Source organism: Candidatus Solirubrobacter pratensis (genome assembly GCF_000425945.1).
Lineage (GTDB): Bacteria > Actinomycetota > Thermoleophilia > Solirubrobacterales > Solirubrobacteraceae > Solirubrobacter > Solirubrobacter pratensis.
Map to the genome: position 1 here is coordinate 390571 of NZ_AUEK01000003.1, position 56009 is coordinate 446579.

Sequence of the window (56009 nt, forward strand, 5' to 3'; positions counted from 1 at the left end):
GCGTGCGCTTGGCCGCCCAGCGCGTGATCAGCAGCGTGATCGCCAGCACCACGGCGAAGATGCAGACGGCAAGCGTGTTGAAGTTGCCGGTCATCGCCGCAGCTCCGCCGCCATGCGATCCCACGTGACCGCCTTACGGCGGTAGATGAGCGCGAACACCAGGGTCAGCGCGCAGACGCTCAAGCCGCCCCACAGGGCGAGCGTGATGCCCGCGACCTCCTTGCTCATCGTGTCGCGCGCCCATCCCAGCAGGGCGAGGAACGCGACGAAGTACAGGCTGTAGACGGCGGTCGCGGTAGCCGTGAAGCGACGCCGGTCGTGCACCAGCTCGTTCATCTCAACCTCCCGGGACAAGGGGTACCCGCCGCGCCTACGGGGTGAACTTCCGTGCGCGCTCGCGCAGCTCCTCGCGCCGCACGCGCCGCCCGTTCGCGCTGTCGGCCATCGGGAAGGCGTCGAGCGCGACGATCCGCTCAGGGACCTTGAACGCCGCCAGCTCCGCCCGGCAGCGGGCGAGCACCGCCTCGGCGTCGAAGTCTCCCAGCGCGAACGCGACGGCCCGCGGCCCGGCGGCGACCACCTGCGCGGCCTCCACGCCCTCGCAGCCCTCGAGGAACGCCTCGATCTCGCGCGGCGAGACGAGGAAGCCGGCGAGCCGCAGCGCCTCGGCGCGGCGCGTCTCGTAGGCGAAGCCCAGCTCTGTCTCGTGCCCGAGGTCGCCGGAGCGCAGGAAGCCGTCCTCGGTGAAGGCCGCGCGCGTGGCCTGCTCGTCGCCGAGATAGCCCGCCATCACGTTCGGTCCGCGGACCTGGATCTCGCCGTCGGCGATCCGCACCTGGATGTCCTCGGAGACCGGCTGCCCGCCCGCGAGCGCGCGCGCCTCGGGCGGCGCGGCGGCCGGCGCGTGGGCGACGAGCGCCTGCATCTCCGACGCGCCGTAGCACTGGTAGGCGGTGAAGGGGGCGGCGTCGATCAGCGGCCGCGGCTCGAGGTTGAAGGCGGCGAAGCCCGCTTCGCGCAGCGTCCCGAGCCGCTCCGGCGTCTCCAGCAGGCGCCGCAGCATCTCGTCGGACAGGTTCGTGTGCGTGATCCGCTCGCGCTCGATCAGCTCGGCGGCGCCGTCGAACGCCTGCGCGAATACCAGCCGCGCACCGCCCGCCAGCGCGCCCAGCGCGGTGCAGAAGCCGAACACGCCGCACAGCGGCAGGAACGCGCCGACGACCGCGCCGTCGTCCCGGTAGCCGAACGAGCTCGCGACGGCGTCCGCGTGCGCCGCGAGCCCGTGCTGGGTGTGGACGACGAGCTTCGGCGCGCCGGTCGTCCCCGACGACGTGAAGATGACGGCCGCGTCGTCGTCGCGGCCCGCGTCGTCCGCCGGCTCGCGCAGCAGCGCGTCGTAGGGCAGCTCGATCACGTGCTCGAGCGCCGGCGCGTCGACGCCGGCCAGGATGCCGGCGAAGTCGATCCCCTTGAACCCCGGCGCGTAGACGAGCACGCGGGCGCCGGAGCGCACGAGGATGTCCTGCACCTCGTGCGAGCGGAAGCGGGTGTTGATCGCGACCGCCGCGGCGCCCAGCCGCGACAGCGCGAACACCAGCTCGAGCCACTCGGGTCCGTTCGGCAGCCACACCGCCACGCGGTCGGCGCGTCCCACGCCGAGCGCGGCGAGGCCGCCGGACAGCTCCGCGGAGCGACCGAACGTCCGGTCGAGCCTCACGGCGCCCCCGGCGCGACGAGGCCGGACTCGTACGCGAGCACGACCGCCTGCACGCGGTCGCGCAGCGCCAGCTTGGCGAGCACGTGCCGCACGTGCGTCTTGACCGTCGCCGGCGAGATCACGAGCGCCTCCGCGATCTCCCCGTTCGACAGGCCCCGCCCCATCATCCGCAGCACCTCCAGCTCGCGCTCGGACAGCTCGCCGAGGCCGACCGGCCTGCCCGGCGCGGGCCGCGCGACGTACGCGTCGACCAGCCGCCGCAGCACCGTCGGCGCGAACAGCTCCTCGCCGGCGGCGACCGTGCGGATCGCCTCGACCAGCTGCTCGCGCCCGGCGTCCTTGAGCAGGAACCCGCTGGCGCCCGCGCGCAGCCCGTCGTAGACGTGCTCGTCGAGGTCGAACGTCGTCAGCACCAGCACGCGGGTCCGCAGCCCGGCGAGCCCGATCCGCCGCGTCGCCTCGATCCCGTCCATGCCCGGCATGCGGATGTCCATCAGCACGACGTCCGGCTCGAGCCTACGCGCGAGCTCGAGCGCCTGCGCGCCGTCGGACGCCTCGCCGGCGACCTCCAGCCCGGCGAGCTCGAGGATCAGCCGGAAGCCGGCGCGGACCAGCTCCTGGTCGTCGGCGATCAGGACGCTCGTCACAGCGGCAGCACCGCCCTGACCTCGAAGCCGCCGCCCGGCAGCCGCCCGGCGTGCAGCTCGCCGCCGTGCAGGCGCACGCGCTCGCGCATCCCGACGAGCCCGTGGCCGTCGCCGTTCGCCGGCCGCTTCTCGGCGGAGCCTCCATCGCGCACCTGCAGCGACAGCTCGCGCCGCTCCCACACGACGCGCACCGTAGCCGGTGACCCGTGCGCGTGCTTGTGCACGTTGGTGAGCGCCTCCTGGACGATCCGGAACGCCGACAGGTCGAGCCCCGCGGGGACGTGGCGCGGCTGCCCCTCGACGTGCAGCGTGACCGGCATGCCCGCCGCGCGGGCGCGTTCGACGAGGCCCGGCAGCTGCGCCAGCCCGGGCTGCGGCTGCAGGCTCTCGCCTTCGTCCTGGTCGCGCAGCACGCCGACCAGCCGCCGCATCTCGCCGAGCGCCTCTTCGGCCGAGCGGCGGATCACCCGCAGCGGCCGCCGCGCACGCTCTGGCTCGGCGTCGAGCGCGGCGTCGGCGCCGTCGGACTGGATCGCGATGACGCTCAGCGCGTGCGCGACGACGTCGTGCAGCTCGCGCGCGATGCGCGCCCGCTCCTCCGCGACGGCCAGCTCGGCGGTGCGCTCGCGCTCGCGCTCGAGCTCGCCGGTCAGCTTGCGCAGGAGCGACGTCTGCGCGCGCTGGCGGCGTACCACGCGGCCGGCGACCGCGGGCAGCAGCACCGCGCTGACGGCGCCGAAGTACTCGCCCGCCACCTCGCCGTTGATCCACGAGCCGGTGATCGAGACGGCCACGCCGAACGCCGTCACCGCCGCCACCGGCTCGACGTCCTCCACGTGCGCGGCGAGCGAGTAGTAGAGGATGAACGCGGCGATGTAGCCGGTGACGATGTAGCCGTCGGTCGGGATGAACCAGACCGCGGTTCCGATCAGCGTCGCGACGATGGGGTGCGTGCGCCGCCACGCGATCGGCAGCGTCGAGCACAGCGCGATCAGGACCGAGACCGGCATCGCCGCGATCGGCCATACGACCGCCTGCACGACCGACGGGACCGCGAGCAGCAGGGCGAGCAGGACGTCGGCGCGGCGCCGGAGCATGTGCCGAAAGTAACCCGTGCGGGCGGATTCGTCATCAGCCCGTGGGCTGACCGCCTTCCGCCCCGCGGCCGATGGCGTGCGCGCGCCGCGCCCGTAGCGTGGCCGCATGACCAAGACACCACCGCTCGCCATCGCGCTGTCGGCGCTCGTCGCCAGCTACGCGATCGGCGCCGCACTCGCGCTCACCGGCGACGTCGGGGAGCTGGGCGACGTGCTCGGCAACGGCACGAAGCTGTCCGCCCCGCTGTTCCTGATCGCCGTCGAGGTGCTCGCCGGGCTCGCGATCCTCACGCGGCGCGCGCCGCTCGCCGGCGCCGTCGTGCTCGCCGCCGCCTCCGGCCTCAGCCTCGCCGCCGCCGCATTCGACGGCGACGTCGCGCATCAGGGCCTGACGGCGGGCCAGGTCGCCTGGCAGGGCGTCGAGGTCGCGTGCGCCGCGGCCGTCTTCGCCCTCGCCGTCACTCGTATACGACGACGTCCGGCCGCGGCGTGAGCGCCATCACCTGCTTGGGCGACATCGTGCTCGTGTCCTCCTGGTAGAAGAGCTTGAAGCCGCGCCGGAACTCCGGGGCCTGGTTCACGAAGTCGTGGTACTTGGCGACCTTCAGCGACTGCGTCCCGAAGCCGTCGACGTTGAGCACGTAGGCGAGCTCGTCGCGCGGCTTGAGCTGCGCCTCGGGAATCATGTCGTCGGTGAACTGGTGCACCAGCAGCAGCTTCTGCGGCAGGTCGTAGCGCTTGGTGAGCTGCGCCAGCCAGGCCGTCGTCGCGTTCACCTCGCGCGCGCCCACCCGGCCGATCACCTTGCCGGGCACCTGGCCCGGGCCCATCCGCCACTCGGGGTCGAGCGCGAGGCCGACGTCGGGCTCCTTGAGCCACTTGCGCAGCCGCGTGGTCTCGGTGAAGAAGTCCGAGCGGCCCGGCTGGATGTCGAGCAGCAGCAGCGCCTTGGCCTTGCGCGCCGCGTTGAGATAGCGGCGGATGACCGAGTCGGGCTGGCGCAGGTTGTAGCGGCCGCCGTCGCCCGGCGCCCCGGCGGCGACGACGGCGATCAGCTCCAGCGCGGGGAGGACCGGGCGCGTCGTGCGCCCGTACGGCTTCGCCTGCTTCTCCAGCCGCTTGACCGCCTGGGCCGGCGTGCCGATGCCGAGCGCCCCGAGCTGGTGGTCCTGTGGCGCGCCGTAGTACGCGACGACGCGGAAGTCGGGCAGGATCGTGCGCCCGCCGCGCGGCAGCTCCTTCGCCGGGCTTGCCTTAGCGGCCGCCGGCTCGCCGCCGCCCGGCGCCGGGGAGCGCGCGGCCGTCTCGCCGCCCGCGAGCGCCTTGACGGCGGCGACCACGACCACGACCGCGGCGGCCAGCACCGCGACGGCGGTCAGCCGTCGGCGGCGGTACACGGTGGGGGTCGTGGAGCCGACGGCCACCGCGGCCTCTTACCCGTCTCGCGAGGTGAGCACGCCGGGCATCTTGACGCGGCCGGTGCCCACCTGCCTGGAGATCGTCAGCTGACGCGCTCGGCGCGGAACCCGCGGTCGAGCAGCTGCATCGCCTGCTTGCCGGGGTCGGGCGAGTGCAGCAGCACGACCCCGAGCTTGATCGGGCCGCGCCGCGCCGTCGCGACCAGGCAGCGTCCCGCGGCCGCCGTGTAGCCGGTCTTCAGCCCCGTCGTGCCGGGGTAGCCCTGGCGCAGCAGCGGGTTGTTGTTGTAGAGCCAGAGCTTTCCGCCCTTGATCGGGAAGGGGAGCTTCGCCTGACGCCGGCGGACGATGCGCGCCAGCCGAGGCTCGCGCAGGACCGCGCGCGCGACCGCCGCGAGGTCGCTCGCGCATGAGTGGTTGCCCTTGTCCAGAAAGCCGCTGGGCGTCGAGAAGCGCGTGCAGACGAGCCCGAGCGCCTTGGCCTTCTCGTTCATCAGCTGCACGAAGCGAGGGACCGTCTTGGCGGCGCGCTGGGCGAGCGCGATCGCGGCGTCGTTGCCCGAGGGCAGCAGCAGCCCGTGCAGCATCGTGTTGACGCCGATCCGCTTGCCCTTGGGCAGCAGCCCGACGCCGGAGCCCTGATAGGCGAGCGCCTGCTTGGTGACGAGCACCTTCGCGCCCTCGGGCACGCGGTCGACGACGACCAGGGCGGTCATCATCTTCGTCAGCGACGCGATCGGCAGCACGCGCGTCGGGTCGCGCCGCCACAGCACGCGCCCGGTGTCGAGGTCGAACAGCAGCGCCGAGCGCGGCGGCTGCTTGAACCGGAGCTTGACCGCGTCGCGCGGATCCTCGAGCCGCACGGCCAGCGGCGAGGGCGCGGTCCCGCCGCCGGCCAGCGGCGCCGTCCCCGTGTCGGTCAGTGGCGCCTGCGGCGTCGGGGCTCCGGCCGCCCGCGGCTGCGGATCGCGCTGCAGGAGGATCGCGGCGGCCACGCCCGCGCACACGAGCAGGATCAGGGCGGCGAGAACGCCTGAGGCCCGCCGGCGCCGGCGGCTGTGGACAGCGTGGTAGGGCATCGCTCAGCGCGCCCAGGAGGTCCGGGCCTGCGGCGGCGGCGGGCGTTTGGCCAGCACCCGCACGGCCAGCAGGCCGAAGACGAACCCGCCGACGTGCGCGAAGTACGCGACGCCGCCGCCCCCGCCGCCGGGGTTCGCGAGGTCGAAGTAGCCGAACAGCGCCTGCTGCAGGAACCAGAAGCCGAGCACGAGCAGCGCGGGCAGCTCGAGGATCGTGAAGAAGAACACGATGAAGATCACCGTCACGACCCTCGCCCGTGGGTAGAGAACGAGATAGGCGCCGAGCACGGCGGCGATCGCGCCGGACGCGCCGATCGTCGGCACCTGCGAGCCGGGGCTGACGACCACCTGGAGCACGAGCGCCGCGATGCCGCCGAGCAGATAGAAGACGACGAACTTCACCGAGCCCATCGCGTCCTCGACGTTGTTGCCGAAGATCCACAGGAACAGCATGTTGCCGCCGAGGTGCAGCAGGCCGCCGTGCATGAACATGGCGGTGAAGACCGTCGTCCACGTCGCGGCGGTGGGCGGCGAGGGGCAGCCGGTGGCGATCTCCACCTGGTGGCCCGGGTGCGTGATCTCGTACGGGATCGCGGCGTGGTCCTGCAGGTTGCAGATGTACTGCGCGCTGCTCGGGTCGCCGAGCGTCAGGCCGCCCTTCTGCCAGAAGAAGTAGACGAGGACGTTGATCGCGATCAGCGCGATCGTGACGACGGCAGGCCTGCTCGTCGGGATGTTGTCGCGCAACGGCAGCACGGGCGGGGCCCCAACGGTAGCCGGTCGGCGTGACACGGGAACGCGGGGCGGAAGCCTCAGGTTTTCCCCCGATCGGTCGACAAGTGGCTTACCGCCCTCCGACCTGCGACGGTCAAAGTGACTCCCCTCTTCCGCCCCGCGTCATCGCTGATGGCGCGCCTGACGTATGCGCGCAAGTTCGCGCTGATCGGCCTCGTGCTGCTCGTGCCCGCCGTCCTGGCCCTGCGCGCGTACTGGACCCAGCAGGGCGCCCAGATCGCGTTCTCCGCAAAGGAGCGCGTCGGCATGATCTACCTCGAGCCGGCCAACGCGCTCGTGGTGCGGCTGGTGCAGGCGCGCTCGGCCGCCGTGCGCGGCGCGCGGGCGCCCTCGCTCGACGACGCGATCGCCGCCGTCGACGCGGCGCAGACGTCCGAGGGCGAGGCGCTGGAGACCACCAAGCTGTGGGACGGGCTCAAGGGCACGATCGCCAAGGCGTCCCGGACCACGGCCTCCGGGCAGGGCGCGTTCGACGCGTGGACCCCCGCCGTCAGCGGCGCGCTCGGCCTCGTGGTGCAGGTCGCCAACGGCTCGAACCTGATCCTCGATCCCGACCTCGACACGTACTACCTGATGGACACGCTGATCACGAAGCTCCCGACGGCGGCCGATCAGGCGGGCCGGACGGGCGATCTCGCGCTGATCGCCGGCGCCGGCGGGACGATGGACCAGCGCGTGGCGCTCGCGACCGCCAAGGGCGGCCTCTCCGGCACGCTGGGGCTGCTCTCGGACGGGCTCGGGACCGCGTTCACGCACACCGTGCGCTCGAGCCTGCGCGAGGAGCTCTCCGGCCCGCTCGGCGCCGTCAAGGGCGCCAAGACCGGCCGCGTGGCAGCGGTCGCGAAGATGGAGGCCGTCACCACGCCGGTCCTCGATCAGCTCCTGAAGGCCCGCGTCGACAAGCTCGCGCGCGCCCGCACCAAGCTCGCCGTCGTGTTCGGCCTCGCGCTGCTCGCGGCGCTGTACCTGTTCGCCGGCTTCTTCGTCTCCGTGCGCGCCGCCGTCAGCGAGATCTCCGGGCGCCTGCGCTCGCTCGCCGAGCGCGACACGACCGCCCTGCGCGCCGGCCTGGAGGCGATCTCGCGCCGCGACCTCACCGTCGAGGTGGTCCCGGAGACCGAGCCGATCGCACGGCCCAGCCGCGACGAGCTGGGCGACGTCGCCCGCGCCGTCAACGCCGTGCGCGAGGACACGCGCGCGTCGGTGGACGCCTACAACGGGACGCGTGCCGCGCTGGCGGAGGCGATCGGCCGCGTCGCCCGCGGCGCCGAGAGCGTCTCCGGCACCTCGCGCGAGATGGCCGGCGCGTCCGAGCAGACCGGCCGGGCGGTCGCCGAGATCGCCCAGGCGGTCGCCGACGTCGCCCGCGGCGCGGAGACGCAGGTCCACCGCACCGGCTCGGCCCGCGCCACGACCGACGAGGTCGCCGCCGCGACCCAGCAGGGCGTCGCCGACGCGCAGGAGACCGTCGCGGCCGCGCAGCGCACGCGCCAGGCCGCCGAGGCCGGCGGCGCCGCCGTCGGCGAGGTGTTCGAGGCGATGCGCGCGGTGCGCGAGTCCTCCGGCGCGGCCGCGGAGTCGATCCGCGGCCTCAGCGCCAAGTCCGACGACATCGGCGGCATCGCCGCGACGATCACCAGCATCGCCGAGCAGACGAACCTGCTCGCGCTCAACGCCGCGATCGAGGCGGCGCGCGCCGGCGAGTCCGGCAAGGGCTTCGCCGTCGTCGCCGACGAGGTGCGCAAGCTCGCCGAGGAGTCAGAGCGCGCCGCCGGCACGATCGCCGGCCTGATCCGCGAGATGCAGACGGTCACGGCGCGCACCGCGCAGGTGATCGAAGCCGGCGCCGAGCGCACGGCGGCGGGCGCCGCGAGCGTCGACGGTGCGCGCGAGGCGTTCGCGGTCGTGGGCCGCAGCGTCGACGACATGGCCGCCCGCGTGGAGGGCATCGCCGCCGCGATCGCCCAGATCGCCGAGCGCATCGGCGGCGTCGAGCATGACATGGGCGAGGTCACCGCCGTCGCCGAGGTCACGAGCGCCGCCTCCGAGCAGGTCACCGCGACCGCACAGGAGACGTCGCTGTCGGCGCAGTCGATGGCCGGCTCGGCCAACGTCCTCGCCGAGACCGCCTCCGAGCTGTCTCAGCTCGTGGCCGCCTTCACCCTGAGATAACTAAGGTCGGATGATCGGGGTGGGGCGGAGGGGCTGCATCGCCTTAAGGTTCGGATGATCGGGGTGGGGCGGAGGGGCTGCATCGCCTTAGACAGCCGCGAGAGGCCCGACGCCGGGCCGGTCCTGCTTGACGTGCTCGTCCGCGTGGTAGGAGGAGCGGACGAGCGGGCCGGCGGCGATGTGCTCGAAGCCCAGCTCGTAGGCCGCGACCTCGAGCGCCTTGAACTCGTCCGGGTGCCAGTAGCGGACGACCGGCAGGTGGCGCTCGGTCGGGCGCAGGTACTGGCCCACGGTGAGGATCGACACGCCCGCGTCGCGCAGGTCCGAGAAGGCCTCGACCATCTCGTCGTGCGTCTCGCCCAGCCCGACCATCAGGCCCGACTTGGTGACGACCTCGCCCTCGCCCATCTCGCGCGCGTTCTCCAGGACCCGCAGCGAGCGCTCCCAGCGCGAGCCGCGGCGGGCGACCGGGTACAGCCGCGGCACCACCTCGACGTTGTGGTTGAAGACGTCGGGACGCTCGGCGATCACCTTCGCGAGCGGCATCTCCTCGCCGCGGAAGTCGGGCGTCAGGCATTCGATCTTGCACTCGGGCGCCTGCATCCGGATCGAGCGGATCACGCCGCACCAGACCGACGCGCCGTAGTCGGGCAGGTCGTCTCGGTCGACGCTCGTCACGACCGCGTGGCGCAGGCCCATGCGCGCGACCGAGCGCGCGACGCGCAGCGGCTCCAGCGGGTCGTTCCACGTCGGCTTGCCGGTCTTGACGTTGCAGAACCCGCAGCGGCGCGTGCAGGTGTCGCCGAGGATCATGAACGTGGCCGTGCCGCGCTCCCAGCAGTCGCCGACGTTCGGGCAGGCCGCCTCCTGGCAGACCGTGTGCAGGCCCTCGTCCTTGATCTGCTTGTTCAACTCGCGGTACTTGGCGCTGCCGGGCGGCGGCACCTTGAACCACGAGGGCTTGCGCGTGCGGAACGGCAGGACGTCCTCGCCCAGCACCTTCGTGACGTCCATCCCTCCCGGGTTGGCCCGGGAGCGGGTCTGATGGACTCGGAGGAGGGGCTCGGCGCTCATATCAGGTCGGATGATCGGGGTGGGGCGGAGGGGCTGCTTACCTGATCGAGGGTATCGAGGCGAGCACCTCGGCCTCGGGGGCCGACTCGATCACGATCAGCGCGCGGTCCGCGCCGGCCTCCGCGACGGTGTCCAGGGTCTCCGGCGTAGCGCCGTAGTAGGTCACCGGCACGTGCCCGCCGGCGCGCTCGCGCAGCTCGGCGACGCGCTCACGCAGCTCGCCGAGGTCCTTCATGTTCGGCGTCCAGCCGTCGCCGTAGCGCAGCACCCGGTCGTGGACCTTGGGGCCGTTGCCGCCGATGTAGACCGGCAGCGGCGACTGCACCGGCTTCGGCCAGCACCAGATCGGATCGAAGTCGACGTAGCGGCCGTGGTACTCCGGCTCGTCCTGCGACCAGATCGCCTTGATCGCCTCGACCTTCTCGCGCATGATCCCGAAGCGGCGGTCGAAGTCGGTCCCGTGATTGCGCATCTCCTCGCGGTTCCAGCCCGCGCCGACCCCGAAGATCACCCGCCCGCCCGAGAGCCGGTCGAGCGACGCGACCTGCTTGGCCAGCAGGATCGGGTCGTGCTCGACGACCAGCGAGACCGAGGTGCCGATCTTCAGCCGCTCGGTGGCCGCCGCCATGTAGGCGAGCGCGACCCACGACTCGTGGGTGTGGAAGTACTTGCGCGGCAGCTCCCCGCCGCCGGGGTACGGGCTTTCGCGCGACGTCGGGATATGGGTGTGCTCGGCGATGCAGAGCGACTCGTAGCCGTGCTCCTCCGCCGCGCGCGCGAGCGTGGCGGGATCGATCCCGTCGTCGGTCGGGAAGTACGCGAGGCCGACGTCCATCTACGCCGGAACCGGCTGCTCGATGCCGAGCCGGGCGGGCGTCACGAGCCGCTGGCGGAATCCGAACGCCTCGCAGAACGCGTGGCCCATGCGCTTGCGGAAGCACGCGACGCCCTCGGACGCGCCCTCGGCGGCCATCGAGGTCATCCGCACGTCCGGCAGCCCGCACGCGACGACCCAGTCGAACGGCGCCAGGTCATTGTCGACGTTGACGGCGAACCCGTGGCTCGAGACGCCGTGCGAGAGGTGCACGCCGACCGAGGCGATCTTGCGCTCCCCGACCCACACGCCGACGTGCTTGTGCCCGAGTCTCGTGGTCGCCTCGATGCCGGCCCGTCCGAGGGCGGCGACGATCGCGCGCTCCATCGTGAGGATGTAGCCGGGGACGTTGGCGACGTGCATGATCGGGTAGCCGACGAGCTGCCCGGGGCCGTGGTAGGTCAGCTTGCCGCCGCGCGGCGTGCGCACGACGTCGATGCCGAGCGACTTGTAGTGCTCCTCGGGCAGCGGCAGCTCATCTGAGTCCGAGCGGCGGCCCACCGTATACACCGGCGGGTGCTCGAGCAGCAGCATCAGATCCGGCAGCTCGCCCCCGATCACGCGCTCGCGCAGGCGCTCCTGGAGCGCGGCCGCCTCGCCGTACTCGACCGTGCCGAGGTTGCAGACGAGCAGATCCATGCTCCGAGCTTAGTGAACGCGTTCAGGCGGTCGCGGGCTCCGGCCGGCCGTGCCGCGAGCGCACGCCCTCGACGGCGCGCACGCCCGGAACGAGCAGGGTCGCGGCCGTCACCGCGGCGCCGAGCAGCGCGGCGCCGACGAGCGTCGCGCGCGGTCCGATCGCGCCGCTGACCGGACCTGCGAGCGCGAACGAGACCGGCAGCAGGCCGATCGAGATCAGCCAGTCCAGGCTGGAGACGCGGCCGAGCATCGCGGAGGGCACGTGGCGCTGCTTCATCGTCGCCCAGACGATCGTCCCGACCGTCTCGAGCGCGTTGAACAGCGCGCTGGCGAGCATCAGCTGCCAGACCGCGGTGCCAAGTCCGTAGCCGGCGACGGCGAGCGTGGCGAGCGTCCAGGCCACGATCATGAACGTCATGTCGCGCCGCGGCATCCCGCGCCAGGCGAGCAGCACGGCGGCGATGACCGAGGCCAGCCCGCCGGCGGCGAAGACGGCGCCGAGCGAGCCCGCGCCGGCGCCGAGCTCGTCCTTGACGACGAGCGGCACGAGCACCTCGACCGGGCCCATGAACAGCATGTACGCGATCGCCGCGGTGGCGAACGTCGCCCACAGCCACGCCCGGCCGCGCAGGAAGCGCACCCCGTCGCGCAGCTCGCCGATCAGCGTCGGCGCGTCGCCGCGCGCGGGCGCGGCGGTGGAGGAGAGCATCAGCAGCGCCACGGCCGAGGCCGCGAACGACGCGGCGTCGAGCGCGAACGCGGCGCCCGCGCCGAACGCGCCCGTGATCGCGCCGCCGAGCGCGGGCCCGGCCATCCGCAGCGCGATCGGCCGCACGACCTGGTCGAGCGCGTTGGCCTGTGCAAGGTCGGTCTCGGGCAGCAGGCCGGGGACGAGCGCGTCGAACGCCGGCGCGTAGAAGGCCTGCCCGGTGCCGTAGGCGACCGCCAGCACGACGATGTGCCACAGCTCCAGCGCGCCGGTCAGCGCCAGCGCGGCGAGCGTCCCGACGGCGGCGAAGCGCAGCGCGTCGGCGGCCAGCATCACGCGGCGCCGGTCGAAGCGGTCGCTCGCCACGCCGCCGATCAGCAGGAACGCGATCGTCGAGACGGTCATCGCGACGCCGACGACGCCCATCGCCGTCGGCGCGTCGGTGAGCGCGTAGACCTGCCACGCGAGCGCCACGACGAACGCGCCGTCGCCGAGCAGCGACGCGCAGGTGCCGATCCACAGGCGCCGGAAGTCGCGGTGGCGCAGCGGCGCGAGCAGCCCGCGCCGCGCGATGCCGCCGCCGCGGTCCAGCGCCTCGTAGCTATGGTGCATGCGGGGCGGTCACGAAGGCCACCGACGCGTCGGCGTCCATCGGGCGCGCGAACAGGAAGCCCTGGCCCAGGTCGCAGCCGAGCTCGCGCAGCGCCTCCCACTGCTCGGTCACCTCGATGCCCTCGGCGACCACCTCGAGCGCCAGCGTGGCGCCGAGGCCGACGACCGCCGTCGCGAGGCTGCGGGCGCCGGGCGACGAGCCCTCCTGCAGGAAGGAGCGGTCCATCTTGAGGATGTCGACCGGGAAGCGGCTGAGGTAGCTCAGCGACGAGTAGCCGGTGCCGAAGTCGTCCAGCGCGAGGCCGACGCCCAGCTCCTTCAGCGCGCGCAGCCGCTCGACGGCGAGGTCGGTGTCGTCCATCAGGACCGACTCGGTGATCTCGAGCACGAGCCGCTCGGGCGGGAGCTGCGACTCCTCGAGCGCGTCGCGGACGTCGGCGACGATGTCGGAGTGCTGGATCTGCTTGAGCGACAGGTTGATGCTCATGCGCGGGGCCTTCTCGGCGCCGGCCGACTCCAGCCGGCGCGCGTGGCGGCAGCCCTCGCGCAGCACCCAGCGCCCGATCGGGATGATCAGGCCCGTCTCCTCGGCGATCGGGATGAACTCGACCGGAGAGATCATCCCGCGCTCGGGGTGGCGCCAGCGCAGCAGCCCCTCGACGCCCGTCACGGCGCCGTCGGCGAGGCGCACGACGGGCTGGTAGTACAGCTCGAGCTGCCCTGACTCCATCGCGCGCTGAAGGTCGGTCCGCAGCTCCAGGCGGGCGAGCACGCCCTCGTGCATGGCGGGCTCGAAGAGGCGGTAGGCGCCCTTGCCGTCACGCTTGGCGATGTACATCGCGGCGTCGGCGTCGCGGATCAGCTCCTCGGCGTTGCGCGCGTCGTCGGCGACCGCGACCGAGATGCCGATGCTGCCGCGCACGGTGACCTCGCGATGGCCGGCGCGCATCGACACGGCGAGCATCTCGATGATGCGCTGCGCGGCGTCGGCGGCGTCCTGGCTGTCGGCGATGTCCTCCAGCAGCACGGCGAACTCGTCGCCGCCGAAGCGGGCGGCGGTGTCGGCGCCGCGGACGTTGGAGTCCAGGCGCCGGGCGACCTCGACGAGCACCTCGTCGCCGGCGGCGTGGCCGAGCGAGTCGTTGATCATCTTGAAGTCGTCGAGGTCGACGAAGATCACCGCGAGGCAGCGGTCCTGGCGGCGCCCGCGCGCGAGCGCCTGGCGCACGCGCTCGGTGAACATCGCGCGGTTCGCGAGCCCCGTGACGGTGTCGTGGAACGCCTGGTGGGTCAGCTCGGCCTCGAACGCCTTGCGCTCGCTCACGTCGCGCGCGTTGAGCAGGATGCCGCCCACGTGCTCGACGTCGAGCAGGTTGGTCATCAGGATCTCGAAGTGGCGCACGCCGCCGTCGCGGTGGGCGAGCGAGCACTCCAGCGCCTCCGGCGCGTCGCTCGCGGCGGCGATGCCGACGGCGTGCGCGAGGGCCACGCGGTCGCCCTCGGACACGAGCTGGTCGAAGCGCGTGCCGAGCAGGTCGTCGGCGCCGTAGCCGAGGATGCGCTCGATCGACGGGCTCTGGTACGTGACGGTCGTGTCGCGGTCGACCACGGTGATGATGTCGCTCGCGTGGCGCACCATCGCGCCGAAGCGCGCCTCGCTGCGGCGCCGGTGAACCTCTTCGGTCAGCACCGCGCTGTCGACCGCGAGCGCCGCCTGCGAGGCGAGCGCCTGCGCGGCACTGCGCTGGGCCTTGTCGGCGGCGGCGGTGTCGGCGACGAGCAGCGCGCCGGCCTGCGCGCGGCGGGCGGCGAGCGGGACGACGAGCACGTGCCGGCGGTCGGCGGGCAGGCCGGCCGCGAGCGCCTCCTGCGCGGTCAGCCGCAGCGCGGCCTCGCCGCCGGTCACGGCTTCGAAGAGCCGGCCGGCGGGAAGGGCCTCACACGACCAGTCGCCCGCGGTCGCGGTGATCCGCAGCTCCCCCTCGGCGTCGCGAAGGCACAGCGAGGCGACGGCGTGCGGGCCGGCGAGCGACCGCGCGGCGGCCGCCACGACGCGGTCGACCTCGTCGCGCGTCGCGGCGACGACGAGCTCGGCGCCGGCGCGGCTGAGGACGCGCTCGCGATCCAGCGACCGGTCGCGCTGGCGCACGAGCCCGGCCATGCGGACGATGACGAGGCCGAACAGCCCGATCGAGGCCAGCCGGATGAACATGTAGTCGTAGTCGTTCGCGCGCAGGTCGTGGATCAGGCCGATCGCCGGCGCGATCACCGAGGCGCACGTGAGCAGCGCGAGGCGGAACGGCGTGAGCACGACCTCGCGCCCGGGCACCGGCTCGTCGATCCGCGCCATCGACGGGTGCAGGCCGCCCGCGCCCCACAGCACGTAGGAGCCGATCCAGCCCGCGTCGAGCCACAGCTGGTGGTCGTAGACGCCGTGCAGCGTCAGCAGGCCGTAGACGAAGTCGGTGACGAGCAGCAGCGCGATGCTGCCGCTGAGGAAGTAGAACGCGGTCTCGCGGCGCCCGGCGTCGAGCGCGAGGCGGACGGCGGCGCCGAGCAGGATCACATCCCCGGCCGGATAGGCGACCGAGACGAGCTTGCCCAGGAGCCCGAGGTCGTCGGCGTGCAGGTACGGCGCGACCAGCGAGATCCACTGGGGCAGCGCGAGCCCGAGCGTGAGGATCGCGCCGTCGATCAGGCTGCTGCGATCGCTGCTCCCCGAGCGCCGGCGCACGAGGATCAGCAGGCCGGCCATCATGACCGGGTACATCAGGATGTACAGCCCGTCGCCGAACGAGGGGAACGGCACCTCGGCGTGCAGCAGATGCGGGTAGCTGTAGGTGTAGAGGTCGCCGAGCCAGAACAGCGCCGAGCCGGCGGCGAGCAGGTGCCACGCCTGCGCGGCGGCCGGCTTGTAGCGGCGCACGCCGGCGAAGATCGCGATCACGGGCGTGAGCCCGATCAGGTTCATGAACGGGCCGCTGCCCTTCAGCGGCGCGAGGAAGAGGTACGCGGCGCAGCCGAGGGCGCCGAGCGCGAGGTACGCCGCCCACAGCGGGGGGCGGCGCAGCCAGGTCATGCGGCCGCCCTCTCGGCCGCGGCGGACGCCTTGCGCAGCTCTCCGCGCTCCACGAGCTCGGTCACCGCGGCGATCAGCCGGTCGACCTCCTCGACGGTGTTGGCGGCGGTGAGCTGGACGCGGAAGCCGACCTCGTCCTTGGGGACGAGCGGGTAGGCGGCGAGCGTGACATAGACGCCGCGCTCGAACAGGAAGCGCCCGACCGCGTCGATGCGGTCGTGGTCGCGCAGCGGGATCTCGATGATCGGGAAGGCGGAGCGATTGGGCGTCGCGACGTCCAGGCGCTCCAGCGCGTCGAGGACGCGCACGGTGAGCGCGTGCAGGTGCGCGCGCAGCGCGTCGCCGCGTCGCTCGTTGACGTCGAAGCCGGCCAGCACCGTCGCCAGCGAGGCGACGGGTGAGGGCCCGGAGTACAGGTACGGCGGCGCCGCGACCTTGAGCAGCTGCTTGACCTCGGTCGGGCAGGCGATGAACGCGAGCAGCGACGAGTAGGACTTCGAGAAGCCGCCGACCAGCACGATGCCGTCGTAGGTCTCGCCGGCGTAGCGGACGACGCTGTTGCCGCGCCTGCCGTAGGGCGAGAGCTCGCCGGGGCCGCGCTCGCCGATCACGCCGAAGCCGTGCGCGTCGTCGACGTACAGCAGCGCGCCGTGCCGGCGGGCGACCTCGGCGAACGCGCGCAGGTCGGGCGCGTTGCCGGTCATGCTGTTCACGCCGTCCATGCAGACGAGCCGGGTGGGGTCGCGCTCGGCGCTGAGCAGCTCGTCGAGGTGGTCCGGATCCTCGAAGCGGAAGCGGCGCACGGCGGCGCCGCGCGAGCGGGCGACCTGGCAGCCGTCGTAGATCGTCTTGTGGGCGCGCGAGTCGAGGAAGATCGTGCCGGACGCGGCCAGCAGCGGGATGACCGACATGTGGATGTGGGTGATCGTCGGCAGCACGAGCGAGTCCTCGCTGCCGAGCAGCGCGGTGAGCCGCTCCTCGATCTGCTCGTAGAGCACGGGGCTGCCGAGCAGGCGCGACCAGCTCGGGTGCGTGCCCCAGGCCTCCAGGTAGGGCTGGATCGACTCGACGATCTCGCGGTCGAGGTCGAAGCCGAGGTAGTTGCAGGACGCGAAGTCGGCGAGCCACTGGTCGCCGACGCGGATCATGCGGCCGTCGATCTCGTCGATGACCGCGTCCATCATCGGGTGCGTCGCCGTGAGCGCGGAGAGGTCGCGGCACGTGTCCAGCCAGTGCTCGAGCCACGGCTTCCGAGCCGGGGCCGAGGCGGTGCTGAGCGTCAGGGTGCCGATCTCCGGGTTCACAACCCGGATATCGGTCGATCTCCTCGACGCTTTAGAAGACTCTTCCGATCGACCGCTTCGATGCCATCAGGCTGACGCAGGTCTGTCCCGCCCCGGCGCTGTCGCCCCGGGGCGGGTGTCCGTCAGACTCGCCTAGTTGATCGGCCAGTTCTCCAGCTTCTTGCGCAGTGCGCTGAGGAACTGGGCGGCGGCCGCGCCGTCGAGCGCGCGGTGGTCCCAGGACATGCACAGGTAGGTCATCGAGCGGATCGCGATCGAGTCGTTGCCCAGCTCGTCGGTGACGACCACGGGGCGCTTGACGACCGACTCGGTGTCGAGGATGCCGACCTGCGGCAGGTTGATCACCGGCGTCGCCATGATCGAGCCGTAGGGGCCCGGGTTGGTGATCGTGAACGTGCCGCCGGAGACCTCGTCCGGCGTGAGCTGGTTCGCGCGGGCGCGCTTGGCCAGGTCCTTGATGCGCTTGGACAGGCCCTCGACCGAGAGGTCCTGCGCGTCGCGGATGACCGGCACGATCAGCCCGCCGGTGCCGAGCGAGACCGCGATGCCGAGGTGGACCGCGTCCGTGTAGACGGTGTGCGTGTCGCCCTCGAGCGTCGCGTTGAGCTGCGGCATCTCGAGCAGCGTCTCGATCGTCGCGCGCGCCTGGTAGGGCAGGTACGTGAGCCCCGCCTGCTTGCGCGCCACCTCGATCCGGCTCATGTCGGCCTCGGCGATCGTGGTGCAGGTCGCCGCGGTCTGCAGCGACTGGACCATGCGCGAGCCGATCGCCTGGCGCATGCGCGAGAGCGTCGCGCCGCCGGCCGCAACCGAGGCGGCGGCGGGCGCCGGCGCGGCGGGCTCCGGTCGCGTGAACCTCGGCTCGCGCGTCTTCGGCGCCGCCGGCTCGTCGGGGCGGTACGGGCTCTCGATGTGCATCGGCGGCTCTTGGGCCGGCGCGGCCTCGAGATGCGCGAGCACGTCCTGCTTGCGTACCCGCCCGCCGCGGCCGGTGCCTTCGACCTGGGAGAGGTCGATCCCGTGCTCGGCGGCGATCCGCATGACCACCGGCGAGTAGCGGCGACCGCCGTCGCCGGCCGGCCGCGGCCGCTGGGCCGTGGCGCCGTCCGCCGGCTCCGCGTCGCCCTGCAGCTCGCCGGCCTCGCCGGGCGCCTCGATCGCCGCCGCGGCCTCGCCCGTGCCCAGGCCGTTCTCAGACACGTGCGCCTCGCCGGGCTTCGCGTCCGTCGCGATTCGGGCCATCACGGTGCCGACGTCCACGGTCTCGCCGACCTGCACGATGATCTCGGCGACGCGGCCCGTGGCCGGCGACTCGACGTCGGTGTCGATCTTGTCGGTCGAGATCGCGGCGATGATCTCGTCGGCCTGCACCCAGTCGCCGACCTGCTTCTTCCACTCGACGACGGTGCCCTCGGCGACGGAGACGCCCATCTGGGGCATCGTGACGTCGACATAGGTCTCAGTACTCGAGGAGCTCACGGCACGCCTCCCTCACGTCGTCAACCTGCGGGAGCACCGCCTGCTCGAGCGGCGGCGAGAACGGGATCGGCACATCGGGCGTGGACACGCGCACGACCGGGCCGTCGAGGTCCTCCCAGCCCTTCTCGGCGATGATCGCGGCGACCTGCGCGCCGGCGGCGCACGTCTGGTTGGCCTCGTCGACGATCACGACCTTCGACGTCTTGCGCACCGAGCGCAGGATCGCCTCCTCGTCGAGCGGCACGAGCGAGCGCAGGTCGAGCACCTCGACCGACGCGTCCAGGTCCTCGGTCGCCTCCAGCGCGGTGTGGACCATCGCGCCGTACGCGATCACCGTCAGGTCGGTCCCCTCGCGGGCGATGCGCGCGCTGAACGGCGTCTCGTAGGTGCCGGCCGGCACCTCGCCCTTCACGCGCCGGTACAGGTGCTTGTGCTCCATGAACAGCACCGGGTTCGGGTCGCGCACCGCCGCGATCAGCAGGCCCTTGGCGTCCTCGGCCGTGCTCGGCGCGACGATCTTCAGGCCCGGCGCGTGCATGAACCACGCCTCGGGGTTCTGCGAGTGGAACGGGCCGCCGGAGAAGCCGCCGCCGGAGGGCAGGCGGACGGTGATGTTCACCGACAGGCCCATCCGGTAGTAGGTCTTGCCCGCGACGTTGACCAGCTGGTCGAAGCCGCAGGAGACGAAGTCCGAGAACTGCATCTCGGTGATCGGGCGCATGCCCTCGACCGCCGCGCCGATCGCGCAGCCGACGATCGCCGACTCGGCCAGCGGCGTGTCCATCACGCGCTTGGGCCCGAACTCGTCGATGAAGCCGTCGGTCACCTTGAAGGCGCCGCCGAAGGTGCCGATGTCCTCGCCCATCAAGAACACGCGCTCGTCGGCGCGCATCTCCTCGCGCATGGCGTCCGAGATCGCCTGCAGGTAGGTCATCGTGGGCATCAGGCGCTCCTGAACCCGGACCAGGGGGCGTTGCCGTCCTCGAGCAGCGCCGGCTCGTCGGCGAACAGGCCCTCGACGGCCGTGCCGCCGTCGGGCATCGGCGACTGCAGCGCGCGCTCGACGGACTCGTCGATCAGCGCCTTGACCTCCTGGCGGACGGCGGCCGTGTCGGCGCCGATCGCGTCCAGGCGCTTCTCCTGGCGGTCGATCGGATCCTTCGCGCGCCACTCCTCGACCTTCTCGGTCGGGACGTACTTCATGTCGTCGTGCGCCGCGTGGCCGTGCATGCGCATGGTCACGGCCTCGATCAGCGTCGGGCCCTCGCCGGCGAGTGCGCGCTCGCGCGCGACGCGCGTGGCCTCGAACATCGCCTCGGGGTCGTTGCCGTCGACCGAGACGCCGGGGAACCCGTACGCCGCGGCGCGCGCGACAGGATTGACGGCGAACTGCTGGTCGAGCGGCGTCGAGTACGCGTACTGGTTGTTCTCCAGCACGAAGATCACCGGCAGCTTCTGGACGCCGGCCCAGTTCATCGCCTCGTGGAAGTCGCCGCGCGAGGTCGAGCCGTCGCCGAACCACGTGATCGCGCAGCGGGCCTCGCCGCGGAGCTTGAACGCCATCGCCAGGCCGGTGGCGACCAGCATCATGTCCGGCAGCATCGACACCATGCCGACGCAGCCCTTCGTGCGGTCACCGAAGTGGACGTTCCCGTCGCGCCCGCGCGTGATCCCGTCGGCGCGGCCCATGTATTGGGCGAAGATGCGCCACGGCTCGACGCCGCGGATGATGTGCGCCGCGAGGTCGCGGTGCAGGATGCAGAGGCGGTCCTCCGCCGCCATCGCCCACGCCGGCCCGGCGGAGACGGCCTCCTGGCCGAAGCCGTCATAGAAGCTGCCAGGCACCTTCCCCTGGCGGTAGAGCGTCATCGCGCGCTCCTCCACCCCGCGCATCGTGAGCATCGCGCGGAACAACCCGACCCGGTCCTCCGTGGTCAGGTGCTGCGTTACGTCGGCCAATACCGACGCGGCCGTTTCGGTCGCCATCTGGCGTTTGTCACCCTTTCGTGTGTCCGTGCGCCACCCGGGATCGCCGGAGGGCGCGATTCCGGGCGAGCGGGATCTCCGCTTGAGCCCGGGGTCGACGGTCAGGCGCTCAAGGCTCCCCCTCGACGCCGGCAGTTGCGCAGCCAAGGGTACGGCATGGCTGGTTAGCCTTGCCCTTGACCATGGTCGAGCCGGTCTTCTGGCCGCGTCTGCGCTGGCGGATGCGGGGAGCGTGGCAGTGGCCCGCGTTCGGGGCGCTGACGGTCGTCGACGCGCTGCTCGTCACGCGGCTGCCGTTCCAGGGCGACGGGCCGGACACGGCGGGCGCGCTGCTGCTCGCCGGCTTCTTCAACCTCGTCGCCGTCGGTGTCGCGGCGCCGTTCGCGGGGATGTTGGTGCGTCGCGCGCGCCCAGACCTGCCGCGGATGATCGCGCGCGACTACGCCGGGACGGCGCTGCTCGCGGTCGTCTCGCTGGCGCTTCTCACGGGTGGGCTCGTGCATCGCGCGGGGCTGCGGCACGAGCACGCCGCGCGCGCCGCCGCACTGCTCGCGGCGCACGATTACGTGCTCTCATCGGCGCCACACTTCCGGGCGGGGCTGGCCGCGCCGGACGTCCGGCGTCTGGAGCCGGACAGCTACCGCGTGTGCGTGTACGGACGCGAGACGCTGCCGCTCTGTCTGCTGGTGAACACCACGCAGCGGCCCCCGGGCATCGTCCGCGATCCCGATCGCACGCCGAACCTCCACGACTAGCCGAAGCGCCGACGGGCCTCACGCCCACGGCGCTTCCCGGATTAGAGGGCGAGCCGCAGCGGCTGCTCGAGCAGCTGGCGGATGCGCGCCAGGAAGGCGGCGGCGTCGGCGCCGTAGAGGATCCGGTGGTCGCTCACGAGCGTGAGCTCGAAGACGTGCCGCGCGACGATCTCGCCGTCGCGGACGACGGGCCGCTGCGCCAGCTCGCCGACCGCGAGGATCGCCGCCTGCGGCGGGTTGATGACCGGCGTGAAGCGGCGGATGCCGTACATGCCGATGTTCGAGACCGTGAAGGTTCCGGCCGAGAGCTCGGGCGGCGTGATCGCGCCGCTGCGGACCCGCTCGGCCAGCGCGCGCGCCTCGCGGGCGATCGCGCCGAGGCTCTTCTGATCGGCGTCGAAGACGGTCGGGACGACGAGCGCGTCCTGGCCCGCGACGGCGATGCCGACGTTCACGCGCGAGTAGAGCTCGAAGCGGCCGTCGCGGTAGGCGCCGTTGGCGCGCGGGAACTCGCGCAGCGCCAGCGCGGCAGCCTTCACGACGAAGTCGTTGTACGAGGGCGCGGGGGCGTCGCCCGCGGCCGTCTTGAGCTGCGCGCGCAGCTCCACGGCGGCGTCCATGTCGACCTCGAGCGCGATCGTGAAGTCGGGCGCGGTCGCCTTGGACTCGGCCATCCGGCGGGCGACGGTCTGCTGCAGGCGCGTGAGCTCCTGCTGCGAGACCTCGCCGCGGCCCGCCTTGCCGTCGCCGCCGCTCGCGACCGCGGGCGCCGGGGCGGGCGCCGCCGCCGGAGGCGTCGCGGGCGTCTCGCCGGCCGCCGCCTCGACGTCGGACTTCACGATCCGCCCGCCGGGGCCGGTTCCGGTCACGCTCGCGAGCTCCAGCCCGCGCTCGCGGGCGATGCGGCGCGCGACGGGCGAGGCCTTGACGCGGCCGTTGGTCTCCTCGGCGACGGGCTCTGGCTCGGGCTCCGCGACGGGCTCGGCCGCGGGCGCGGGCTGGGGCTCGGGCGCGCGCTCCACCGCCGCGCCGATGCGCGCCATCGTCGCCCCGACGGCGAGCGTCTCGCCCTCCTTCGCCACGATCGCCAGCGTCCCCGCCGCCTCGGCCTCGTAGGTCATGTTCGCCTTGTCGGTCTCGATCTCCACCAGCTCCTCGCCCGCGGCCACGCTGTCGCCGTCGGACTTGAGCCACTTCAGGATCGTTCCCTCCTCCATGGAGTCGGACAGGCGGGGCATCGGGACGTCGGCCATGCCGGGAAGGATGGCACTTGCCCGCCGATCCCCCGGAACCCATGGGTTATCGTGCGCGCACGGATCGATCGCAGCTTGAGCAGCACGCCACCGAGCAAGCGGCGTTACGCCGCGTCGCCACGCTCGTCGCGCAGAACGTCCCGCCGAGCGAGCTGTTCGGCGCCGTCGCCCGCGAGATCGGGACGCTGCTCGGCGCCGACTACTCCGGGATGCTCCGCTACGAGGACGGCGGGACCGTCGCCCCCGTGGCCACCTGGGCCGCGGTCGGCGAACACCCGCCGGTCCCCGACCGCTGGCGCACGGAGCCGGGCGATCCGACGACGATGATCGCCGAGACGCGGCAGCCCGCGCGCGTGGAGGACTGGACGGCGGTTCCGGGACCGATCGCGGCGTTCATCCACGACGAGCTGGGCGTGCGATGCTCGGTCGGCAGCCCGATCATGGTCGAGGGCCGGCTGTGGGGCGGCGTCGCCGTCCACTCCAAGCAGCGCCGCCGGCTCCCCGCCGACACGGAGTCGAGGCTTCAGCGGTTCACCGAGCTCGTGGCGACGGCGATCGCCAACGCCGACGCGCGCGCCGAGTTGGCGCGGCTGGCGCAGGAGCAGGCGGGGCTGCGCCGGGTGGCGACGCTCGTCGCGGAAGGCGCCTCGCCCACCGCGGTGTTCGACGCCGTCGCCGCCGAGATGGAGGCGCTGCTCGACGCCGACCAGGTCGCGCTGTCGCGCTACGAGCCGGGCGCCGAGATCACCGTCGTCGCCTACCGCGGCTCCGGCACATGGCGCGTGCCGCCCGGCACGCGCGTCAGCCACGAGGGCGAGAGCGTGACGGCGCTGGTGCACCGCACCGAGCGGCCCGCCCGGGTCGACGGCTTCGCGCGGGCCCGCGGCGCGATCGCCGAGATCGCCCGCACGACCGGCGCGCGGGGGACCGTCGGCGCGCCGATCGTCGTCGAGGGCCGGCTGTGGGGCGTGATCGTGGCGAGCTGGACGGGCGAGGAGCCGCCGCCGGCCGACACCGAGGAGCGGATGGCGAAGTTCGCCCAGCTGCTCGACACCGCGATCGCGAACGCCGACAGCCGCGACCAGCTCACGGCCTCGCGGTCGCGGCTGCTCACCGAGGCCGACGAAGCTCGCCGGCGCGTCGTACGGGACCTGCACGACGGGGCGCAGCAGCGGCTCGTGCACACGATCGTCACGCTCAAGCTCGCGCAGCGAGCGCTCCGCCAGGGCGGCCTGGACGCGGCGTCGCTCGTCGACGAGGCGCTCGAGCAGGCGGAGCGCAGCAACGCGGAGCTGCGCGAGCTGGCGCACGGGATCCTGCCCGCGATCCTCACGCGCGGCGGCCTCCAGGCCGGCGTCGACACGGTCGTGCATCGGCTCGAGCTCCCGGTCGAGGTCGACGTCACGGCGGAGCGGCTCCCGCCGGAGATCGAGGCCAGCGCGTACTTCATCGTGGCCGAGGCGCTCACGAACGTCGTCAAGCACTCGCGGGCGGGGAGGGCCGAGGTGACGGCGTCGGTGCGGGCCGGGGCCCTGCGCGTCGAGGTCCGCGACGACGGGGTCGGCGGCGCCGATCCTGCCGGTCACGGCCTCGTCGGGATCGGCGACCGCGCGACCGCGCTCGGCGGGCGGCTCCGGGTCGAGAGCCCGGCCGGCGGCGGCACGGTCGTCGCCGCCACGCTGCCGCTCCCCGCGTAGCCTGGATCCAGGCTCAGGCGGCCGCCGGCTCCTGCTCGGCCGCCGCGGGCGGGAGCGTGAACCGGAACACCGTCCCGCCGCCGTCGCGCTCCTCCACCCAGATCCGGCCGCCGTGGCGCTCGACGATCTTGCGGCAGATCGCCAGCCCGATGCCGGTGCCCTCGTACGCCTCGCGGTCGTGCAGGCGCTGGAACATCTTGAAGACGCGCTCCCGGTGCGCGGCGTCGATGCCGATGCCGGCGTCGGCGACCGACACCTGCACCATCCCGGTCGCGGCGGGCTCCGCCCGGACCCACACCCGCGCCCGGCCGCCGTCGCGGAACTTGAGCGCGTTGGACACGAGGTTCTGCAGCAGCTGCTCCAGCTGCACGCGGTCGCCCATCACGCACGGCAGCCGCCCGAGCTCGACCTGCGCGCTGGACGCGACGATCGAGCGCGCGAGCGTGCGAAGGACGTCGGACGCGACGCTGCCGAGGTCGACCGGCGCCGGGTCGTTCCCGCGCCCGGCGCGCGAGTACGAGAGCAGCGCCTCGATCAGCCCGCGCATGCGCGTCGCGCCGTCGACCGCGTAGTCGATGAACTCGTCGGCCTCGCCGTCGAGCTGCCCCTTGTAGCGGCGGCGCAGCAGCTGCAGGTAGCTCGAGACCATGCGCAGCGGCTCCGAGAGGTCGTGCGAGGCGATGTAGGCGAACTGCTGCAGCTCCTCGTTGGAGCGCTCCAGCGCGTCGATCGCCTCGCGCTCCTCGGTCACGTCGGCGAACGAGACCACGACCGTGTACGGCGCCGGAGCGTCCGCGCCCGCGTCGACGGCGCGCGTGGAGACCGACAGCCAGCGCACGCTTCCGTCGCTGCGGCGCAGCCCGAGCGGTACGCCGAGGCACGGCTCGCCCGTGCGCGCGGTGCGACGCATCGGGCGCTCGGCGTCGGGCAGCGGGTCCCCGGCGGCGTCGGTCAGCATCCACTCCGGGTCGCTCTCGTTGACGTCGAGGATGCGCGCCGGGTCGACGCCGAGGATCCGCCGCGCGCTCGGGTTCGCGGCGGTGAGCGAGCCGTCGCGGTCGACCATGATCACGCCCTCGTCGAGCGTCTCCACGAGCGTGCGGAACGCCTCCCGCTGGGCCTCGCTCGCGCGCCAGTTGACCACGCACGCGACGCTCAGGGCGGCGATGAAGCCCGAGTGCACCGCGGCCCACTTCCACGACGAGCCGGCGTGGTTGAAGACCGCGTCGTGGTCGATCAGCGCAGCCATGATCCCGTGCTGGAACAGGACGAACGCGACCGAGACGAGGAACGGGACCCAGTCCTCGTAGAGCGAGAGCGCGGCCACCATCACGAAGAAGTGGAAGTGGGCCTCGATCAGCCCGCCGGTGATGTGCACGAGCACGGCCGAGCACGACAACAGGCCGAAGACGACGACCAGGGCGCGGGCACGGCGGCCGCCGACCCGCAGCTCGGCGAGCACGCCGAAGACCGCGATCACGGCGCCCTCGAGCAGCGCGTGCGCCGGCGACATCCCGTACAGCAGCGCGACGACCGGCAGCCCGGCGACGTGCGCCCATAGCAGCCAGACGAGCGCTCGATGGCGCGCTCGCCATTGCTCCTCCGGCAGGGTCATGCCGTGCGGCAGCACGGACCCGAGCCGCCTCAGCCCTTCTCGTGCGGCGCTCATGGGCGCCCCAATGTAGCCGTGCCCGCGGCGCTCAGGGCGACTGGTACTGCCGCCACTTCGCGAGGAAGGCGGGCGCCTCCAGCTGGGCGAGATCCGCGCGCAGCGCGCGGGCCAGCTTGCCGGTCTCGCGTGGGCGGGTGTCCCAGAAGAGCACGATCTCGCCGGTGTCGATCTCGAGCACCTCGATGTGCTCGAGCCGCTCGGACGGGCGGAACAGCCGCCCCTCGCGGTGGACCTTCAGCTCGTACGCCCGATTCGCTCTCATGCGGGCACCGCGCGCTCGCCGGCCAGGAGGCCGTCCGGCGTCCAGATCGCGGGCACGGCGTCGACGCCGTCGGCCGCGGCGCGCGCGTTGTTCTCCTCCAGCGCCCGCGCGGTCGAGGCGAGCGCCGCGCCCTTGACGACCGCGGCGGGGTGCATCTCGCACGCCGCGGCGGCGATCAGCACGTTGGCCTGCACGGAGAGGTCGCGGCCGGCGGCGAACGCCTGCCGGAACGCCGCGAGCGAGAACGCGACGCCGCGGCCGATGCCCTTCGCGTAGGTCGCCGCGAGCATCGCCCACGACGTGTCCGCCGGGAACGGCTCCGGCCAGCGAAGCGCCATCAGCCCGAGCGCGGCGGCGCGGCGCTCGACGTCCTCCTTGTAGGACGCGACCTCCTCCGCGCAGCGGAACGCGGGCCCCGCGCCGGTCGTGACCGGGATCCACTCCGGCACCTCGCCGAGCGCGTGCAGCGCGCGCTCGGCGACCAGATAGGACTCAGGCGACCCGAGGTCGTAGTAGAAGCGCGGCTGCTGTGGACGCTCAGCCGTGGATGAGCCAGCCGTCGGCGGCACGTGCGGCCTCCATGACGCCCTCGGACATCGTCGGATGCCCGTGGACGATGCGCGCCACCTCGGGGTAGCCGCCCTCGAGCAGCTTGGCGTTGACGAGCTCCTGGATCAGCTCCGTCGCCTTCGCGCCGACGATGTGGCCGCCGATCAGCTCGCCGTAGCGCTTGTCGCCGATGATCTTGATCACGCCGCCGCGGTCGCCGTAGACCGTGCCGGCGCCGACGGCGCCGTAGTTGACCTTGCCGACCACGACGTCCATGCCGGCCTCGCGCGCCTGCGCCTCGGTGAGGCCGAAGGAGGCGACGTTGGGCGTGCAGAACGTCGCGCGCGGGATGTCGATGTACTCGATCGGATGGGTCTCGTTGCCCGCGGCGTCCTCGACGGCGATGATGCCCTCGTCGGAGGCCTTGTGGGCGAGCGCCGGGCCCGGGACGATGTCGCCGATCGCGTAGATGCCCTTCGCGGTGGTCCGCAGCGCGCCGTCGACCTTGATCAGCCCGCGCTCGTCGAGCTCGACGCCGGCGGCCTCGAGGCCGAGCGCGTCGACGTCCGGGCCGCGGCCGGCGGCGATGACCAGGTACTCGGCCTCGCCGGTCTGATCGCCGTAGGAGAACGTGACCTTGTCGTCGTGCGGCTGCACGTCCTGCACGAGCGTGCCTGTGTGGACCGAGATGTTCTGCTTGCCGAACGCGCGGCCGGCGACCTTGGAGATGTCGGCGTCCTCGGTCGGCAGCACGCGGTCGAGCGCTTCGAAGAGCAGCACGTCGGAGCCGAGGCGGCCGTAGGCCGAGGCGATCTCGGTGCCGGACGCGCCGGCGCCGATGACGGCGAGCGACGCCGGCAGGGCGGGCAGCGCCCACGCCTCCTCGGTGCCGATCACGCGGCCGCCGAACTGCGTGCCCGGGACCGGCTTCGGGACCGATCCGGTCGCGATGATGATCGCCTTCGCGTCGTAGGTCTCGTCGCCGACCTTGACCTTGCCCTCGCCCGCGAGGATCCCGACGCCCTCGAGGACGTCGATCTTGTTCTTCTTGAACAGGCCGGAGACGCCGCCGGTGAGCGTCTTGATGACCTTCTCGCGGCGAGCCGAGACCTTGTCGTAGTCGACCTTGTGGCCGTTGACCTCGATGCCGAACTCGTCGGCCTCGTCGATCTCCGCGAGGACGTCCGCGACGCGCAGCACGGCCTTGGCCGGGATGCACGCGTAGTTGAGGCAGCGACCGCCGACCTTGTCCTTCTCGACCACGGCGGTCTTCATTCCGAGCTGGGCGGCGCGGATGGCGGCGACATAACCACCGGGGCCGGAGCCGATCACGATGCAGTCGTACGAAGGCATTTCGGGCGATGACACTAGCGATCAGGTGATGAACAGGATGATCGCCACCGCGGTGCCGACCGCGACGACCGTCCAGCGCAGCACCTTCTCCGGCAGGCGGCGCCCGACCTTCGCCCCGACCTGCGCGCCGGTGATCGAGCTGACCGCGATCAGCGCGGCGACGCCCCATGCCACGTGGGCGACGGCGATGAACAGCACCGCGGCGACCCCATTGGCCACGCCGGCGAGCACGTTCTTGGCGGCGTTGAGGCGCTGCAGGTGATCCGTGAAGCAGAGCCGGAACAGCGCGAGCAGGATCACGCCCTGGGCGGCGCCGAAGTAGCCGCCGTAGATGCCGGTGAAGAACGCGACGAAAACCGCCGCGGTCATGTGCTCGTGCTCGGCCCCGGTCTTCGGCGTGCGCTTGAACGCCATCAGCGCGGAGGCGAGCAGGATCAGGACCGGGACGACCGCGTCGAAGACGCTCGAGGGCAGCGCCAGCAGCAGGACGCCGCCGACGACCGCGCCGGCGGCGGACCCCATCGCGAGCGTCGTCACCCGGCGCCGCTGCCCGCGCAGCTCGTTGCGGTAGCCGATGACGCCGCTGACGTTGCCGAGCGAGAGGCCCACCGTGTTCGAGACGTTGGCGGTCACCGACGGGTAGCCGATGGCGAGCAGCGTCGGGAACGTGATCAGTGACCCCGACCCGACGATCGTGTTCACGCCCCCGGCGACGAACCCCGCCCCGAGGACCGCGAGCGCCTCCGGGAAGGTCACGCGCGCGGCACCTGAAGGCGCGCCATCACGCGCACGAGCAGCCAGAAGATCGGCGAGCAGATCGCGATCACCGCGACGCCCGTGATCACCGCCAGCAGGTTGGACGCGAAGGCGAGCGAGAGCGCCGCGTAGATGATCCCGACGGCGAGCAGCGCCTGGAAGGCGATCAGCGCGAGGTAGTTGCGCGCCCACATGCCCGCCGCCGCGGCGAGCATGACCACGGCGAACGCGATGCCGAGCGTGGGCGACTCGTCGCCGGCGCCGGCGATCGCGGCGACGATGTTGGCGAGAGCGACGGCGAGCGCAAGCGCGACGGCGAGCTTGATCCCCAGCGGGCGCTCGTCCGGGCCGAGCGGCGTGAGCGAGGCGCGCGTCTCCTCAGCCCGCCGGCGCGAGCGCGCGTAGCCGCGGGAGAGGTCAGGCCGCTCGCTCATCGCGCGACCGCCTGCAGCGCGTCCTTGAGCTCGCGGGCCGCCTCGCCGGGGTCCTCGGCCTCGGTGATCGCGCGCACGACGACGATGCGGCTCGCGCCGCGGGCGACGACCTCGCCGACGTTAGCGGGGTCGATCCCGCCGATCGCGAACCACGGCTTCCCGATCGTCTTGGCGGCCCACTCGACGTAGCCGAGCCCGGTCGCCGGGCGCCCCGGCTTGGTCGGCGTCACGTGCACGGGGCCGACGGCGAGGTAGTCGACGTCGGGATCGCTCTGCGCCTCGAGCGCCTGCGCGGGCTCGTGCGTGGAGCGCCCGACGATCCGCTCCGGCCCGACCGCCGCGCGCGCCTGCGCGGGCGTCTCGTCGTCCTGCCCGACGTGGATGCCGTCGGCTTGACACGCGTCAACGAGGTCGGGGCGGTCGTTGAGCACGAACAGCGCGCCGGCCGCGTCCGCCGCCGCGCGGAACTCGCGCGCGGCCCCGACGATGGCGTCGTCGCCGAGCTCCTTGTCGCGCAGCTGTACGAGGTCGACGCCGCCGCGCAGCGCGGCCTCGAGCCACGCCCGCGGACGGGCGGGACAGACGAGGTACAGCCGGGCGGCCGCGAGGCGCTCGCGAGGCGTCATCGCTCGAAGTCTCGCAGCCCGCGCGCGCTAGCATCCGATGACAACACGGGAGCCCGCGACCTTCGGGCTGAGAGGGCGCCACGGGGGCGCCGACCGTCGAACCTGATCCGGGTCGTGCCGGCGTAGGGAGGCCGTAGCAGCAGTGGCATCGCAGTCAGACAGCTTCGACGTCGCCGTTGTCGGCGGGGGAGCGATCGGGTTGGCGTGCGCCTGGCGCGCGTCACAGCGCGGCGCGCGCGTCGTGGTCGTCGACGCCGGCGAGCCGGGCGCCTGGAACGTCGCCGCCGGCATGCTCGCGCCGGTCTCCGAGGCCGAGTTCGGCGAGCGGGCGCTGCTGGAGCTGGGGCTCGAGAGCGCACGCCGCTACGCCGCGTTCTGCGCCGAGCTCGAGCAGCCCGGCTATCGCGACGTCGGGACGCTCGTGGTCGCGCGCGACCGCGACGAGGCCGAGGCGCTCGAGCGCCTCGCCGCGTTCCGCACCGGCCTCGGGCTGCCCGTCGAGCGCCTGCGGCCCTCGCAGGCCCGCGCGCTCGAGCCCGCGCTGGCGCCGACCGTCCGGCTGGCGCTGGACATCCCGAGCGACCACTCGATCGATCCGCGCCGGCTCGTCGCGGCGCTGGGCCGTGCGTTCGGCGGCGAGCTGCGGCGGGCGCGCGCGGCGTCGCTGTCGGTCGGCCGCGGGCGCGTGACCGGGGTCGTGCTGGAGGACGGCGCGGAGATCGCGGCGGGCGCCGTGGTCGTCGCGGCCGGCGTGCACGTGTCCCGGTTGGGCATGCCCGAGGCCGCGCGCGTGCCTGTGCGCCCCGTCAAGGGCCAGGTCCTGCGGCTGCGGGACCCCGGCGGCCCCGGGCTGGTCGAGCGCACGATCCGCGGCGAGAGCGCGTACTTCGTCCCGCGCGGCGACGGGCGCTACGTGCTCGGCGCGACGATGGAGGACCGCGGCTGGGACACCACCCCGACCGCCGGCGGCGTCTACGAGCTGCTGCGCGACATCAGCGAGGTCGTCCCGGGCGTGTTCGAGCTCGACATCGAGGAGCTCTCGGCGGGCCTGCGCCCGGCGACGCCGGACAACGTGCCGGCGATCGGGCGCGGCGCGCTGGAAGGCCTCGTGTGGGCGACCGGGCACTTCCGCAACGGCATCCTGCTCACGCCCGTCACCGCCGACCTGGTGGCGGCGGCGCTGGCGGGGGAGGTGCTGCCGTCGTGGGCGGCTCCCGCCGATCCCCTGCGCTTCGCGGGGGTGCCGGCGTGAGGGTGGTGCTCAACGGCGAGGACGCCGTGCTCGAGGAACGCGCCACGGTCGCGTCCGCGCTGCAGGCGCTCGAGCTGCCGGCCGCCGGCCGCGGCGTCGCAGTTGCGGTCGACGCGGAGGTCGTCCCGCGCGGCGAGTGGGCGCTGACGGAATTGCATGAAGGGGCGCGGGTCGAGATCCTGCGCGCGATCCAAGGGGGCTGAGATGGCCGCTATCGAGACCGACGTCCTGACCATCGGCGGCAAGGAGCTCAACTCCCGCCTGCTGCTCGGCACCGGCGGGTTCCGCTCGCTGGACGCGCTGGCCGCGGCGCTGGAGGCGTCCGGGTCGGAGCTCGTGACCGTCGCGCTGCGCCGCATCGACCCCGCCTCGCGCGGCTCGATCGTCCACGTGCTCGACCGCGCCGGCGTGCAGCTGCTGCCGAACACGGCCGGCTGCTTCACGGCGCGCGACGCCGTGCTGACGGCGAAGCTCGCGCGCGAGGCGTTCGAGACCGACTGGGTCAAGCTCGAGGTGGTGGGCGACGAGCGCACCCTGCTGCCCGACGCGCCGGCGCTGCTGGACGCCGCCGAGCAGCTCGTCGACGACGGCTTCACGGTCCTGCCGTACACCAACGACGACCCGATCCTCGCGCGGCGGCTCGAGGACGTCGGCTGCGCGGCGGTGATGCCTCTGGGCTCGCCGATCGGCTCGGGCATGGGCCTACTCAACACCTATAACCTGCGGCTGATCCGCGAGCGCGCGACGGTGCCGCTGATCCTCGACGCCGGCGTCGGCACTGCGTCCGACGCGGCGCTGGCGATGGAGCTCGGCTACGACGCGGTCCTGTGCGCGAGCGCGATCTCACGCGCCGAGGACCCGGTGGCGATGGCGCGAGCGATCCGGCTGGGGATCGAGGGCGGCCGCCTGGCCCACCAGGCGGGGCGCATCCCACGCCGGCTCTACGCGCAGGCGTCGACGCCGGAGGACGGCGTCCCGCAGTTCTGAGCTACGGCTTCTTATTAGCCGTGTAGCTCTTGGGCGCGCGGACCAGGATCGTCTTGTGCCTGACGAAGTCCTGGACGCTGACGACGCCTCTCGCCACGCGGGTGAGCGTCTTGCCGCAGGAGTCCTGGACGAGCCACTTGGTGCCGCGGACGGTGGCGGAGCTGTATTGGCCGCGGGTGCGGAAGGAGCCGGTGCCGTCGCCCCACAGCTTGCGGGCCTTGGGCTTCTTCTTGGCGGCGGCCGACGCGGTCTTGCCCTTCGGGCAGGCCGCGAGCTGCTCGACGAGCTGCAACTCGGTGATCCCGCCGCTCTGAGTGACTTTGAAGATGCCGTCGTAGAAGAGCGCGCTCTCGGCGGGCATTCCGGGCTTCGGGATCGCGTAGAGCCGGATCCTGCTCTTGCGCGTGTCGACGGTGGAGCCGACCGGGATGCCGCGGGTGATGTCGACGGGCTCGAACTTCTTGGACCCGGGGAGTAGGACGAGCGTCTTCCCGCTCACAGGCTGGATCACGACCGTCTTGTTCGGGACCGGAGTCGGCGTGGGGCTGGGCGTGGGCGTGGGCGTCGCGCTCGGCGTGGGCGTGGGCGCCTGCTGCACGAGCGCGACGGAGAACGAGCGCGTCTGCTCGCTCTGGTTGCCGGCGGCATCCGTCGCTCGCACCCAGAACACGTACGCGCCGGGCGCGAGCCCTGAGAAGCTCTCCGGCGATGCGCACGGCCTGTAGCTCCCAACTGCCGCGCCGGGCCCGTCGAGCTTGCACTCCGTGATCGCAGCGAGCTCCGAGGCGAACGTGAACGCCGGCGACGGGTCCGTCGTCGGCCCGTCCGGCCCGCCGGTCACGTCGGCGGCGGGCGGCATCGTGTCGACCGCGATCGTTCGGGATGAAGACGCAGGACCGGTGTTGCCGGCGGCGTCGGTGGCGCGCGCGGTGTAGGGGTGCGCGCCGTCGGCGACGCCGGTGAGCGTGACGCTCCATGCGCCCGTGGCGCTCGCGGCCACGGTGCCCTTTGAGGCAGTGCCGTCGAGGACTTCGACCGAGGCGTTGGCCTCCGCGGTGCCGGCGAGGTTGACGGTGCTCGTCTTCTGAAGGACGTCGCCGCTAGGCACCGTGATCGCCGGCGCCCCGGGGACCTTCGTGTCGACGGTCACCGTGCGGTCCGCGGACGCCGCGCCCGTTCCGCCGCCGTCGGTCGCTCGCGCGCTGTACGTATGGGCGCCGTCGGCGACGCCGGTGAGCTGGAGGCTCCAGTTCCCGCCTGTCGCGGTGACGGCGCCCCTGGAGGTCCCGCCTTCGAGGACCTCGACACGCGCGCCCGGCTGCGCCGTTCCCGCAAGGTTGACCGTGCTGGATCGCTGCGGCACGTCCGTCGGCGGCGTCGTGATGACCGGCGCGGGTGGCGGCAGGTCGCGCTCATAGGCGCCCGAGTCGCACGATTTGCCGTCAGGCCTCGGAAGGTCGCGCTGGTCGGTTCCCGTGCAAGGCGCGCCGAAGTCGACCGCCGGGCTCGTGGCGGCGATCGCGAGCACCGGCGTCTCGCCGCCTGCTGCGAGAAGCGGGCCGAGCTGGGGGTCGGTGCTCTGCTTGTCGGCGGGCGTCGCGAGCCCGCAGCTCGAGCCGGAGTCGATGTTGCCGCCGCCGCTTGTCAGCTTGCCGCCGCAGTTGACCTGGACGCCGTCGCCGGTGTTCCCGGACACGATCGAGGAGGACACCGCGAAGCTCTCGGCGTCCGAGACGAAGATTCCCGGGCCGCCGCTCGTGCTGCCGGCGAAGTTGCCCGCGACCGTCACCCGCGTGAGCGTGGTCCGGTTGCGCGGGTCGTCACGGGATACGATCCCCGCGCTCGCCAGGGCGCTGTTTGCGGTGACGGTCGAGTCGGTGAGCGAGAGCACGCTGCCCGCCGCCGCCTTGGCGTTGCCCTGGGACAGGATCCCGCCGCCGTCACCGCCGCCGCCGCCCGCGGCCGAGTTGACCGCTTGATTGTGGTCGATGAGGCTGTTGGCGATCTTCGCCTGGCCTCCGCCGGCGATGGCGAGCCCGCCGCCCCGGTACGCCGTTCCTCCGGTGATGCGCACGTGGTCGGCGGTGAGTACCGCGCCCTGGTTGACGAGGACGTTGCCGCCCATGTCGCCCGCGGTTGACTGGGCGACGCCATTCGAGATCGTCGCATGGGCGAGCGTGACGCTCTGGCCGGCGCCGATCGACAGTACGCGCCCGCTCTTGCCGTCGCCGCGGATCTCCGTGGTCGCCGCACTTGCCCCGGCGATCGTCAGCGCGCTACCGAGCGTCAGCTCACCCGAGACGTTGTACGTGAGCGCGTCGAGCTTGATCGTGTCCGAGCCCGTGAGCCGCGCCGCCTCCGTGACGGCGGCGCGCACCGTCGTGCAGCTCGACCCAGTGCAGCTGCCGGCGCCGTCGGCGGTGCCCGAGACGGTGAACGTGGCGGCGTGCGCAGGCGCCGCCGCGGCCAGCGTGGCGATCCCGGCAGCTACCAAGAAGGCCCGCAGGCGCATGTCGGGCGACACTAACCGGGCGCGATCGCCGGGTGCAACGTCCGATCGGCGAGGTTTTCAGTGCCTCTTACGCGCCGTGTAGCGCTTGGGCGCGCGGAGCAGGAACTTCGTCTTCTTGACCAGGTCCTGCACCTGCACGACGCCCTTGGATACGCGGGTGAGCGTCTTGCCGCAGGAGTCCTGGACGAGCCATTTGGTGCCGCGGACGGTGGCAGAGCTGTACTGGCCGCGGGTGCGGAAGGAGCCGGTGCCGTCGCCCCACAGCTTGCGCGACTTGGGCTTCTTCTTCGCGGCGGCCGACGCGGCCTTGCCCTTCGGGCAGGCCGCGAGCTGCTCGACGAGCCGCAACTCGGTGATCCCGCCGCTCTGAGTGACTTTGAAGATGCCGTCGTAGAACAGCGCGCTCTCGACCGGCTTCCCGGCCTTCGGAATCGCGTACAGGCGGATCTTGCTCTTGCGCGTGTCGACCGTCGAGCCGACCGGGATGCCCCGCGTGACGTCGACCAGCTCGAACTTGTTCGACCCCGGCAGCTTGACGAGCGTCTTCCCGCTCACGGGCTGGATCACGACCGTCTTGTTCGGCACCGGCGTGGGCGGCGGCGGGGGAGGAGGAGCGGGGACGCTAAAGGCACGCGACGTGGTCGTCTGGTTGCCGGCCGCATCCGTCGCCCGCAGCAGGAACGTGTAGTTGCCGGGCGGGAGGCCGCTGAAGCTCGCCGGCGAGGAGCACGGGCCGAACGCTCCCGCCCCGGACGGCCCGTCGAGGCGGCATTCGAACCGCACCCCCGCGGCCGACGAGCTGAAGGTGAACGCCGCGCTCGAGCCACTCGCGGCGCCGGAGTCGATGCTCACATCCGGCGGCAGCAACTCGAAGGCGCCTGCGTCGCAGGCGGCCCCCTGTGGACGCCCGACGTCGCGCTGGTCCGCGCCGGTGCAGGCCGGGTTGCCGGCCGGGATGCGATTGACCGCCGGGCTGGTGGCCGGAATCGCGAGCACGGGCGTCTGGCTGCCACCGGCGAGGGCGGTCGCGAGCTGCGGGTCGGTGTTACGCCGGTCGGTGGCGTCGATGAAGTTGCAGTCGGCGAGCGACTCGACGTTGTAGCCGGCGCTCGTCGGCCTCGTCGGGCCGGCGCAGTTCGAGGGTCCGATGACGACGGGGGCTGAGCCGAGATTCCCGGTGTTGTTGGAGACGATCGAGCCGGTCGCGGTGAACGACTGCGTGTCCGGGAGGTAGATGCCCCCGCCTGGACCCGATGTCGCGTCGTTGAACGCGACGGTCGACCGCGTCAGCCTGGTGGTGTTGGCCGCGTTGTCGCGCACCACGATGCCGGCCCCGGTGAGCGCCGTGTTGAAGGCGATCGTCGAGTCCGTGATCTGCAGCGTCCGCCCACCGGGCGTGGCGTTGACGATCCCGCCGCCCTGGCCCGGGATGGTCGCGCGGAGGACGAGTTGGGCGTGGTTGTTGTCGATCAGGCTCGAGGCGATCGCCGCGCTGCCGCCCGCGAGGCCGATGCCTCCGCCGGCTCCGGCCGTGCCTCCGGTCACGCGCGAATGGTCGAGCACCAGCGTCGCCCCGGAGCCCACCAGGATGTTCCCGCCGATGGGATCCGCCGACGTCAGCGCCTGCCCGTTCGCGACCGTCAGGCCGTGGATCCCGACGAGCGCCTCGCTCGCAAGCGCGAACACCCGGAACGCTCCGCCGGCCTGCACGCGTGTCGTCGACGCGTCCGCGCCGACGATGAGCGCTCGCGCGACTTCCGGGAGCGCCGCCGTGAGCGTGTAGGTCCCCGCCGGGACGTCGATCGTGTCGAGGTCGCCAGGGTTCGCGTTCGAGGCGTTCACCGCCGCCCGCAGCGTGCAGTCCGGCAGTTGAGGCGGCTGCGGTGGACACGCGCCGGCCGTGTCCGCGGTCGTCGTCACGTCGAACGTCGCCGCCGAAGCCGGGGCGGCGGCAACCAGCAGGGCTGCGGTCGCTGCGATCAGGAGGGCGCGCGTCCGCATCCAGCGAGGACCTAACCAGACCCGGCGCGGATGAGCAACGGCTGCTAGCGCTGAGCGGTGGCCTGCCGGCCTGCGCGCACAAGCACGGTCTTGTGCGCGCGGAGGTTGCGGAACGCGACGACGCCGCGGGTCACGCGCACGACCGTGCTCTTGCACGAGTCCTGGACGATCCACTTGGCGCCCCGGCCGGTCGCGTCGCCGTAGCGGCCGCGGATCCGGAACGATCCTGCGCCGTCGCCCGTCAGCTTGCGTGTCCGCCCGCAGCGCAGCTTCTCGCTCAGCGCGAGCTGCGTCGCGCCCGAGGACTGCGTCACGGTGAACACGCCGCCGGAGAACTTCGCGGACTCCGTCTTCGTTCCGGTGGCGGGCGCGGCGGTGAGGACGACGATCCCCTTCCTGGTGTCGACGACCGTCCCCACCGGGACCGCGGTCTTCGCCCGCAGCTCCTCGAACCGCGGGGAGCGGGGGCGGCGGATAAGCGTCCGGCCGCTCGACGGCCGCAGCACGACCGTCTTGCCGTACGAAGCGACCGCGGTGGGCGTGGCCGGCGGCATCGGACTGGCCGAGACGGTGGGCGGCGGCGCTGGGTTCTGCGTGGGCGGACCGCCCCCGACGGTGAACGGGAGCGCCGCCGTGCTGGCGTTCCCCGCGGCGTCCGTCGCTCTCGCGACGAGCATGTAGTCGCCCGGCGCCAGTCCCGGGTAGCTGAGCGGGCACGGCCCGAACGCGCCCTGGCCCGACGGGGTGTCGAGGCGGCAGTCGAGCGTCGTCCCCGGGTCCGAGACGATGCTGAAGCCGTCGGGGCCGCCGGTGATGACGGGCGGGTTCGGCGCGTTGGGCGCCACGGTCAGGACGTGGCGCGCCGACTCGGCGCTCACGTGCTTGGCGGCGTCGGTCGCGGTCGAGGTGTAGGTGTGCTCGCCGGGCGAGACGTTGGCGATCGTCAGCGTCCAGTTGCCCGCGCCGTCGGCGGACTTGCTGCTCTTCGCCACGCCGCCGTCGAGCACCGTCACCGTCGCATTCGCCTCGGTGCTCCCCGAGAACTCCACCGTCGTGGAGCGTTGCGCGGCGCCGTCGACGGGGAATCTGATCGTGGGCGCCGCCGGCGCGGTGAGGTCCACCGTGACGGTCAGCGAGGTGGGCGCAGAGACGTTGCCGGCGGCGTCGGTGAGCGTCACGGCATAGGTGTGCACCCCCTCGGCGACGGCGACTGGAGCGGTGGACCATGGACCGGCCGCCGCCGGCGTCGCGGTGGCAACCGACGTGGCACCCTCCGAGATCGTGACGGTGCCGGCCTCGCTTGCGTTGCCGCTGAAGGTGATCGGCGACGCACCGAGCAACGCGTTGTTGGCGGGCACGGTGACGGTCGGCGCTCCGGGCGGCTGCGTGTCGACGGTGAAGCTGCTCGTGACGGTGCCGGTCTCCATCCCCGCGTTGGTCGCCACGACGGTGAAGGTGTGGGGGCCGTCGGCGAGACCGGAGACGGGATGGGGCGAAACGCATGCGGCCGCGGCTCCCGAGTCGAGAGCGCACGTGAACGTCGCCGCGGCGTCATCGGCGGTGAACGCGAAGCCGAACGCGGTCTGGGTCCCGAGCGCGGGCGGCTGCGCCGTGAACGTCACGACGGGCGGGGCCGCGGCGGCAGTCGAGGGCGCGGCGAGCGCCAGCACAGCCACGATCGCCGTCAGGAGCCGCCTCATCAGCGCCTCGGCTTCGCGAGGCACGTTCCGCCGGCGTGCGGCGCGAGCGGCGTGAGGTCCGTCGTGCTCGTGGTCGGAGAGACCGTGAGGATGCCCTCGGAGAACTGCGCCTGCTGCACGGTGCCGCCCTTCCTGACGATCGCGGCGAGGTCTACCACGCGCTTGATGGCGTCAGGCATCGATCCAAGTGGAATCGGCCTATTCGGGTCAAGCGCGACGAACCTGCGGCTCCGCGCCCGCATACGCAGGGTTCCGCGCGGCGGCGGGGCCGGCCCAGGATTTCCGCGGCACCTACGTCATGGAAGAGACAGGTGCCGCGGGACTGCGTTCAGCGCGGGCGCGCCAGGTATCGCTTGTGGGCGCGCAGGATGAGCGTCTTATGGCGCACGTCGTCGCGCACGGACACGACGCCCTTGGCGACGCGCGTGAGCGTGCCGGCGCACGTGTCCTGGACGAGCCATTTCGTCCCGCGGACCGTCGCGGAGCTGTACTGCCCGCGCGTGCGGAACGAGCCGGAGCCGTTGCCCCAGAGCTTGCGCGACTTCGGCTTCTTCGCCGCGGTCCGCGCACCCTTGCCGCACTTCGCCAGCGCCTCGCTGAGCGTGAGGTCGGTCGTCTTCTTGCTCTGCGTGAGCTTGAAGATGCCGTCGTAGAACGTCGCGGTCTGCGGCTTGCCGCCCTTCTTGAGCAGGGCGGTGATCCTGATCTCGCCCTGCTTGGAGTCGATGACCGAGCCGACCGGGATGGGCTTGGTCGGGTCGAGCGCGACGAACTGGCTGCTGCCCGGCTTGCGAACGAAGATCCGGCCGTCCACGACGTGTCCGGTGACCGCCTTCTGCGGCTCAGGTGACGGCGTCGGCGTCGGCGTCGGGGTCGGCGTCGCCGTTGGCGTGGGCGTGGGAGGCGGCTGGACGGCCGGGACGAGCTCGAACGCGCCGGCGTCGCAGGCGGCGCCCTGCGGGCGGGCGATGTCGCGCTGGTCGGTGCTCGACAGGCACGGCGAGACGATGTCCACGGCGGGGCTCGTCGGCGCGATCGGCAGCACCTGTGTCTGCTCGCCGGCGTCCGTCAAGGCCGTCGCAAGCTGCGGATCGGTGTTCTGGTGCCCGGCGAGCCCGCACTCGCTGCCGGACTCGACGTTGCCGCCGCCGTCGGCCGGAGGCGCCACGCCGGCGCAGTTGAGCGGCGTGTTCCCCGCGAGAATCGAGCCGGCGATCGACGGGCCAGGAGCGCGGAGGTAGACGCCGTCGCCCGGGTTGTAGGCGATCGTGAGCGCGCGAAGCGTCGTCGAGCCGTTCGACTGCACGTCGAGCCCGCCGCCCTCTCGCGCGGTGTTGAACGCGATCGTCGTGTCCTGGAGGGTGGTGGCCGTGCCCAGGCCGTCGTCGGAGACCCAGATCCCGCCGCCGGCGTCGACCGCCGTGTTGTTGTCGATCAGGCTCGAGGAGACCGTGAGGGCGGCCGCGCTGGAGGCCGCGATCCCGCCGCCCGAGAGGGCGCGGCCGCGGGTCACGCGAGCGTGGTCGAGCGTGAGCGTGCCGGGGTTGCTGACGAGGACGTTCCCGCCTGGCCCGTCGCTCTGCACGCCGTCGCTGAGCGTGAGGCCGGAGATCGTCGCCGACCCACCGCTGACTGACAGGACTTGCATCGCACCTCCACCGGAGACGACCGTCGACGCGGCGCCGGCGCCCGAGATCGAGACGCCTTCGGAAGAGGTCACCGAAAGCGGGGCGTTGCTGATCGTGTACGTCCCGGCCGGCACGGTGATCTGGTCCGGGCCGCCGCTCGCGTCCGCCGCCTCGATCGCCTGCCTGAGTGAGCACGAGCCGGGGACGCACGCCGCCATGGGATTCGGCGTCGTATCGGCTTCGGTGGTGACGGTGAAGACGGCCGCGCGCGCCGGCGCGGCGATCAAAATGGCGGCGGCGACCGCAAGCCCGACGGCTCGTTTGCATCCCTGCATGGCAAGCGTGAACACCGCGGAAGCGGCGTGGTTGCGCTACTTCCGCGGCCGCGCGAGATACTGCTTTCCGGCGCGCAGGACGACCGTCTTGCGCTTGACGTTGTCGCGCACCGTCACCGCGCCCCGGGACACCTTCGTGAGCGTGCCCGCGCACGAGTCCTGCACGAGCCACTTCGTGCCGCGGACGGTGGCCGAGCTGTACTGGCCGCGGGTGCGGAACGAGCCGGACCCCTCGCCCCACAGCTTGCGCGACTTCGGCTTCTTGGCCGCGGCGCTCGCCTTGCCCTTCTTGCATGCGGCCAGGGCCTGATTGAGGGTGAGGTCAGTCGTCGTCTTCGATTGGGAGATCTTGAAGATCCCGTCGAAGAAGTTGGCCTTGTCGGGCTTGCCGCCCTTCTTCAACAGCGCGGTGACCGAGATCGTGCCCTGCGTCGCGTCGACCGTCGACCCGACCGGGATCGGCTGGCCCGGATCGAGCGCGACGAACGTCTTGCTGCCGGGCTTCTTCACGAGGATCTTGCCCTCGACGACCTGCCCCGCCACCGACTTCTGGGGCTCCGGCGTCGCCACCGGCGGCGGAGGCGGGGGAGGCGGCGGCGGAGGCGGCGGCTGCGTCGTCGTCGGGATCTCGAACCCCGTCACCGGCGGAGCGACGGCACCCTGCTCGTAGGCGCCCATGTCGCAGGCGCCGCCCGCCGAGCGCGGCGCGTTGCGCTGATCGGCCGAGCTGTTGCATGGGTTGCTCGTGCCCTTGGCCGGCCCGCTGCTCGGGATCGCAAGGATGTCGGTTTGTCCGCCGTCGTTGCTCAGGAACGACACGAGCCCGGTATCGATGACGTTCGGAGTGATTCCGCACGCCGCGCCGTCCTCCAGTCCGGTGCTGTCGGTGGTCGCCGCGAAGTCGCAGTTCGATCCCGGCACGCGGTTGGCCTGGTTGCCGACTAGCAGCGAGCCGTACGAGGACCACGTTCCGCCACCGGCAGCGATCGAGATCCCGCCCGGCGCCTGACCGCTCGTGTTGTACCCCATCGTCACGTGCGTCAGGAACACCTGGTTGGACGGGTTGCCCGCCGAGCTGATCCCGCCCGCCGTCCCGGCGGTGTTGTTGAAGATCGTCGACTCGCTGAGCGCCGTGAGCGCGGACGCCGCGCCGCCGGCATTGAAGATCGCGCCACCCTGCGCCGTCGCGCTGTTGCCGTCGATGAGGACCCCGGCGGCGTAGAACGTTCCCGTGTTCGCGACGCCCCCGCCGTTGGCGGCGATGCCGCCGGTCACCCGGGCGTTCGTGAGCACGAGCGCGCCTCCGTTGAGGATGTTCCCGCCGTCGCCCGGGCCGGCGCGCCCGCCGGCGACGGTGACGCCCGAGATCCCAGCGGTGACACCGGGGCTCACGGTGAACACGCGCGAGGCTCCGTTGCCCTGGATCGTCGCGGTGCGCGCGTTCGGGCCGACGAGGGAGATGTCCTGGTCGAGCGACAGCGGACCCTGCGTCAACGTGAAGGTTCCGCTCGTCGCGAGCCCGACGACGTCGGCGCCAGGATTCGCCGTCGCGGCGGCCACCGCGACGCGCAGTGTGTCGCACGCGAACGCGCCGGGGATGTTCGGATACGGGCGGCAGGCCCCTCCCGCATCGCCCGTGCCCGTGACGATGTAGATGGCGCCGTCCGCGCGGGCGGGGGAAACGGCGACGAGAATCGCGGTGGTGGCGAGAAACAACGCAATGAGGACGCGGCGCAGCACTTGTTGCCGACCCTAACCCGACGCGACTCCGGCAGGCAACCGTCGATCGAGCAGGCCATCATGAGCGTCCATGGACGTGGACGCCCTCTTCGACGCCTGGGATCGCGCCTGGTCAGGGCGTGACGCGCGCGCGTTCGAGTCGCTCTGCGACCCCGATGTCCACTACGAGGACCCGCTGACCGAGGACCCGCTGGTGGGCACCGACGCGCTCGGCCGCCACGCGCGCGGGCTGTGGGAGGCGTTCCCGGACGCGCGAGTGAACTCGACCGGCGCGCGCGTCGCCGACGGAGCGTTCGCCTGCGCGCCGTGCCGCGTGCTCGGCACGCACGAGGGGCGGCTCGGGCGGATCGCGCCGACGCACCGCGAGCTCTCGGTCCACGCCATCGTCTACGCCGAGCTGCGCGACGAGCGCCTGCTGCGCGTGCGCGCCTTCTTCGACGTCTATGGCGCCGGGATGCAGCTCGGAGCGCTGCCCAAGCACGGCACCGCCGGGGAGCGCGCGCTGCTGCTGCTGCGCGGCTTCGGCCTGCGCGGCTAGTGCCCGGACACGTAGATCGTCACGGCGACCGGAGGATGGTCCGACAGCGGCCCGCGCTCGAGCACCGTCGCATCGCGGCCGCGGCGGCCCTCGGTGAAGAGATGGTCGACGTGGTTGCCGGCGATCCGCACCATCCCGGGCAGCGCCGGCCGCTTGACGTTGAGGTCGCCGCCGAACAGCAGCGGCATGCCGCCCGCCCACGTGAGCGCGGCGGCCAGCGCGCGCAGACTGTCCGCGCTGCCGTCCGGCGTCGAGGCGTGCACGTTGACGACCCACCCCTCCCGCAGGCGCACGCCATGCGCGAAGCGCCGCTCGGGGATGCGCGTGAGCAGCACCGAGCGGTGCTCGAGCACCGGCGCCCCGCGCACGAGGATCACGTTCGCGCCGCCGCCGTTGGCCCGCAGGAGATCCGGGTTGCGGGACGAGATCGCGCGCCGGGCGCCGATAAGCCCGTTGCGCGACGTGAGCACCCAGCGCGCCTGCGCGCCCGCCGCGCCCGCGAGCCGCGGCGGCCACCACGGCGGCACCTCCTGGAGCAGCGCGACGTCCCAGTCCCAGCTCGCGAGCGCACCGGCGTACTCGTTCAGCAGCGAGCGTCCCACGGAGCTCGGGCTACGACCGTGGTAGAGGTTCCAGGTCAATGCCCGCACTCGAGACTCCCCTCCACTTCCTCACCGGCGCCGAGCTCGACGCCGCCGCGCTCGCCTCGCTGCTCGACCGCGCCGCGGCGCTGAAGGCGGCGCCGCTGTCCTCGCGGGTGCTCGACGGGCGCGCCGTCGCGCTGCTCTTCCAGAAGCCGTCCACGCGCACGCGCACGTCGTTCGAGACCGGCGTGTTCGAGCTCGGCGGCCACCCGATGGTCCTGCGCGGGGAGGAGCTGCAGATCACGCGCGGCGAGTCGGTGCGCGACACTGCGCTGGTGCTCTCGCGCCACGTGGCGGCGATCGGCCTGCGGACCGGCAGCGAAGAGGAGCTGGAGGAGCTCGCGGCGCACGCGACGGTGCCGGTCGTGAACATGCTCTCGCCGCTGCACCACCCGTGCCAGGCGATCGCCGACCTGGAGACGCTGCGCGAGGCCTACGGGGAGCTCGAGGGGCGCGTGCTCGCCTACGTCGGCGACGGCAACAACGTCGCCCGCTCGCTCGCGGTGCTCGGCGGCCTCGCGGGGATGGAGGTGCGCGTCGCGGCGCCCGCCGGCTACCAGCTCGAAGACGGCTGGGGAGCGGTTCTCACCGACGATCCGGCGGAGGCGGTCGCCGGCGCGGATGCCGTCTACACCGACGTCTGGGTCTCGATGAGCGACGACGAGTCCTCGGCCGCGGCGCGGCGCGCGGCCCTCGCGCCGTACCGCATCGACGACGCGCTGCTCGACCGCGCCGCCCCCGGCGCCTTTGCGCTGCACTGCCTTCCCGCGCATCCCGGCGAGGAGATCACCGAGGCGGTCCTCTACGGCGACCGCCAGCGCATCTGGGACCAGGCCGAGAACCGCCGCCACGCCCAGAAGGCGCTGCTCGAGCTGCTCGTTTCCGCCGCCGCGGAGCGCGGGTAGGTCAGCGCGGCCATGCCGTCGTTGAAGAACCCCGCCGAGCTCGCGGTCATCCCGATCGACTGGCTGAAGGACACGCTCGACGCCGCGGTCCGGCGAGGGCGCATGACGCGCGACGACGCAACGGAGCTGCTGGCCGAGCTGCTGCGGGGGCGTCGCGGGCCGGAGGAGGAGGACACGCTCCCGATCAGCGGCTACGACGACCTGACGGCGGCCGAGGTCGTGACCCAGGTGAAAGGTCTGGATCCTGACGACGCGCGCCGCGTGCGCGACTACGAGCGGCGCAACGCGAACCGCAAGACCGTGCTCTCGGCACTCGAGCAACGACTCACGCCGTGACCAGGATCGGCGCGCCCTGGGTGACGACGATCGTGTGCTCGGCGTGCGCCGACGGTGAGCCGTCCTCGGTCCTGACGGTCCAGCCGTCCTCGTCCATGTAGACGTCGCCCAGGCCCGCGGCGATGATCGGCTCGACCGTGATCACGAGCCCGTCCGTGAGCGGAGGGCCGTCCCACGCGACGTTCGGGACGTCCGGCTCCTCGTGGATCCGGCGCCCGATGCCGTGGCCCTGGAGGTCGGCGCAGACGCTGAAGCCGCGCCGGGTGACCTCCGTCTCCACCGCGGCGCCGATCGCGCCGATGCTCGCGCCGGCCGTCGCGGCCTCGAGCCCGCGTCGCAGCGCGGACTGCGCGGCCGCGGCGAGGCGCTGCTCGCGGCCGCGCACGCGGCCGACCGGCACCGTGCGGCACGCGTCGGCGTAGTAGCCGGCGAGCTCGGCGGTGACGTCGAGCTTGACGAGCTGGCCGTCGCGCAGCCGGCGCGGGCCGGGGATGCCATGCACGGCCTCGTCGTCGACCGAGATGCAGGCGGTTCCCGGGAAGTCGTAGTCGAGCTGCGGGCCCGAGCGGGCGCCGTGCGAGGCGAAGACGCGCGCGGCGACGTCGTCGAGCTCCTTCGTGGTGACGCCGGGCCGCACCCGGCGGCTCATCTCGCGGATCGCCTCGGCCACCGCGCGGCCGGCGGCCTGCAGGGCGGCGAGCTCCTCTGGGTGGTCGATCGACACCCTGTCATCCTCACACATCGCATGTCCGTGACCGCACAGCGCCCGTCCCGAGGCGACGTCCTCGAGCTCACGATCGATTCCCTCGCCCACGGCGGCAACGGCGTCGCGCGCCGCGACGGCTACGTCGTGTTCGTCGCGGGAGCGGTGCCGGGTGATCGGGTGCGGGCCGTCGTCGGCAAGGCCAAGCGCGCGTACGCGGAGGCGCGGGCGATCGAGATCGTCGAGCCGTCGCCGGATCGCGTGCCGGAGGTCGCCGACCACCCGGGCGCGCCGTGGCAGGTCCTGCCCTACGAGCGCCAGCTCGCGGTCAAGGCCGAGCAGGTCGAGGACGCCCTGCGGCGGATCGGCAGGCTCGACGGGTTCGAGCTCGAGCCGATCGTCCCGGCCGCCGAGCAGTGGCGCTACCGCAACAAGCTCGAGTACTCGTTCGGGACCGGGGAGGACGGCGAGCTCGTGCTCGGCTTCCACGCCCCCGGGCGCTGGAACGACATCGTCTCGATGACCGACTGCAAGCTCGCGTCGGAGAAGGGCAACGCGCTGCGCGAGCAGGTGCTGGCGTTCTGCCGCGCGCAGGGCCTGAGCGCCTGGGACCGGCGCGACCAGCGCGGCTTCCTGCGCAACCTCGTGGTACGCGAGGGGCGCCGCACGGGGGCGACGCAGGTGCGGCTGATCACCTCGCCGGGCAAGCTCGACGTCGACGCGTTCGTCGCCGCCGTCGACGGCGACGGTCTGTGGTGGACCCAGACGGCCGACCTCGGCGAGTCGACGACCGGCGGCGAGACGACGCTGCTGTCCGGCGCGCCGCAGCTGCCCGAGCGCATCGGCGACCTGGACTTCCTGATCTCGCCCGAGGCCTTCTTCCAGACCAACACGGAGATGGCGGAGCAGCTCTACGCCGTCGCGCGCGAGTATGTGGCGCTGCGCGGGCACGAGCGCGTCTTCGACCTCTACTGCGGCATCGGCACGATCGGCCTCTCGCTCGCGTCGCGGGCGCGCGAGGTGATCGGCGTCGAGCTCGTCGAGCCGGCGGTCGCGGACGCGATCGCCAACGCGCGCATCAACGAGATCGACAACGCGCGCTTCTTCGCGGGCGACATCCGGCTGACGATGCGCGAGCTGGTCGAGCGCACCGGCAAGCCCGACGTCGCGGTGATCGATCCGCCGCGCGCGGGTCTCTCGGCGAAGATCGTCCGCCGCATCGTCGAGGCGGCGCCCAGGCGGATCGTCTACGTCTCCTGCAACCCGACGACGCTCGCGCCGAACGCGGCGCAGCTGGTCGAGGCCGGGTACGGGCTCGTCAAGGTCCGCCCGGTCGACATGTTCCCGCAGACGCCGCACATCGAGGCGGTCGCCCTCTTCGAGGCTGGCCCCGACGGCGTCCGCAACCCCGAGCGCGACGAGTAGCGCTCAGCCCGCGCCGCCGAAGGGCGGGATGTTGCGGAAGGCGGCCGGCCGCGGATCGTCGCCGAGCGGCGGGCGCTCGGCCGCCTCGGTCTCCGGCGTCGTCTGCCGCGGCGGGTGGACCGCGACCCAGCGGCCCTTGGCGTCGAGCCGCATCTTCACCTTCGCGCCGGGCGGCTCGCCGGCGTCCTGCCGCCCGGAAGGTTCGTGCCTGGGCATGGATCCGAGTGTAACCCCGCCCGTGTGCGCGACGTAAAGGGTCGGACCGACGCACGACAGGGAGGTTGAATGTTCCGCAGGATGCTCGTCGCCGCGCTCGCCGCGACGGCGATGACGGCGGCGCCCGCGAGCGCCGACGAGGTGAGCACGATCGCCGGGACCCCGCTCACCGTGCACGTCGGAGACCACGGCCAGTTGCAGGCCTTCCGCGCAGGCGAGGCCTCAGGGTTCTTCTACAGGCCGAGCTCGCAGCTCGGCGATGCGGGGTTCTTCCTCGCCTTCCCCGGTACTCAGCCGCTGTCGCTCGCCACGAAGGTGTTCGGGTTCGACGGCGCCGCGGGCCCGGACGCGCCGCCGCTGACGCCGTACACCACGTTCTCCAAGTCGGCGGCGACGGGCGCGGGAACGCCTGACGCGCCGTTCAAGCAGGTCACCGTGTACGACGTCCCGGCTGCCGCGCGCATCACGCAGACCACGTCGTACGTCAACGGCGCCCAGGAGTTCACCGTCCGCTGGGACGTCAAGAACATCTCCGGGTCGCCGTTGCGCTACAAGGCGCTCGCCGCGGCCGACTTCTACTTCGAGGGCTCCGACCGCGGCACCGGCGTCTTCACGCAAGGGCCGCCGCGCTTCATCGGCGGCACGAACGCCGACACCGGCCGCTCCGGCGGGTTCGTCGAGGTTCCGTCGGCGCCGGCGTGGACGCATTACCAGGCGCTCGAGTACGGCGGCAACGTCGCGATACCGGACGTCTGGGACGACAAGATCGAGGTCGCCGGGGCGAGCACCTCGCCGACGTTCGACGATACGGTCGAGGGCCAGCCGACGGACAACGCGGGCGGCGTCGAGTGGGACGACACGCTCACCGGCGACGCGCTGGCGCCGAACGCGACGAAGACGTACTCGCTGGTCGTCCGCAGCGCGCTGCCCGCCGCGCTGCAGTTCGACAAGACCAACGCCGGCGCCCCCCAGCGGACGCCGATCGCGTTCATCGCCACCGCCAAGGACACGTCGGGGCAGCCGTTCACCGGCAAGCCGCTGCGGTTCTCGATCACCGGCGCCAACCCGCTCTCGAGCGCCGCGACGATCGACGCCGCCGGCAATGCCGTGATCACCGATCCCGGCACCAACGCGGGCGCGGACACGATCGTGGCGTTCGTCGACCTCAACGGCGACGGGGCGCGTCAGGACAACGAGCCGCAGGCCTCCACGCTGGCCACGTTCATCGACAACATCCCGCCCGCGTGCACGGTCAAGGTGACCGGCGACCGTCCCGGCGGCGGCGGCGCGGGCAAGCCGCTCGTGGTGACCGTCAACTGCGACTCGCCGGTCAACGTCACGACCGCGAGCACGTTCACGATCACGCCGCGCAAGAAGAAGGCGCACGCGTCGGCGAAGCCGAAGAAGAAGCCCAAGAAGGTCGTGATCAAGCTCCCGGTCACGAACGCCCAGGTCCTGACGCCCGGTCAGGCCGTGCCGGTGGCGATCAAGGTGCCGAAGTCGATCGCCAAGAAGTACGCCGGGGCGAAGGTGTCGGCGAAGGTCGTCGTGACGGCGGCCGACGCCGCCGGCAACAAGGTCTCGAAGACCGCGAGGCGCACGCTCACGCTGCGCGCCGTGAAGGCGAAGAAGAAGAAGAAGGGCTAGGCCGCCTGCGCGAGATCGCTCACGCCCGGCTCGGGCGCCGCCAGGCGCGCGAGCGCGTGGGCGATCTCCGCGTAGACCTCCGCGTTGAGGCCCATGCCGAGGTGCGAGGCGCGGACCTCGATGAGGTCGGCGGCGGGGTCCAGGCAGGAGCGCCAGTCGACGATCCCGTCGGTGCGCGAGTAGAGCGCGGTGTACGGGACCTCGACGTCGCCGATGAGGTTCGCGCGGAACTCCCGGCAGCACTCGCCGCGCAGGCAGCTCCAGCGGAGCATGCCGGGGACGCGGACGCTGCCGAGCGCGCCGACCAGGCCCACGTTGACGAGGACGAGCGGGTGGATCCGCAGCTGCGACACCGTCGGGGCGCCGAGCGTGACGATGCCGGCGACGAGCTCGGGCCGCCGCGCCGCGAGCGCGCGGGCGAACGTGCCGCCGCGGCTCTGGCCGATGATCGTCACCGGCTGTCCCGTCTGATGCGCGAACCGCTCGAGCCGCTCCTCGAGCCGCGTGCACGCCTCGGCCGAGCAGTCGACGTTGATCCGTATTCCCGCCCGATGGGTGCGGTAGCCGTTGGCGCGAAGCCAGTGCGCCATCGTCCGGAGCGAACCGTCGCCGGCGAGGAACCCGGGGATCAGGAGCACCGGGCGATCGTTCCCCCAGACCATGCCCGCGCCGCGCCAGATCGAGCTGCGCAGGAGCGCCGCCGCCTCGACGCCGGCGAGGCTCTCGCGCCAGATCGGAGGGATGAAGGGGAGCCGGACGGCCACGTCCAGTTAATACCCTGATTCTGTGGCGGCCACCACAATCGATCGGGGGGTACGATCGCCGATATGCGAGCCGCCACCATCCGCGACGGCCGGATCGAGGTCGTCGAGCACCCCGATCCAGAACCACAGGACGGACAGCTGCTGGTCCGTGTCCATGCCGCCGGACTCAACGGCGCCGACCTGCTCCAGGTCGCCGGCCACTACCCGCCGCCGCCGGGCGCGCCCGCCGACATCCCCGGCCTCGAGCTGGCCGGCGAGGTCGTCTCCTGCGGGCGCCGCGTCGGGCGCTTCGAGCCCGGCGACCGCGTGATGGGGATCGTGGCCGGAGGCGGCCAGGCGGAGCTGGCGGTGATCCACGAGCGCACGGCGATGCCGGTGCCGGAGGAGCTCGACTGGACCGCGGCGGGCGGCGTCCCGGAGGTCTTCACGACCGCCCACGACGCGCTCTTCACGCAGGCGGGTCTGGCGGTCGGCGAGCGGCTGCTCGTCCACGGCGCCGCCGGCGGCGTCGGCATGGCGGCGGTGCAGCTCGGCGTGATGACCGGCGCGCGCGTGACGGCGACGGTCCGCAACGAGCAGTGCCGCACGCAGGTCGCGGCGCTCGGCGTGCAGGCGATCGACCCCGAGGGCTTCGCGGACTACGGCCCGTTCGACGTGATCCTCGAGCTCGTCGGCGCCCAGAACCTGACCGGCAACCTCGAGGCGCTCGCGACCGGCGGCCGCATCGTCGTGATCGGCGTCGGCGCCGGCGCGGTGAGCGACATCGACCTGCGCATGCTGATGCACAAGCGCGCCGTCCTGCGCGGGTCGACGCTGCGCTCGCGGCCGATCGAGGAGAAGGCGATCACCGCGCGGCTGATGGAGAAGATGGTGTTGCCCGGGTTCGCGTCCGGCGACCTGATCGTGCCGGTCGCCGCGTCGTATCCGCTCGACGAGGCCCCGGCCGCCTACGACCGGTTCAAGGCGGGGAAGAAGCTGGGGAAGGTCGTTTTGGAGATCTAGGTTTCGCCTCCACTTCGCCGGCCGCCGCGGGCGCGGCGTCGCGCGCCGGGTCCGACCGGCCTTGCTCCGTTCCGGCGACGTGTCAATAAGGCGGAAACTCAGACCACCACTCCCCGAGCACCCGGAACGCGCGCCAGAACTCGCGCTTGGCGGACTCCTCGTCGAGCGAGCGGTCGATGTCGGGCACGTAGAGCGCGTCGACCGACGGCGTCAGGTGCTGGATCATGCCGTATTCCTCGCGCACCTCGCGCGCGAGCGGCAGCTGCAGCTCGTTGAGCACGTCGAGCGCCTCCGGCCCCATCACCACCACGATCTTCGGCTGCACGATCGCGATCTCCTCGACCAGCCGCGCCACGCACTCCGGCGCCGCCAGCGAGGAGTCGGCCACCGGGCACTTCACGCACAGCGTGCCGTAGACCACAAGGGGATCGATGTCGAGCCGCTTGAGCGACTTCATCAGCGCGGTCCCGGCGCGCCCGTAGAACGCGACGCCCTCCTCGACCTCGGCGGGCGTCGGCGCGTGCTTGAGCAGCAGCACGTCCGCCTGCGGGTGCCCGGAGCCGAGGACCGGCATCAGGTTCCCGCGTGGGCAGCTGTTGCAGCCCTGCAGGTCGCGGGTGAAGTGATTGAGCTCTCGGATCGCGCGCTCGAGGTACTTCTCGCGGATCTCGTCGTCGGTCGCGGGCATTCCGCCCATCGGGTTCACCCCACGGCCGGGTTCTCCTTGCCCCTGCAACTCAACTCCCGCCGCGGCCGGCGACCGCGCGCGCGACCTTGCGCCGGCGGGTCGCACGGCGGGCGGCGGGTGGCGTGGCGCGTGTCTGGAGGAACTTGAGGGCCTGGACGTGGGCGTAGCGCAGGGAGGAGGGCGTGCCGGTGATGTCCGCGTCGCGCAGCGATTCGAGGAACTCGTCCGGCCCGTCGAAGTCGCGCATGCGGATGCGGACCGAGCCGAGCCCCCGCGCGACGTGCGCGTCCGAGCCGGCGCCGCCGACGATGCGGTACTTGGCCGCGAAGCGGACGGCCTCCTCGTTGAAGGCGGGGATCGCGATGCGCGGGTTGAAGACCTCGATCGCGTCGATGTCGCCGACCACCGCGAGCATGTGCTCGTAGTCCGGGACCGCGTGCATGCGATCGAACGGGTGCGGGACGTAGACGAGCCCGCCCTGGCGGCGGATCTCGGCGATCGTCTCCGCGAGCGTCATGCCGCGCGGGATCTTCTCCTCGATGAAGAGGCCGATCACCTCGCCCTGATCGGCGGTCTTGACCTCCTCGGCGACGATCACCTTGACGCCGAACTCGGCCGCCTTGGCGCGCGCGTCGAGCGCGCCGGAGATCTCGTTGTGGTCGGTCACCGCGATCGCGCCGAGCCCGACCTCGCGGGCGGTGGCGAGCAGCACCTCGACCGGCGTCGCGCAGTCGTTCGAGTGGTCGGTGTGCATGTGCAGGTCGACGTCGATCAGCTTCTTCTTGCCCACCCGCGCGCGGATGTCGGGCCGGCCGTTGGTGCCGTGGCGCAGGGCGGCGAGGCCCGCGTAGATCGCCTCCGCCTCGTCGGCGACGCGCGACCACGCGAGCCGGGTCCGCGCGGCCTCGGCTCCCCGGGCCAGCTGCTCGCGCAGCGCGGCATCGGCGACCACGCGCTCCAGCTGGGCCGCCAGCACGTCGACGTCGGCGGGCTCGAACAGCAGCCCGAGGTCGCCGTGCTCGAGCACCTCCTCGTACACCGGCAGCCGCGCCGCGACGGGAACCGCTCCGGCGCCCAGCGCGCGCACGAGCACGCCCGGGGCGGTGACCTGGCCGAGCGACGCGGTCACCACGACGTCGGCTTGCGCGAGCTCGCCCGCCTCGTCGCCGGCCACCCGCACGCGCTCGCGCAGGCTCGAGCGCAGCGTCGGGACGGCGCCGGTCGCCGAGACGACGACGGCCTCCCACGGCAGCGCCTCCGGCAGGCGGCGCAGCGCGCGCAGGAACAGCCGCAGCGCGGCGCGCTCCTCGCGGTCGGAGAAGACGATCCGGATCGGCGCGCCATCGGGCCGCGGCGCGCGCTCGGTCGGCGTCACGCCCGGGCGCAGCAGCTCATACGGGGACGGGAAGAAGCGTTGCAGCAGGTCAGCCGTCGCCTGGTAGCTGGCGGTGCGCGCGTCGAGCCGGCCGAAGAACAGCTCCACGAAGCGCCGCGCGACCTGCGTGGAGAGCACGCGCTCCTCCGGCGCGTGGAACGAGCCGACGTTGAGCGCGCGCGAGTGCCGCAGGGCGACGGAGCCGGCGCTCGGCGCCCACGGCTCGTGTACATGCACGAAGTCGAGCTTGGCGACCGTCAGCACGTCCTCGATCGTGCGCGCGATGTCGACCGGCGGCGACGGCGCGACGCCCCGCCGGTGCACCGGCAGCAGCTCGCCGACGCCGAGCACGCGGACGCCCCCGCCGGGGTCGAACAGCGCCTCGGGCCGCTCCCGCGCCGCCCGGATCAGCTTGCGCGACTCGCGCACCAGCTCAGGCGACCGCGAGGGCGCGAGCAGCAGCACGCGGTGCCCGCGCCCGGCCAGCTCGCGCGACAGCTCGGCGGCGAACGTGCCCACGTCGTGCTCGTCCTCCAGCGCACGAGGCGCGACCTGGGCGATGGCGAACCGCTCCGGCACCGCGGAGCAGCATAACGAGGGGGAGCGCCGGCGCTCCCCCTCAGTCGCTACTTGGAGACCTTCTCCGCGTCCTCGACGGTGTCCTTGCCGGCGCCCTTGCGCGCGGCGCGGGCGGCCTTCTCGGTCCGCGCGTGCGTGCGGATGAACTCCTCGGTGTCCTCGCGCGCCTGGTCGTCCGGGCGCTGGTTCTGCGGGGATTTCATGAGGTAGGAGCTCGGGCCGTCGAGCTGGCCGCCGATGCCGTGGTTGAGCGCGAGCTTGCAGCAGCGCACGGCGTCGATGACGATGCCCGCCGAGTTCGGCGAGTCCCACACCTCGAGCTTGAGCTCGGCGGTCAGCGGCACGCCGCCGAACGCCTCGCCCTCGAGGCGGATGTGGGCCCACTTGCGGTCGGTCAGCCACGGCACGTAGTCCGACGGGCCGACGTGGACGTCGTCCGGGGCCATCTCGTCCTCGACGATCGACGTGACCGCGTTGGTCTTGGAGATCTTCTTGGACTCCAGCCGCTCGCGCTCGAGCATGTTGTAGAAGTCCATGTTGCCGCCGACGTTGAGCTGCGACGTGCGTGCGAGCTTGACGCCGCGGTCGCCGAACAGGCGGGCGAGCGAGCGGTGGACGATCGTCGCGCCGACCTGCGACTTGATGTCGTCGCCGACGATCGGCAGGCCGGCCTTCTGGAAGCGGTTGTCCCAGTACGTCTCGCGGGCGATGAAGACCGGGATGCAGTTCACGAAGGCGCAGCCGGCCTCGAGGATCTGCTCGACGTACCACTTCGTGGCCTGCTCGGAGCCGACCGGCAGATAGGAGACCACGACGTCGGTCTTGGTCTCCTTGAGCACCTCGACGATGTCGACGGTGGAGCCTGGCGCCTTCGTGATCTTCTGAGACAGGTACTTGCCGAGGCCGTCGTGGGTCATGCCGCGCTGGACCGGCACGTCCATGTGCGGGATGTCGTCCGTGAACTTGATCGTGTTGTTCTGGCCCGACCAGATGGCCTCGGAGAGGTCCTTGCCGACCTTCTCGGAGTCGATGTCGAAGGCGGCCGAGAACTCGATGTCGCGGACGTGGTAGCCGCCGAGGTCCACGTGCATGAGGCCCGGGACGCGCACCGTGGGGTCGGCGTCGCGGTAGTGGTGGACGCCCTGGACGAAGGCGTTCGCGCAGTTGCCCGCGCCGATGATCGCCACGCGGACCTTGTCGTTCTGGTAGCGGCCGCCGCCGTTCGCGGACGGCTCGTGACCGATGTGCGTCGTCAAGAGAAGCTTGCCTCCAAGTAGGAACGTCGCCCGAAGGAACCCGGCTAGGCCGGGTCAGTTACAGGTCGCGTGAGCTCTTTGCGAACGTGGAAGATCCGCTGGAGCACCGTAATCACGGCCATCGCGCCGAGTACATAGACGGCGACCGTGATGGCATCGTCCCAGAACTGGGCGAAGACGAGGCCCGCCGAGAGGATGACCACCCGGACCGCCCGGTCGGCGATCCCCACCTTGCACTCCACCCCGAGCGCCTCGGCGCGGGCGCGTGTGTAGGACACCATCAGCGACGCCACGACGGCGATCACCACGGCGCCGGCGGCGAGGTCGTCGCCCTGGCGCGAGAAGTGGACGCCGACTGCGGCGAGCACGACGCCCTCCTCGATCCGGTCCAGCGTCGAGTCCAGGAACGCGCCGAACGGCGTGCCCTTGCCCGACATGCGCGAGTAGCGCCCGTCGAGCGTGTCGCAGACCGAGCCGACGATGAACGCGATGCCGCCCGCCAGCCACCACTCCTTGTAGACCAGAGCGGCGGCGACCACGCACAGGGCGAAGCCCGTCAGCGAGATCGCGTTGGGCGTCAGCCGCGACTCGATCAGGCGATTGCGGAAGTGCTGCTGGTAGTCGCGCGCGGTCGTCGGGCGGCTCATGCTCGGGCGGAGAGCCTACCCGGCGCGTGCGGGACCCGCGAGCGCGGGCTCCCATGCCCACGCTTGTGGGCGCGCGCGGGCGAACAGCGTCTGCGCCGCCAGCGCGGACACCGCGGCCACGCCCGCGCCGCTGACCGCGTCGAAGATCCAGTGGTTGCCGGTCGCGACGACGACGAACGTGACGACCGGCGCGTAGGCGATCCAGAGCCCCTTCGCCCACGCGTGGCGCACCATCCTGATCATCGGCACGCTCAGCATCAGCGCGAAGCACACGTGCATCGACGGGACCGCGGCGAACGGGTTGAAGAGCGCGTTGACCGAGGACTCCGAGACGCCCGTGAAGTCCGCGACCGAGTCGATGAAGCCCAGCTCGGGGAACATCCGCGGCGGCGCGGTCGGGAAGGCGACGTAGCCGACCAGCGCGAGTCCCATCGCGACCATGAACATGTTGCGCACGAAGTAGAAGTGCTCGTTGCGGAACAGGTAGATGAACGCGAGCGTGCACGTCGTCACGACGAAGTGCGAGTTCAGGTACATCCAGCTCGCGAGGTCGTCGAGGAACCCGGTGCCGACCGCCCACGCCTGGACCGAGTGCTCGACGAACACGTGGGTCGACCGCTCGAGATGGATGACGTCCTGAGCGTGGTCGAAGGCGGAGACCGTCTGGTCGTACACCATCCCGCGCGCCAGCCGGTACAGCCAGTAGGCGCCGCAGAACAGGACGATCTGCCGCATGAGGTCCAGCGTTCCGTTCGGAAGCAGGCGGCGGGCGAGGGGCATCACCCGATGCTAGACACGCCCGATCGGGCGACCCAGTGCGGCTATCCCCCGAACACAGGTCCTAAAGGGCCGTTGAAGAATTCCGACGGACCCTAACCACCGGCCGCCGCCTGCTGCTGCTTGCAGGCGGGATTGGCGCGCCGGTCGATGTCGAAGCGCGCCTGGACGAGCACGACGCCGCTGCCGCCGGGATCGACCTCGGTCCAGCCGCCGGGCGCCTCGCGCACGCACGCTCCGCGCGTGAACCAGTACCGCGTGTAGCGCTGGCGCACGACCGTCGGCTTGTGCGCGTCGACCTCGAACCAGGTCGG

General features: G+C 72.7%; 54 protein-coding genes and 1 riboswitch (2 of these 55 only partly in view). Of the genes, 13 read left to right on the top strand and 41 right to left on the bottom strand.

The window, feature by feature from the left end; translation table 11 throughout:
* The 5 genes in view from H958_RS34320 to H958_RS34330 are tightly spaced (at most 34 nt apart) and all read right to left on the bottom strand, a layout consistent with a single transcriptional unit that may run on beyond the window.
* Window positions 1-94: the 5' portion of a solute symporter family protein gene (locus H958_RS34320; protein WP_081685514.1), read on the bottom strand. Its footprint begins 1523 nt before the window's first position; 94 of the gene's 1617 nt are visible here — the first part of the coding sequence; the start codon lies at window positions 92-94; its stop codon lies off the left edge, out of view.
* Window positions 91-336 (bottom strand): DUF485 domain-containing protein, encoded by a 246-nt coding sequence (locus H958_RS0102030; RefSeq protein ID WP_028057438.1) that lies wholly within the window; start codon window positions 334-336, stop codon window positions 91-93. Before H958_RS0102030 ends, H958_RS34320 begins: the two co-directional genes overlap by 4 nt.
* Before the next feature lie 34 nt (window positions 337-370).
* Window positions 371-1717: an AMP-binding protein gene (locus H958_RS34325; protein WP_051323696.1), complete on the bottom strand. Its 1347-nt coding sequence runs from the start codon at window positions 1715-1717 to the stop codon at window positions 371-373.
* Window positions 1714-2364 carry a response regulator gene (locus tag H958_RS0102040; RefSeq protein ID WP_028057439.1) on the bottom strand — a complete coding sequence of 217 codons (651 nt, stop codon included), beginning with the start codon at window positions 2362-2364 and terminating at the stop codon, window positions 1714-1716. The genes H958_RS34325 and H958_RS0102040 overlap by 4 nt, the downstream gene beginning before the upstream one ends.
* Window positions 2361-3461 carry a sensor histidine kinase gene (locus H958_RS34330; RefSeq protein WP_051323697.1) on the bottom strand — a complete coding sequence of 367 codons (1101 nt, stop codon included), beginning with the start codon at window positions 3459-3461 and terminating at the stop codon, window positions 2361-2363. Before H958_RS34330 ends, H958_RS0102040 begins: the two co-directional genes overlap by 4 nt.
* A 106-nt stretch (window positions 3462-3567) precedes the next feature.
* Here H958_RS34330 and H958_RS0102050 point away from each other — a divergent pair, with 106 nt between their 5' ends.
* Window positions 3568-3954: a hypothetical protein gene (locus H958_RS0102050; protein WP_028057440.1), complete on the top strand. Its 387-nt coding sequence runs from the start codon at window positions 3568-3570 to the stop codon at window positions 3952-3954.
* Here the strand turns inward: H958_RS0102050 and H958_RS0102055 are convergent.
* The 3 genes from H958_RS0102055 to H958_RS34340 form a co-directional block, all read right to left on the bottom strand.
* Window positions 3920-4885, bottom strand: coding sequence for a hypothetical protein (locus H958_RS0102055; protein WP_028057441.1), 966 nt, complete (start codon window positions 4883-4885; stop codon window positions 3920-3922). The genes H958_RS0102050 and H958_RS0102055 overlap by 35 nt on opposite strands.
* 77 nt (window positions 4886-4962) lie before the next feature.
* Window positions 4963-5958, bottom strand: coding sequence for a D-alanyl-D-alanine carboxypeptidase family protein (locus H958_RS34335; protein ID WP_051323698.1), 996 nt, complete (start codon window positions 5956-5958; stop codon window positions 4963-4965).
* A 3-nt stretch (window positions 5959-5961) separates the two neighbouring features.
* The gene (locus H958_RS34340) at window positions 5962-6714 is read right to left on the bottom strand and encodes a rhomboid family intramembrane serine protease (RefSeq protein ID WP_051323699.1); all 753 of its coding nucleotides are present in this window, start codon (window positions 6712-6714) and stop codon (window positions 5962-5964) included.
* Window positions 6715-6864: 150 nt separating this feature from the next.
* Here H958_RS34340 and H958_RS0102075 point away from each other — a divergent pair, with 150 nt between their 5' ends.
* On the top strand, window positions 6865-8925 hold the full coding sequence (locus tag H958_RS0102075) for a methyl-accepting chemotaxis protein (RefSeq protein WP_028057442.1): 2061 nt from the start codon (window positions 6865-6867) through the stop codon (window positions 8923-8925).
* A gap of 87 nt (window positions 8926-9012) precedes the next feature.
* On the opposite strand, the gene lipA is transcribed toward H958_RS0102075, so the two are convergent.
* From lipA to H958_RS0102120, 9 genes are all read right to left on the bottom strand, one after another.
* The gene (lipA, locus tag H958_RS0102080) at window positions 9013-9999 is read right to left on the bottom strand and encodes a lipoyl synthase (RefSeq protein WP_028057443.1); all 987 of its coding nucleotides are present in this window, start codon (window positions 9997-9999) and stop codon (window positions 9013-9015) included.
* A 37-nt stretch (window positions 10000-10036) separates the two neighbouring features.
* Window positions 10037-10834, bottom strand: a complete 798-nt coding sequence (locus tag H958_RS0102085; protein WP_028057444.1) for an LLM class F420-dependent oxidoreductase — start codon at window positions 10832-10834, stop codon at window positions 10037-10039.
* Window positions 10835-11512, bottom strand: a complete 678-nt coding sequence (gene lipB / locus H958_RS34345) for a lipoyl(octanoyl) transferase LipB (RefSeq protein ID WP_051323701.1) — start codon at window positions 11510-11512, stop codon at window positions 10835-10837.
* A gap of 22 nt (window positions 11513-11534) precedes the next feature.
* The gene (locus H958_RS34350; RefSeq protein ID WP_051323702.1) at window positions 11535-12833 is read right to left on the bottom strand and encodes an MFS transporter; all 1299 of its coding nucleotides are present in this window, start codon (window positions 12831-12833) and stop codon (window positions 11535-11537) included.
* Window positions 12823-15912: a putative bifunctional diguanylate cyclase/phosphodiesterase gene (locus H958_RS34355; protein ID WP_037408820.1), complete on the bottom strand. Its 3090-nt coding sequence runs from the start codon at window positions 15910-15912 to the stop codon at window positions 12823-12825. The genes H958_RS34350 and H958_RS34355 overlap by 11 nt, the downstream gene beginning before the upstream one ends.
* A complete protein-coding gene (locus H958_RS0102105; RefSeq protein WP_196807163.1) occupies window positions 15909-17216 on the bottom strand; it encodes an aminotransferase class I/II-fold pyridoxal phosphate-dependent enzyme in 1308 nt (435 codons plus the stop codon). The genes H958_RS34355 and H958_RS0102105 overlap by 4 nt, the downstream gene beginning before the upstream one ends.
* A gap of 132 nt (window positions 17217-17348) precedes the next feature.
* Window positions 17349-18695 carry a dihydrolipoamide acetyltransferase family protein gene (locus H958_RS0102110; protein WP_028057446.1) on the bottom strand — a complete coding sequence of 449 codons (1347 nt, stop codon included), beginning with the start codon at window positions 18693-18695 and terminating at the stop codon, window positions 17349-17351.
* Window positions 18676-19638, bottom strand: a complete 963-nt coding sequence (locus H958_RS0102115; RefSeq protein ID WP_028057447.1) for an alpha-ketoacid dehydrogenase subunit beta — start codon at window positions 19636-19638, stop codon at window positions 18676-18678. The genes H958_RS0102110 and H958_RS0102115 overlap by 20 nt, the downstream gene beginning before the upstream one ends.
* The gene (locus H958_RS0102120) at window positions 19638-20681 is read right to left on the bottom strand and encodes a thiamine pyrophosphate-dependent dehydrogenase E1 component subunit alpha (protein WP_028057448.1); all 1044 of its coding nucleotides are present in this window, start codon (window positions 20679-20681) and stop codon (window positions 19638-19640) included. Before H958_RS0102120 ends, H958_RS0102115 begins: the two co-directional genes overlap by 1 nt.
* A 182-nt stretch (window positions 20682-20863) precedes the next feature.
* On the opposite strand from H958_RS0102120, the gene H958_RS0102125 reads away from it, so the two are divergent.
* A complete protein-coding gene (locus tag H958_RS0102125) occupies window positions 20864-21436 on the top strand; it encodes a hypothetical protein (RefSeq protein ID WP_028057449.1) in 573 nt (190 codons plus the stop codon).
* 41 nt (window positions 21437-21477) lie between these two features.
* Here the strand turns inward: H958_RS0102125 and H958_RS0102130 are convergent, their stop codons facing one another.
* Window positions 21478-22689 carry a dihydrolipoamide acetyltransferase family protein gene (locus tag H958_RS0102130; protein ID WP_028057450.1) on the bottom strand — a complete coding sequence of 404 codons (1212 nt, stop codon included), beginning with the start codon at window positions 22687-22689 and terminating at the stop codon, window positions 21478-21480.
* 41 nt (window positions 22690-22730) lie between these two features.
* Here H958_RS0102130 and H958_RS34360 point away from each other — a divergent pair, with 41 nt between their 5' ends.
* Window positions 22731-24386, top strand: a complete 1656-nt coding sequence (locus H958_RS34360) for a GAF domain-containing sensor histidine kinase (RefSeq protein ID WP_051323703.1) — start codon at window positions 22731-22733, stop codon at window positions 24384-24386.
* Window positions 24387-24399: 13 nt separating this feature from the next.
* On the opposite strand, the gene H958_RS42615 is transcribed toward H958_RS34360, so the two are convergent.
* From H958_RS42615 to thiE, 7 genes are read right to left on the bottom strand one after another with little or no spacing between them, the layout of a single operon-like run.
* Complete coding sequence (locus H958_RS42615; RefSeq protein ID WP_081685517.1) at window positions 24400-26055, bottom strand: sensor histidine kinase; 1656 nt, start codon at window positions 26053-26055, stop codon at window positions 24400-24402.
* A 31-nt stretch (window positions 26056-26086) separates the two neighbouring features.
* A complete protein-coding gene (locus H958_RS0102145) occupies window positions 26087-26320 on the bottom strand; it encodes a hypothetical protein (RefSeq protein WP_028057451.1) in 234 nt (77 codons plus the stop codon).
* The gene (locus H958_RS42620) at window positions 26317-26889 is read right to left on the bottom strand and encodes a DsbA family protein (protein ID WP_051323705.1); all 573 of its coding nucleotides are present in this window, start codon (window positions 26887-26889) and stop codon (window positions 26317-26319) included. Before H958_RS42620 ends, H958_RS0102145 begins: the two co-directional genes overlap by 4 nt.
* Window positions 26858-28222: a dihydrolipoyl dehydrogenase gene (gene lpdA / locus H958_RS0102155; protein WP_028057452.1), complete on the bottom strand. Its 1365-nt coding sequence runs from the start codon at window positions 28220-28222 to the stop codon at window positions 26858-26860. Before lpdA ends, H958_RS42620 begins: the two co-directional genes overlap by 32 nt.
* A 21-nt stretch (window positions 28223-28243) precedes the next feature.
* A complete protein-coding gene (locus H958_RS0102160) occupies window positions 28244-28978 on the bottom strand; it encodes a sulfite exporter TauE/SafE family protein (RefSeq protein WP_028057453.1) in 735 nt (244 codons plus the stop codon).
* Window positions 28975-29412: a hypothetical protein gene (locus H958_RS0102165; protein WP_028057454.1), complete on the bottom strand. Its 438-nt coding sequence runs from the start codon at window positions 29410-29412 to the stop codon at window positions 28975-28977. Before H958_RS0102165 ends, H958_RS0102160 begins: the two co-directional genes overlap by 4 nt.
* On the bottom strand, window positions 29409-30038 hold the full coding sequence (thiE, locus tag H958_RS0102170) for a thiamine phosphate synthase (protein WP_028057455.1): 630 nt from the start codon (window positions 30036-30038) through the stop codon (window positions 29409-29411). Before thiE ends, H958_RS0102165 begins: the two co-directional genes overlap by 4 nt.
* Before the next feature lie 35 nt (window positions 30039-30073).
* Window positions 30074-30185: riboswitch (TPP riboswitch) on the top strand.
* Between thiE and thiO the strand changes: the two genes are divergently transcribed.
* From thiO to H958_RS0102185, 3 genes are all read left to right on the top strand, one after another.
* The gene (thiO, locus tag H958_RS0102175; protein WP_028057456.1) at window positions 30181-31290 is read left to right on the top strand and encodes a glycine oxidase ThiO; all 1110 of its coding nucleotides are present in this window, start codon (window positions 30181-30183) and stop codon (window positions 31288-31290) included. It overlaps the preceding riboswitch by 5 nt.
* Window positions 31287-31493 carry a sulfur carrier protein ThiS gene (thiS, locus tag H958_RS0102180; protein WP_028057457.1) on the top strand — a complete coding sequence of 69 codons (207 nt, stop codon included), beginning with the start codon at window positions 31287-31289 and terminating at the stop codon, window positions 31491-31493. Before thiO ends, thiS begins: the two co-directional genes overlap by 4 nt.
* A 10-nt stretch (window positions 31494-31503) precedes the next feature.
* The gene (locus tag H958_RS0102185; protein WP_156027662.1) at window positions 31504-32277 is read left to right on the top strand and encodes a thiazole synthase; all 774 of its coding nucleotides are present in this window, start codon (window positions 31504-31506) and stop codon (window positions 32275-32277) included.
* Between the two features lies 1 nt (window position 32278).
* Here H958_RS0102185 and H958_RS0102190 read toward each other — a convergent pair whose 3' ends face one another.
* The 6 genes from H958_RS0102190 to H958_RS0102215 form a co-directional block, all read right to left on the bottom strand.
* Window positions 32279-34789 carry an Ig-like domain-containing protein gene (locus H958_RS0102190; protein WP_037408824.1) on the bottom strand — a complete coding sequence of 837 codons (2511 nt, stop codon included), beginning with the start codon at window positions 34787-34789 and terminating at the stop codon, window positions 32279-32281.
* A gap of 57 nt (window positions 34790-34846) precedes the next feature.
* Window positions 34847-36790: a choice-of-anchor Q domain-containing protein gene (locus H958_RS0102195; RefSeq protein ID WP_028057460.1), complete on the bottom strand. Its 1944-nt coding sequence runs from the start codon at window positions 36788-36790 to the stop codon at window positions 34847-34849.
* A 44-nt stretch (window positions 36791-36834) separates the two neighbouring features.
* Window positions 36835-38490 carry an Ig-like domain-containing protein gene (locus H958_RS0102200; protein ID WP_156027612.1) on the bottom strand — a complete coding sequence of 552 codons (1656 nt, stop codon included), beginning with the start codon at window positions 38488-38490 and terminating at the stop codon, window positions 36835-36837.
* Entirely contained in the window at window positions 38490-38669 is a 180-nt protein-coding gene (locus H958_RS0102205; RefSeq protein ID WP_028057462.1) for a hypothetical protein, read from the bottom strand. The genes H958_RS0102200 and H958_RS0102205 overlap by 1 nt, the downstream gene beginning before the upstream one ends.
* A gap of 149 nt (window positions 38670-38818) precedes the next feature.
* On the bottom strand, window positions 38819-40468 hold the full coding sequence (locus H958_RS0102210; RefSeq protein WP_156027614.1) for a right-handed parallel beta-helix repeat-containing protein: 1650 nt from the start codon (window positions 40466-40468) through the stop codon (window positions 38819-38821).
* Between the two features lie 21 nt (window positions 40469-40489).
* Complete coding sequence (locus tag H958_RS0102215) at window positions 40490-42193, bottom strand: choice-of-anchor Q domain-containing protein (protein WP_028057464.1); 1704 nt, start codon at window positions 42191-42193, stop codon at window positions 40490-40492.
* Window positions 42194-42263: 70 nt separating this feature from the next.
* On the opposite strand from H958_RS0102215, the gene H958_RS0102220 reads away from it, so the two are divergent.
* Entirely contained in the window at window positions 42264-42731 is a 468-nt protein-coding gene (locus tag H958_RS0102220) for an ester cyclase (protein ID WP_028057465.1), read from the top strand.
* Here H958_RS0102220 and H958_RS0102225 read toward each other — a convergent pair.
* On the bottom strand, window positions 42728-43333 hold the full coding sequence (locus tag H958_RS0102225) for an endonuclease/exonuclease/phosphatase family protein (protein ID WP_028057466.1): 606 nt from the start codon (window positions 43331-43333) through the stop codon (window positions 42728-42730). The genes H958_RS0102220 and H958_RS0102225 overlap by 4 nt on opposite strands.
* A gap of 38 nt (window positions 43334-43371) precedes the next feature.
* Here H958_RS0102225 and argF point away from each other — a divergent pair, with 38 nt between their 5' ends.
* Window positions 43372-44280, top strand: a complete 909-nt coding sequence (argF, locus tag H958_RS0102230; protein WP_028057467.1) for an ornithine carbamoyltransferase — start codon at window positions 43372-43374, stop codon at window positions 44278-44280.
* A gap of 12 nt (window positions 44281-44292) precedes the next feature.
* A complete protein-coding gene (locus H958_RS0102235) occupies window positions 44293-44616 on the top strand; it encodes a hypothetical protein (RefSeq protein ID WP_028057468.1) in 324 nt (107 codons plus the stop codon).
* Here H958_RS0102235 and map read toward each other — a convergent pair.
* A complete protein-coding gene (gene map, locus H958_RS0102240) occupies window positions 44606-45340 on the bottom strand; it encodes a type I methionyl aminopeptidase (RefSeq protein ID WP_028057469.1) in 735 nt (244 codons plus the stop codon). The genes H958_RS0102235 and map overlap by 11 nt on opposite strands.
* A gap of 21 nt (window positions 45341-45361) precedes the next feature.
* Between map and rlmD the strand changes: the two genes are divergently transcribed.
* A complete protein-coding gene (gene rlmD, locus H958_RS34375) occupies window positions 45362-46744 on the top strand; it encodes a 23S rRNA (uracil(1939)-C(5))-methyltransferase RlmD (protein ID WP_051323706.1) in 1383 nt (460 codons plus the stop codon).
* 3 nt (window positions 46745-46747) lie between these two features.
* On the opposite strand, the gene H958_RS0102250 is transcribed toward rlmD, so the two are convergent.
* Entirely contained in the window at window positions 46748-46960 is a 213-nt protein-coding gene (locus tag H958_RS0102250) for a hypothetical protein (protein ID WP_028057470.1), read from the bottom strand.
* A gap of 69 nt (window positions 46961-47029) precedes the next feature.
* Between H958_RS0102250 and H958_RS0102255 the strand changes: the two genes are divergently transcribed.
* Complete coding sequence (locus tag H958_RS0102255; RefSeq protein WP_028057471.1) at window positions 47030-48607, top strand: Ig-like domain-containing protein; 1578 nt, start codon at window positions 47030-47032, stop codon at window positions 48605-48607.
* On the opposite strand, the gene H958_RS34380 is transcribed toward H958_RS0102255, so the two are convergent.
* On the bottom strand, window positions 48604-49371 hold the full coding sequence (locus H958_RS34380; RefSeq protein ID WP_051323707.1) for an alpha/beta fold hydrolase: 768 nt from the start codon (window positions 49369-49371) through the stop codon (window positions 48604-48606). The genes H958_RS0102255 and H958_RS34380 overlap by 4 nt on opposite strands.
* Before the next feature lie 63 nt (window positions 49372-49434).
* Between H958_RS34380 and H958_RS0102265 the strand changes: the two genes are divergently transcribed.
* On the top strand, window positions 49435-50373 hold the full coding sequence (locus H958_RS0102265) for an alcohol dehydrogenase catalytic domain-containing protein (protein WP_028057472.1): 939 nt from the start codon (window positions 49435-49437) through the stop codon (window positions 50371-50373).
* Window positions 50374-50455: 82 nt separating this feature from the next.
* On the opposite strand, the gene H958_RS0102270 is transcribed toward H958_RS0102265, so the two are convergent.
* The 6 genes from H958_RS0102270 to H958_RS34395 all read right to left on the bottom strand — a co-directional run.
* The gene (locus tag H958_RS0102270) at window positions 50456-51061 is read right to left on the bottom strand and encodes a uracil-DNA glycosylase family protein (RefSeq protein ID WP_051323774.1); all 606 of its coding nucleotides are present in this window, start codon (window positions 51059-51061) and stop codon (window positions 50456-50458) included.
* Window positions 51062-51110: 49 nt separating this feature from the next.
* On the bottom strand, window positions 51111-53015 hold the full coding sequence (locus H958_RS42625; RefSeq protein ID WP_028057474.1) for a glycosyltransferase: 1905 nt from the start codon (window positions 53013-53015) through the stop codon (window positions 51111-51113).
* Between the two features lie 47 nt (window positions 53016-53062).
* Window positions 53063-54259, bottom strand: coding sequence for an inositol-3-phosphate synthase (locus tag H958_RS0102280; protein ID WP_051323775.1), 1197 nt, complete (start codon window positions 54257-54259; stop codon window positions 53063-53065).
* Window positions 54260-54315: 56 nt separating this feature from the next.
* Window positions 54316-54918 carry a CDP-alcohol phosphatidyltransferase family protein gene (locus H958_RS34390; protein WP_051323708.1) on the bottom strand — a complete coding sequence of 201 codons (603 nt, stop codon included), beginning with the start codon at window positions 54916-54918 and terminating at the stop codon, window positions 54316-54318.
* Window positions 54919-54933: 15 nt separating this feature from the next.
* Complete coding sequence (locus H958_RS0102290; RefSeq protein WP_028057476.1) at window positions 54934-55698, bottom strand: phosphatase PAP2 family protein; 765 nt, start codon at window positions 55696-55698, stop codon at window positions 54934-54936.
* 92 nt (window positions 55699-55790) lie between these two features.
* A protein-coding gene (locus H958_RS34395) for a hypothetical protein (RefSeq protein WP_037408827.1) crosses the window boundary here: on the bottom strand, window positions 55791-56009 show its 3' portion. It continues 1371 nt past the right edge of the window; 219 of the gene's 1590 nt are visible here — the last part of the coding sequence; its start codon lies beyond the right edge, outside the window; it ends in the stop codon at window positions 55791-55793.

Coding starts and splice junctions, on each gene's coding strand:
- H958_RS0102030 (WP_028057438.1), bottom strand. CDS start 336: ATGAACGAGCTGGTGCACGACCGGCGTCGCTTCACGGCTACCGCGACC.
- H958_RS34330 (WP_051323697.1), bottom strand. CDS start 3,461: ATGCTCCGGCGCCGCGCCGACGTCCTGCTCGCCCTGCTGCTCGCGGTC.
- H958_RS0102050 (WP_028057440.1), top strand. CDS start 3,568: ATGACCAAGACACCACCGCTCGCCATCGCGCTGTCGGCGCTCGTCGCC.
- H958_RS34335 (WP_051323698.1), bottom strand. CDS start 5,958: ATGCCCTACCACGCTGTCCACAGCCGCCGGCGCCGGCGGGCCTCAGGC.
- H958_RS0102075 (WP_028057442.1), top strand. CDS start 6,865: ATGGCGCGCCTGACGTATGCGCGCAAGTTCGCGCTGATCGGCCTCGTG.
- lipA (WP_028057443.1), bottom strand. CDS start 9,999: ATGAGCGCCGAGCCCCTCCTCCGAGTCCATCAGACCCGCTCCCGGGCC.
- H958_RS0102085 (WP_028057444.1), bottom strand. CDS start 10,834: ATGGACGTCGGCCTCGCGTACTTCCCGACCGACGACGGGATCGATCCC.
- lipB (WP_051323701.1), bottom strand. CDS start 11,512: ATGGATCTGCTCGTCTGCAACCTCGGCACGGTCGAGTACGGCGAGGCG.
- H958_RS34350 (WP_051323702.1), bottom strand. CDS start 12,833: ATGCACCATAGCTACGAGGCGCTGGACCGCGGCGGCGGCATCGCGCGG.
- H958_RS34355 (WP_037408820.1), bottom strand. CDS start 15,912: ATGACCTGGCTGCGCCGCCCCCCGCTGTGGGCGGCGTACCTCGCGCTC.
- H958_RS0102115 (WP_028057447.1), bottom strand. CDS start 19,638: ATGCCCACGATGACCTACCTGCAGGCGATCTCGGACGCCATGCGCGAG.
- H958_RS0102120 (WP_028057448.1), bottom strand. CDS start 20,681: ATGGCGACCGAAACGGCCGCGTCGGTATTGGCCGACGTAACGCAGCAC.
- H958_RS0102125 (WP_028057449.1), top strand. CDS start 20,864: ATGGTCGAGCCGGTCTTCTGGCCGCGTCTGCGCTGGCGGATGCGGGGA.
- H958_RS0102130 (WP_028057450.1), bottom strand. CDS start 22,689: ATGGCCGACGTCCCGATGCCCCGCCTGTCCGACTCCATGGAGGAGGGA.
- H958_RS34360 (WP_051323703.1), top strand. CDS start 22,731: ATGGGTTATCGTGCGCGCACGGATCGATCGCAGCTTGAGCAGCACGCC.
- H958_RS42615 (WP_081685517.1), bottom strand. CDS start 26,055: ATGAGCGCCGCACGAGAAGGGCTGAGGCGGCTCGGGTCCGTGCTGCCG.
- H958_RS0102145 (WP_028057451.1), bottom strand. CDS start 26,320: ATGAGAGCGAATCGGGCGTACGAGCTGAAGGTCCACCGCGAGGGGCGG.
- lpdA (WP_028057452.1), bottom strand. CDS start 28,222: ATGCCTTCGTACGACTGCATCGTGATCGGCTCCGGCCCCGGTGGTTAT.
- H958_RS0102165 (WP_028057454.1), bottom strand. CDS start 29,412: ATGAGCGAGCGGCCTGACCTCTCCCGCGGCTACGCGCGCTCGCGCCGG.
- thiE (WP_028057455.1), bottom strand. CDS start 30,038: ATGACGCCTCGCGAGCGCCTCGCGGCCGCCCGGCTGTACCTCGTCTGT.
- H958_RS0102190 (WP_037408824.1), bottom strand. CDS start 34,789: ATGCGCCTGCGGGCCTTCTTGGTAGCTGCCGGGATCGCCACGCTGGCC.
- H958_RS0102195 (WP_028057460.1), bottom strand. CDS start 36,790: ATGCGGACGCGCGCCCTCCTGATCGCAGCGACCGCAGCCCTGCTGGTT.
- H958_RS0102200 (WP_156027612.1), bottom strand. CDS start 38,490: ATGAGGCGGCTCCTGACGGCGATCGTGGCTGTGCTGGCGCTCGCCGCG.
- H958_RS0102205 (WP_028057462.1), bottom strand. CDS start 38,669: ATGCCTGACGCCATCAAGCGCGTGGTAGACCTCGCCGCGATCGTCAGG.
- H958_RS0102220 (WP_028057465.1), top strand. CDS start 42,264: ATGGACGTGGACGCCCTCTTCGACGCCTGGGATCGCGCCTGGTCAGGG.
- argF (WP_028057467.1), top strand. CDS start 43,372: ATGCCCGCACTCGAGACTCCCCTCCACTTCCTCACCGGCGCCGAGCTC.
- H958_RS0102235 (WP_028057468.1), top strand. CDS start 44,293: ATGCCGTCGTTGAAGAACCCCGCCGAGCTCGCGGTCATCCCGATCGAC.
- rlmD (WP_051323706.1), top strand. CDS start 45,362: ATGTCCGTGACCGCACAGCGCCCGTCCCGAGGCGACGTCCTCGAGCTC.
- H958_RS0102250 (WP_028057470.1), bottom strand. CDS start 46,960: ATGCCCAGGCACGAACCTTCCGGGCGGCAGGACGCCGGCGAGCCGCCC.
- H958_RS0102255 (WP_028057471.1), top strand. CDS start 47,030: ATGTTCCGCAGGATGCTCGTCGCCGCGCTCGCCGCGACGGCGATGACG.
- H958_RS0102265 (WP_028057472.1), top strand. CDS start 49,435: ATGCGAGCCGCCACCATCCGCGACGGCCGGATCGAGGTCGTCGAGCAC.
- H958_RS0102270 (WP_051323774.1), bottom strand. CDS start 51,061: ATGCCCGCGACCGACGACGAGATCCGCGAGAAGTACCTCGAGCGCGCG.
- H958_RS34390 (WP_051323708.1), bottom strand. CDS start 54,918: ATGAGCCGCCCGACGACCGCGCGCGACTACCAGCAGCACTTCCGCAAT.
- H958_RS0102290 (WP_028057476.1), bottom strand. CDS start 55,698: ATGCCCCTCGCCCGCCGCCTGCTTCCGAACGGAACGCTGGACCTCATG.